The sequence below is a fragment of the Bacteroides sp. MSK.20.12 genome (assembly GCF_019052435.1).
Classification (GTDB): Bacteria; Bacteroidota; Bacteroidia; order Bacteroidales; family Bacteroidaceae; genus Bacteroides; species Bacteroides xylanisolvens.
On the sequence record NZ_JAHQVH010000002.1, the window covers coordinates 57672 to 115342 of the forward strand.

The 57671-nt window shown below is 43.5% G+C and carries 33 protein-coding genes (2 of these 33 cut by a window edge); 16 read left to right on the plus strand and 17 right to left on the minus strand.

All coding sequences use genetic code 11. The annotated features are described in order from the left end of the window. The 16 genes from xyl3A to KTR06_RS01520 all read left to right on the plus strand — a co-directional run. Positions 1-936, plus strand: the 3' portion of a protein-coding gene (gene xyl3A, locus KTR06_RS01445; protein ID WP_217289891.1) for a xylan 1,4-beta-xylosidase. It extends 1650 nt beyond the left edge of the window; 936 of the gene's 2586 nt are visible here — the last part of the coding sequence; its start codon lies beyond the left edge, outside the window; its stop codon occupies positions 934-936. Positions 937-1368: 432 nt separating this feature from the next. Then, a complete protein-coding gene (locus KTR06_RS01450) occupies positions 1369-3096 on the plus strand; it encodes a glycoside hydrolase family 43 protein (protein ID WP_118407396.1) in 1728 nt (575 codons plus the stop codon). Between the two features lie 25 nt (positions 3097-3121). After that, on the plus strand, positions 3122-5566 hold the full coding sequence (locus tag KTR06_RS01455; RefSeq protein ID WP_217289892.1) for a TIM-barrel domain-containing protein: 2445 nt from the start codon (positions 3122-3124) through the stop codon (positions 5564-5566). A 20-nt stretch (positions 5567-5586) separates the two neighbouring features. Continuing rightward, positions 5587-7563, plus strand: coding sequence for a glycoside hydrolase family 97 protein (locus tag KTR06_RS01460; protein ID WP_117683174.1), 1977 nt, complete (start codon positions 5587-5589; stop codon positions 7561-7563). A gap of 19 nt (positions 7564-7582) precedes the next feature. Then, positions 7583-8914 (plus strand): glycoside hydrolase family 43 protein, encoded by a 1332-nt coding sequence (locus KTR06_RS01465; protein WP_121960095.1) that lies wholly within the window; start codon positions 7583-7585, stop codon positions 8912-8914. A 217-nt stretch (positions 8915-9131) separates the two neighbouring features. After that, on the plus strand, positions 9132-10865 hold the full coding sequence (locus KTR06_RS01470; RefSeq protein ID WP_151923096.1) for a glycoside hydrolase family 43 protein: 1734 nt from the start codon (positions 9132-9134) through the stop codon (positions 10863-10865). 119 nt (positions 10866-10984) lie between these two features. Continuing rightward, entirely contained in the window at positions 10985-14128 is a 3144-nt protein-coding gene (locus KTR06_RS01475; RefSeq protein WP_009039785.1) for a TonB-dependent receptor, read from the plus strand. A 14-nt stretch (positions 14129-14142) separates the two neighbouring features. Further along, a complete protein-coding gene (locus tag KTR06_RS01480; protein WP_004309631.1) occupies positions 14143-16044 on the plus strand; it encodes a RagB/SusD family nutrient uptake outer membrane protein in 1902 nt (633 codons plus the stop codon). A gap of 31 nt (positions 16045-16075) precedes the next feature. After that, entirely contained in the window at positions 16076-18886 is a 2811-nt protein-coding gene (locus KTR06_RS01485) for a SusC/RagA family TonB-linked outer membrane protein (RefSeq protein ID WP_004309632.1), read from the plus strand. A gap of 44 nt (positions 18887-18930) precedes the next feature. Continuing rightward, on the plus strand, positions 18931-20688 hold the full coding sequence (locus KTR06_RS01490; protein ID WP_004309633.1) for a RagB/SusD family nutrient uptake outer membrane protein: 1758 nt from the start codon (positions 18931-18933) through the stop codon (positions 20686-20688). A 44-nt stretch (positions 20689-20732) separates the two neighbouring features. Further along, positions 20733-21800 (plus strand): DUF5627 domain-containing protein, encoded by a 1068-nt coding sequence (locus KTR06_RS01495; protein WP_224262915.1) that lies wholly within the window; start codon positions 20733-20735, stop codon positions 21798-21800. A 30-nt stretch (positions 21801-21830) separates the two neighbouring features. Then, positions 21831-24095 carry an endo-1,4-beta-xylanase gene (locus KTR06_RS01500; RefSeq protein ID WP_240062673.1) on the plus strand — a complete coding sequence of 755 codons (2265 nt, stop codon included), beginning with the start codon at positions 21831-21833 and terminating at the stop codon, positions 24093-24095. A 79-nt stretch (positions 24096-24174) separates the two neighbouring features. Beyond that, positions 24175-24912 carry a hypothetical protein gene (locus KTR06_RS01505; protein ID WP_008776484.1) on the plus strand — a complete coding sequence of 246 codons (738 nt, stop codon included), beginning with the start codon at positions 24175-24177 and terminating at the stop codon, positions 24910-24912. Between the two features lie 44 nt (positions 24913-24956). Beyond that, positions 24957-26915 carry a cellulase family glycosylhydrolase gene (locus KTR06_RS01510; protein ID WP_099146530.1) on the plus strand — a complete coding sequence of 653 codons (1959 nt, stop codon included), beginning with the start codon at positions 24957-24959 and terminating at the stop codon, positions 26913-26915. Between the two features lie 22 nt (positions 26916-26937). Continuing rightward, positions 26938-28863: a sialate O-acetylesterase gene (locus tag KTR06_RS01515; protein WP_032855939.1), complete on the plus strand. Its 1926-nt coding sequence runs from the start codon at positions 26938-26940 to the stop codon at positions 28861-28863. Between the two features lie 7 nt (positions 28864-28870). Next, entirely contained in the window at positions 28871-30256 is a 1386-nt protein-coding gene (locus KTR06_RS01520; RefSeq protein WP_149941895.1) for a glycoside hydrolase family 43 protein, read from the plus strand. Positions 30257-30277: 21 nt separating this feature from the next. Here the strand turns inward: KTR06_RS01520 and KTR06_RS01525 are convergent, their stop codons facing one another. The 17 genes from KTR06_RS01525 to KTR06_RS01605 form a co-directional block, all read right to left on the minus strand. Next, a complete protein-coding gene (locus KTR06_RS01525) occupies positions 30278-34297 on the minus strand; it encodes a two-component regulator propeller domain-containing protein (protein ID WP_217289893.1) in 4020 nt (1339 codons plus the stop codon). A gap of 158 nt (positions 34298-34455) precedes the next feature. Continuing rightward, entirely contained in the window at positions 34456-36891 is a 2436-nt protein-coding gene (locus KTR06_RS01530; RefSeq protein ID WP_151923098.1) for a glycoside hydrolase N-terminal domain-containing protein, read from the minus strand. Positions 36892-37597: 706 nt separating this feature from the next. Next, positions 37598-40135: a glycosyl hydrolase 115 family protein gene (locus KTR06_RS01535; protein WP_087317135.1), complete on the minus strand. Its 2538-nt coding sequence runs from the start codon at positions 40133-40135 to the stop codon at positions 37598-37600. Positions 40136-40643: 508 nt separating this feature from the next. Then, positions 40644-41459 carry an N-acetylmuramic acid 6-phosphate etherase gene (gene murQ, locus KTR06_RS01540; RefSeq protein WP_008642957.1) on the minus strand — a complete coding sequence of 272 codons (816 nt, stop codon included), beginning with the start codon at positions 41457-41459 and terminating at the stop codon, positions 40644-40646. Positions 41460-41499: 40 nt separating this feature from the next. Next, complete coding sequence (locus KTR06_RS01545; protein ID WP_151923099.1) at positions 41500-42336, minus strand: ATPase; 837 nt, start codon at positions 42334-42336, stop codon at positions 41500-41502. 13 nt (positions 42337-42349) lie between these two features. Further along, positions 42350-43633: an MFS transporter gene (locus KTR06_RS01550; RefSeq protein WP_022199305.1), complete on the minus strand. Its 1284-nt coding sequence runs from the start codon at positions 43631-43633 to the stop codon at positions 42350-42352. Positions 43634-43647: 14 nt separating this feature from the next. Next, positions 43648-45006 carry a SpoIID/LytB domain-containing protein gene (locus tag KTR06_RS01555; RefSeq protein WP_151923100.1) on the minus strand — a complete coding sequence of 453 codons (1359 nt, stop codon included), beginning with the start codon at positions 45004-45006 and terminating at the stop codon, positions 43648-43650. Continuing rightward, positions 45003-47468 carry a DUF4922 domain-containing protein gene (locus KTR06_RS01560; RefSeq protein WP_217289894.1) on the minus strand — a complete coding sequence of 822 codons (2466 nt, stop codon included), beginning with the start codon at positions 47466-47468 and terminating at the stop codon, positions 45003-45005. Before KTR06_RS01560 ends, KTR06_RS01555 begins: the two co-directional genes overlap by 4 nt. Next, positions 47468-48961, minus strand: coding sequence for a sodium:solute symporter (locus KTR06_RS01565; protein ID WP_217289895.1), 1494 nt, complete (start codon positions 48959-48961; stop codon positions 47468-47470). The genes KTR06_RS01560 and KTR06_RS01565 overlap by 1 nt, the downstream gene beginning before the upstream one ends. A gap of 92 nt (positions 48962-49053) precedes the next feature. Beyond that, on the minus strand, positions 49054-50328 hold the full coding sequence (locus KTR06_RS01570; RefSeq protein WP_087317054.1) for a hypothetical protein: 1275 nt from the start codon (positions 50326-50328) through the stop codon (positions 49054-49056). A 259-nt stretch (positions 50329-50587) separates the two neighbouring features. Beyond that, positions 50588-51622 carry a DUF4857 domain-containing protein gene (locus KTR06_RS01575; protein WP_217289896.1) on the minus strand — a complete coding sequence of 345 codons (1035 nt, stop codon included), beginning with the start codon at positions 51620-51622 and terminating at the stop codon, positions 50588-50590. 41 nt (positions 51623-51663) lie between these two features. Then, the gene (locus KTR06_RS01580; protein WP_015532263.1) at positions 51664-52332 is read right to left on the minus strand and encodes a hypothetical protein; all 669 of its coding nucleotides are present in this window, start codon (positions 52330-52332) and stop codon (positions 51664-51666) included. A gap of 70 nt (positions 52333-52402) precedes the next feature. Then, positions 52403-53290 carry an ABC transporter ATP-binding protein gene (locus KTR06_RS01585; RefSeq protein ID WP_118407381.1) on the minus strand — a complete coding sequence of 296 codons (888 nt, stop codon included), beginning with the start codon at positions 53288-53290 and terminating at the stop codon, positions 52403-52405. A 23-nt stretch (positions 53291-53313) separates the two neighbouring features. Then, on the minus strand, positions 53314-53880 hold the full coding sequence (locus KTR06_RS01590) for a PepSY-associated TM helix domain-containing protein (RefSeq protein WP_118407380.1): 567 nt from the start codon (positions 53878-53880) through the stop codon (positions 53314-53316). Next, positions 53867-54454 (minus strand): hypothetical protein, encoded by a 588-nt coding sequence (locus KTR06_RS01595; RefSeq protein WP_008642972.1) that lies wholly within the window; start codon positions 54452-54454, stop codon positions 53867-53869. Before KTR06_RS01595 ends, KTR06_RS01590 begins: the two co-directional genes overlap by 14 nt. Positions 54455-54569: 115 nt before the next feature. Next, positions 54570-56192, minus strand: coding sequence for a fimbrillin family protein (locus KTR06_RS01600; protein ID WP_118407379.1), 1623 nt, complete (start codon positions 56190-56192; stop codon positions 54570-54572). 56 nt (positions 56193-56248) lie between these two features. Beyond that, positions 56249-57671, minus strand: the 3' portion of a protein-coding gene (locus KTR06_RS01605) for a DUF6850 family outer membrane beta-barrel protein (protein ID WP_118407378.1). It continues 89 nt past the right edge of the window; the window shows 1423 of its 1512 coding nt (coding positions 90-1512); its start codon lies off the right edge, out of view; the stop codon is at positions 56249-56251.

The following is a 57671-nucleotide window of genomic DNA, read 5'->3' on the forward strand; positions in this document are numbered from 1 at the left end:
TATACGTTACAGGCGAAAGCTGGAAAAGAGTATCATATCGAGATTTTATTCAAACAACGGAATGAAAGGGCTACACTTGATTTTGATTTGGGCAAAGAGGTCGGGATCGACTTGAACCTCGCAGTGAAGAGAGTAATGGATGCTGATGTGATTCTTTTTGCTGGTGGAATTTCTCCAAGTCTGGAAGGTGAGGAAATGCCGGTAGAAGTTCCCGGATTTAAGGGTGGTGACCGTACGGATATTGAACTTCCGGACGTTCAACGTGATTTGTTGAAAGCTTTGAAGAAGGCTGGTAAAAAGGTTGTCTTTATCAATTATTCCGGTTCAGCTATCGGACTAGTGCCCGAAACGACTACTTGTGAAGCGATTCTGCAGGCATGGTATCCGGGACAGGCGGGTGGTACAGCTATCGTTGATGCTCTTTGGGGAGAGTATAATCCCGGTGGACGCCTGCCGGTCACTTTCTATAAGGATGTGAATCAATTGCCGGACTTTGAAGACTATTCCATGAAGGGACGTACCTATCGATATATGCAACAGCAACCACTTTTCCCATTCGGTCATGGGTTGAGTTATACTGACTTTACTTATGGAGAAGCTAAATTGAGCAAGAATACAATCGCTAAAGGTGAAAATGTAGTATTGACTATTCCGGTAAGCAATGTCGGGCAACGTGATGGAGAAGAGGTGGTTCAGGTTTATTTGGGACGTCCGGGTGATAAGGAAGGTCCCCGTTATACCTTGCGTGCCTTCAAACGCGTTCATATTCCGGCAGGGAAAACTGAATCAGTAGCTATTCCTCTTACCGGTGAGAACTTTGAATGGTTTGATGCAGAGTCGAATACGATGCGTCCGTTGGAAGGTACTTATGAATTACTGTATGGAGGAACTTCTGATAGAAATAAGTTGAAAACGATTGTAATGAACGTACAGTAATACCGCTTTGGAATTTTGTTTATTTTTACAGATAGACAATCCGGATTTATTTATTGAATGAATAAAGAAAGAACGACCTTGTTCCTTTAAAAGGAACGGGTCGTTTCTTTTAAACCAAGCCCCCGTTTCTTTTAAACCAACGGGGGCTTTCTTTTAAAGGAAAATGAATATTTGCTAATGCTTGATATTCAGTCTTTTACATGATGGGGGATAAAAGTGTTGAAATAATAGGTAATGTAGTCATTTATCTTACCATTTTTCTGTTTTGGGGCTTTTTGTTACATCAGAAAAGAATCATGTTACATGTCTGTGATAAATGTAACCTGTATATAGATGCCTGTATCATGATTGTACATATATGATAAAACCGAATCGATACATTTGCAAACACTACTATGGAACAGGAAATTATAGAAAATAAAAAGTGATAATATGAGAACATTAAAATTGATTTTGTCGGGCTGGCAATCCGTGGGGCTTGTCGTATTTATTATGTTGTTTTTTAATATGGAGGTGAGTGGCAAGGGTAAAATAACGAAAAATGCTCCTGTCTTTACGCAATTTATTTATCAGGGGGAGGATGCTATTTATCAAAACAATCCTTTAAAGCCGGGTGAGTTCTATAATCCTATTTTGCAGGGTTGCTATCCCGATCCGAGTATAACGCGGAAAGGGAATGATTATTATTTAGTGTGCTCATCTTTTGCTATGTTTCCCGGGGTACCTATTTTCCATTCTAATGATCTGGTCAACTGGAAACAAATCGGCCATGTGCTGGACAGAACGTCACAATTAAAGGTTGAAGATTGTGGTATTAGTGCTGGTGTATATGCTCCTGCTATAAGATATAATCCCAATAATGATACGTTTTATATGATAACCACTCAATTTTCCGGTGGCTTTGGAAATATGGTGGTAAAGACAAAGAATCCGGAGAATGGCTGGAGTGATCCGATCAAACTTCAATTTGAAGGCATTGATCCTTCTCTTTTCTTTGATGATAATGGCAAGGCATACGTGGTACATAATGATGCTCCTGCTAAAGCAAACGAGCGTTACTCGGGACACCGTGTTATAAAAATATGGGATTATGATGTGGAGAATGATAAAGTGGTTCCGGGAACGGACCGGATCATCGTAAACGGTGGCGTCAATATAGAAGAAAAGCCGATATGGATTGAAGCTCCTCATATCTATAAGAAAGATGGACGTTATTATTTAATGTGTGCGGAAGGAGGAACCGGAGGCTGGCATAGCGAAGTCATTTTTGTAAGTGATCATCCGAAAGGACCTTATCTTCCGTCAAATAATAATCCTATTTTAACTCAACGTTATTTTCCTGCAAATCGGGCGGATAAAGTAGACTGGGCTGGTCATGCAGACTTAGTGGAGGGACCCGACGGAAAATATTATGGTGTATTTTTAGGAATACGCCCCAATGAGAAGAACAGAGTGAATACCGGACGCGAAACTTTTATTCTTCCGGTGGACTGGAGCGGAACATTTCCTGTTTTCGAGAATGGGCTTATCCCTATGAAACCTACATTGAAGATGCCTTCGGGAGTAGAGAACCAAACAGGAAAAAACGGTTATTTGCCTAGTGGCAACTTTGTCTTTAAGGATGATTTCTCCGATAAGACATTAGATTTTAGATGGATCGGTCTTAGAGGTCCTCGTGAAGAATTCGTTGAGATGACCGATAAAGGGTTGCGGATCATCCCTTTTACCTCAAATATCAATGAAGTGAAACCTACTTCTACTTTGTTCTACCGTCAACAGCATAATCAATTTACCGCGGCAGCAACCATGGAGTACAAACCAAAAAATGAGAAAGATTTTGCCGGTATAACATGTTATCAAAATGAAAGATATCACTATGTTTTCGGTATCACTAAAAAGGGAAAAGACTATTACCTGATACTGCAAAGAACCGAAAAAGGACAAGCGAGTGTCCTGGGTGAGGTGAAGATAGAAACAGAGAAACCTGTGACACTGCAAGTAACAGCCAATGGAGATGATTATCGTTTTAATTATTCGATTGATGGCAAGGGTTTCCTAAATTTAGGAGGAACCGTTTCCGGCGATATTCTTTCTACTAATGAGGCTGGTGGCTTTACAGGAGCAATGATTGGACTGTATGCAACATCTGTTGGTTATTAATTAGAAACCTTATCATTCTATAATTATGAAAATACATCATCTATTTTGGGGTATATGTTTATGCTTCAGCACAAATATCTTATTCGCACAGAACTATCAGAAAACATCGTCCGGTATCAAAACCACTGTAAATGCAGTGGATATAGAAGTACAATTCTTTGCGCCTGCTGTGGCGAGAGTAATAAAGTCACCGGAAGGTGTTGCCTATGAAAAACAGAGTCTTTCTGTAATTGCCAAACCTGAAAAGGTGAGTTTCAAAGTTGATATACAAGATAATAAGATTGTATTGAATACCAGTGAACTAAGTGTCAGTGTGGACACCGGGACGGGAATTGTTTCTTATTTCTCAAAGGATGGCAAGTCGTTATTGGCAGAGAAATCCGGTATGCAGTTTATCGATTTCGATGATGCCGGGACAAAAACTTATCAGGTTTATCAACCTTTTGTATTAGATAAGGAGGAAGCTATTTATGGTTTGGGACAATTGCAAAATGGAAAGATGATTCAGCGGAACATGACCAAAAATCTGATACAGGGAAATGTTGAAGATGTGTCGCCATTCTTCCAGTCCACCAAAGGATATGGTGTGTTTTGGGATAACTATTCGCCGACTCTTTTTACGGACAACGAAGTTGAAACATCTTTTCGTTCTGAAGTAGGTGATTGTGTAGACTATTATTTCATGTATGGGAAGGATGCCGATGGTGTAATAGCACAAGTACGCAGCTTGACCGGGCAAGCACCGATGTTTCCTTTATGGACTTATGGTTACTGGCAAAGTAAAGAAAGATATAAAAGCCAGGAGGAAGTGGTAGACGTTGTTCGTAAATATCGTGAATTGGGTATTCCTTTGGATGGTATTATTCAGGATTGGCAATATTGGGGGCATAACTATTTGTGGAATGCGATGGATTTTCAGAATCCGACTTTCAATAATCCTCAAAAGATGATGGAGGATGTCCATGCGATGAACGCACACATGGCTATATCTATCTGGTCGTCATTCGGACCGATGACCAAACCTTATAGAGAATTGGACAAAAAAGGTATGTTGTTTAACTTCACTACCTGGCCGCAATCGGGATTGGAGTCATGGCCCCCCAACATGGAATATCCTTCCGGTGTAAGGGTGTATGATGCTTACAATCCCGAAGCACGTGATATTTATTGGAAATATCTGAATGATGGAATTTTCAAGCTGGGAATGGATGCCTGGTGGATGGACTCTACCGAACCCGATCATCTGGATTGGAAGCCGGAGGATATGGATACCAAAACCTATCTGGGCTCGTTCCGTAAGGTGCGCAATGCTTATCCGTTGATGACTGTCGGAGGGGTTTACGACCATCAGCGTGCAGTGACTTCGGACAAACGCGTGTTTATTTTAACCCGTTCCGGATTCTTGGGGCAGCAACGTTATGGTGCAAATGTATGGAGTGGTGATGTCGCTTCCACATGGGAGAGTTTTAGAAATCAGATTCCTGCCGGATTAAACTTTTCTTTGTGTGGTATGCCTCACTGGAATAGTGATATTGGTGGCTTTTTTGCAGGACATTATAATAAAAGCTGGAATGATGATAGTGCTTCAAAAAATCCATTGTATCAGGAGCTTTATGTGCGTTGGTTGCAGTTTGGAACGTTCAATCCGATGATGCGTTCGCACGGGACGGATGTTTATAGGGAAATCTATAAGTTCGGAAAGAAAGGCGAGCCTGTATATGATGCTATCGAGAAGATGATAGGTTTACGTTACTCTCTGTTGCCTTATATTTATTCTACTTCTTGGGAGGTAAGCAATCGTCAATCGAGTTTTATGCGCGCTTTGATGATGGATTTTGTAGATGACAGAAAGGTGTGGGATATCAATGACGAATATATGTTTGGAAAATCGATCCTTGTGGCTCCGATTACTCATGCACAATATACACCGGAAGCTGTGGTAAAAGTCTCCGAAGAAGAAGGATGGAACAGAGATGGAGCGAAAAAAACAAAAACTGACGCTGCTGTGGATTTCATGGAAACGAAATCTACTAACATATACTTACCGGCAGGAACGCTATGGTATGACTTCTGGACAAACGAGAAACATGAAGGCGGAAAGGAAATTACCAAAGAGACTACACTTGATGTTATTCCATTGTATGTAAAAGCGGGTAGTATCATTCCTGTTGGTCCACAAGTTCAGTATGCCACTGAAAAACCGTGGGATCATCTTGAATTGAAGGTATATGCGGGTGCGAATGGAAACTTCATTTTATATGAAGATGAATTTGATAATTACAATTACGAAAAAGGAGCTTATACGGAAATTCCAATCTCTTGGAATAATGCATCTCGTAAATTGACGATAGGGGCAAGAAAAGGTGCGTATGAGGGAATGTTGAAGAACCGTAAGTTTGCTGTAACTCTTCAGGACGGGACTCAAAAAAACGTCGATTATAATGGGAAGGCAATTTCTGTAAGGTTTTGATTGTAATAGAATGTGTGATTATGCCAACAGAGAAGAATCTAAAAAATAGAAATATGGTGAAGTTTTTTATAGTAATGGCTATGCTATTGGGGAGTAGCGTTGCAAGTGCAGAAAATAAACAGATAACAAGTCCTGATGGGAAGCTGGTAGTAACACTCTCAGATGTGGATGGAAGACCTTCTTATTCTGTTAGTTATGACAATGTTCTCTTTTTGAAACCATCTCCATTGGGGATGATTGCAAATATAGGAGATTTCTCATCGGGGATGTCGCTGGAGAAGAATGTTTCAACAAATAAAATAGATGAAACATACGAGTTAGCTTCTATTAAGCAGAGCAAGGTTCGTTATGTGGCAAATGAAGCTGTATTTTCGTTTACGCAACAAGGGAAAACAATTTATGATGTTATATTCCGCATAAGTAATAACGATGTTGCTTTTAAATATAAGATATATCCGCAAGGTGAGACACTAAGTTGCGTGGTTAAGCAAGAAGCTACGGGATTTGTGTTTCCTGACGGAACCACCACTTTCCTTTGTCCGCAAAGTAAACCGATGGGAGGATTTGCCCGTACTTCTCCAAGTTATGAGACGTCTTATACGGCAGATGATGTCGCAGGGAAAAATGGCTGGGGAGAAGGATATACATTTCCCTGTCTGTTCCGTAATGGAGATAATGGTTGGGTGCTTGTTTCCGAAACGGGAGTAAATGGTGGATATTGTGCGAGCCGTCTGTTGGGACACAAAGGAGGAACGTATACAATCGGATTTCCGCAAGAAGGTGAAGCAAATGGGAATGGTACGGTTTCTCCAGGGATAGCATTACCGGGCGAGACGCCTTGGCGTACTATTACTGTGGGCAAGACTTTGGCTCCAATAGTGGAGACAACGGTTCCTTTTGATGTTGTAAAACCGCTTTATCCGGCAAAAGGAGAGTATACGTATGGACGGGGTTCATGGAGCTGGATTATCGGTATGGATGGAAGTACTAATTATAAAGAGCAACTCCGGTATATTGATTTTTCGGCAGCAATGGGGTATCAATCTGTGTTAGTGGATGCCTTGTGGGATAAACAAATAGGACGTGATAAAATTGAAGAATTGGCTAAATATGGGAAGGACAAAGGGGTAGCTCTTTATTTGTGGTATAATTCGAATGGGTATTGGAATGATGCTCCGCAAACTCCGAGAGGTATTATGGATAATGCGATAGCCAGACGTAAGGAGATGAAATGGATGCAAAGCATTGGTATTCGTGGAATAAAAGTTGACTTTTTCGGAGGTGACAAGCAAATGACTATGCAGTTGTATGAGGATATCTTGTCGGATGCAAACGAGTACGGTCTTTTAGTTATTTTCCATGGATGTACTTTGCCTCGTGGCTGGGAACGTATGTATCCTAACTTCGCATCGAGTGAGGCTGTATTGGCTAGTGAAAATCTTCATTTCTCTCAAGGCAGCTGTGATAATGAGGCCTTTAATGCTACCTTGCACCCGTTTATTCGTAATACTGTGGGTAGCATGGATTTTGGAGGTAGTGCATTGAACAAATATTATAATGCGGATAATGCTCCACGGGGAAGCCGGCGGGTAACATCAGATGTCTACGCACTGGCTACGGCGGTTCTATTTCAGAGTCCGGTACAGCATTTTGCTTTGGCACCGAATAATCTGACCGATGCTCCTGCATGGGCTATTGATTTTATGAAAGAGGTTCCAACGACTTGGGATGAGGTACGTTTCATTGACGGTTATCCTGGTAAATACGTTATTCTCGCCCGTCGTCATGGAGACAAATGGTATATTGCCGGAGTAAATGCGCAGAAGGAAACACTGAAACTTAAAGTTAATTTGCCGATGTTCTCCAATGGGGAAAAGGTGAGACTATTTAGTGATGATAAGGTATTGCAGGGCGGTGTGAAACAAATAGGAATAGGAAAGAAACAAGAATTGCAATTGACTATTCCTTGCAATGGTGGAGTATTAATAACCAAATAACTGTTTAGACAGATAGAATATGAAAAACTTGAATTTTTGGGGTGTATTACTCCTGTTGGCAATGACTGCCGTCACTTCGGGAGTGGCACAAAATCCTATTATCCAGACAAAATATACCGCCGATCCGGCTCCGATGGTATATAATGATACCGTTTTCCTTTATACAACTCATGATGAGGATGATGCCGAAGGATTCAAAATGTTGGACTGGTTACTTTATACTTCCACCGATATGGTGAATTGGACTGATCATGGAGCGGTCGCTTCTCTGAAGAGTTTTGATTGGGTGAAACGTGATAACGGTGCCTGGGCAGAACAAGTCATCGAACGTAATGGCAAATTTTATATGTATTGTCCGATTCACGGTAATGGTATTGGCGTATTGGTATCCGACTCTCCTTACGGCCCTTTTAAAGACCCTTTGAACAAACCGTTGGTTTGGCAGAAGGAGCATTGGTACGACATTGACCCGACCGTATTTATTGATGATGACGGACAAGCGTATATGTATTGGGGCAATCCGAATGTTTATTATGTGAAACTGAATGAGGATATGATTTCATATTCGGGGGAAATTGTACAAGTGGAAAATAAACCGGAACATTACCAGGAAGGTCCGTGGGTGTATAAACGGAACGGGCATTATTACATGGCTTTCGCTTCAACTTGTTGTCCGGAAGGGATTGGCTATGCTATGAGCGAAAAAGCTACCGGACCATGGAGTACAAAAGGATATATTATGCGTCCAACAGAGCGGAGTAGAGGAAATCATCCTGGAATTATCGATTATAAAGGTAGCTCTTATGTATTTGGCCTAAATTATGATTTGCTTCATTTGGAAACATTGGATCATAAGGAACGTCGTTCCACGTCTGTTGCAAAAATGCATTATAATCCGGATGGAACTATTCAGGAAGTTCCTTATTGGCAGGAGACGAAACTGGAACAGATTGAAAACTTTAATCCTTACCGTAGAGTGGAAGCTGAAACGATGGCTTGGGGATATGGTCTTAAAACTGGAAATCATGAGAATGGTGGTTTGTATATAACCGATATCGATAATAATGAATATCTGTGTGTGCGTGGTGTCGACTTTGGCAAGAAAGGAGCAAAGAAATTCAGTGTAAGCGCAGCTTGTGTTGAAAAAGGCGGAATGATAGAAATTCGTCTGGATAGCACTGAAGGGCCGGTAATAGGTAGTGTCAGTATATCACCGACAGGAGGACTGGATATATATAAACAGATGTCATGTCGGATAAAGAATGCAAAGGGTGTACATGATCTTTATTTCTGCTTTAAAGGAGAGAAAGGAAACAAACTTTTCAATCTGGATTATTGGGAATTTGAATAGCTTTTATTCAAAAAAAAATAAGATTGTAATGTGTTTATAATCAGTGCAATTGTTTGGGTGTGCTACAAGGGAAAAGATAGATGTAACATTGAAAATGAAGATGTTATTTAGGAAAAGAAGCCCGTAACATAATTATGTTTGTAGTTTTATGAACTGGCATATCTTTGCAGAAAAGATCAGTAATTCATATTTGATTATAAAGAAAATAAGAAGTATTATGAAGAATACACAGGTAATACAATTAATGTCAATCGTCTGGCTCTCCATATTTATGCTGGGGATAACAATGATGTCATGTAGCTCAAAGAAGGAACAACAATTACCGGCTATTGGAAAATCTGTGGCCCTCTTTGATTATTTTTCTTATAAGGGAAATGATGATTTTTATATTTCCAATCCTCTGTCAGGTGAAGACTATTTCTATAATCCTATTTTGCCGGGATGGTATTCTGATCCTAGTGTTTGTACAAATGGAGAAGGTGATTATTTCCTAGTAACATCTACATTCACTTATTTCCCCGGTATTCCTATTTTTCACAGCAAAGACTTGGTGAATTGGAAACAGATAGGGCATGTGTTGAACCGTGCTTCGCAATTAGTGAATATGGAAGGACAGAAAGTGAGTGGCGGTATTTTTGCTCCGGCTATTTCTTATAATCCGTATAACAAGACATATTATATGGTAACAACCAATGTCGGAGCCGGAAATTTCTTTGTTAAGACGCAAGACCCGTTTGGTGAATGGTCGGAACCCATCATGTTGCCGGAGGTCGGAGGTATTGATCCTTCTTTCTTTTTTGATGAAGATGGTAAGGCATATATTGTTAATAATGATGAGGCTCCGGATAATAAACCTGAATATAGCGGACACCGTACTATACGCATACAAGAGTTTGATGTGAAAACAGATAAGACGATCGGTCCCCGTAAAATTCTTGTAAACAAAGGAGCTCAACCGGCAGACAAACCAATTTGGATAGAAGGTCCTCATTTATATAAGATAAATGGAAAGTACTTCTTGATGTCCGCCGAAGGTGGAACGGGAAACTGGCATTCGGAAGTGATTTTCCGTGGTGATTCTCCGATGGGTAAGTTTCTTCCATGGAAAAACAATCCGATTCTGACGCAAAGACATTTGAATTCTGACCGTCCTAATTCGGTAACCTGTGCTGGTCATGCAGACCTGATTCAAACAAAAGAGAGAGATTGGTGGGCTGTTTTTCTGGCTTGTCGCCCTATTAATAATCAGTTTGAGAATTTGGGACGTGAAACATTTATGATGCCGGTGAAATGGAGTGAAGACGGATTCCCGTACATGACACAAGGAGATGATTTAGTACCTATGATTGTAAAACGTGAAGGTGCGAAACGCGATACGACAGTTACTTATGGTAATTTCGAGTTAATAGCGAACTTTGATTCTCCTGTACTTGATATGCCATGGATGACTTTAAGAGCTTCTGCTTCCGATTTATATTCATTGACGGAAACGCCCGGATACCTGACCTTGAAGTGTGCAGATATTAGCGCTACGGAAAAGAAAACTCCGGCATTTGTCTGTCGTCGGTTACAACATCATAAATTTGAATGTGCTACCCGTATGTTGTTCAATCCTTCTAACGATAAGGAAACAGCCGGAATGTTATTGTTTAAAGATGAGGCGCATCAATATTTCTTCTGCTTGAATAAAGTGGGTGAGAATAAAAATATTTCTCTGAAACAAATCGGTGAAAAGGAACAGACATTGGCTTCAGATGAAATAGACGCAGATACAAATGAGGTATATTTGAAATTAGTATCTCAAGGAATTGGTTACGACTTCTATTATTCTATTGATGGTGAAAAAAACTGGAAACTGCTTTGTAAAGATGTAGATTCCAGTTATCTCTCTACTACAACGGCTGGTGGATTTACCGGTACTACAATTGGATTATACGCTACTTGCAAATAATTATTTTTTTTATATAAATCTAATACTAGCAACTATGGGTGATATTTATAATGATAGCTAATGCAATTAAAAAAGAATGATGATTAGAAAACAATGTAGTTAATTAACATCTTAAACTAATGGTAATGAAAAATGTAACGAAGAAAATTCAAAAAATTCCTTACCTGTTTCTCCTTATGTTGTTTAGTTTTGTAACAGCATCAGCACAGAAAGGGATAACGGTGAGGGGAACGGTTCTTGACAGTAATGGTGAGACAATCATTGGAGCCTCAGTAACTTTAAAAGGTAATAGTTCAATAGGTACAATCACAGATATAGATGGCAATTTTGTATTGACTGTGCCCGGTGAGAAGTCTGTCCTTATTGTTTCGTATGTAGGAATGAAACCGCAGGAAGTAAAAGTGGTTTCTAAAGGTCTTATTAAAGTAACATTGGAAGATGACACCAAGCAACTGGAAGAAGTGGTTGTGGTGGGTTACGGACAACAAAAGAAAGCGTCTGTGGTAGGTGCTATTGCACAAACCACTGGTGAGACATTACAGCGTGCAGGTGGTGTGTCGAATGTGGGTGCGGCATTGACGGGTAATTTGCCGGGTGTGGTGACTTCTGCCTCTACTGGTATGCCGGGTGACGAAGACCCGAAAATTGTAATTCGTAGCGTTAGCTCGTGGAATAATAGCGAACCGCTTATCCTTGTGGACGGTATCGAACGTCCGATGAGCAGTGTGGACATGAGTTCTGTACAGTCTATATCTGTATTGAAGGATGCGTCGGCAACTGCTGTTTATGGTGTGAAGGGTGCCAATGGTGTCATTCTTGTAACCACTAAGCGCGGTAACGAAGGTCGGGCCAAGATTGACGTAAGTATGAACATGACGGCTAAAGTGGTTTCTGCTCTGCCGGGAAGAATGGAGTCGGCGGATGCGTTGTATGTGCGTAATCAGGCTGCCGAATATGAGTTAGGCTTGAATCCTGCTTCTTGGAATAAAATATTGCCGATGGAGACGATTGACAAATATCGCCATCCTGCTAATTTGGAAGAGGCCGAACGTTATCCGAACGTTGACTGGCAGAAAGAGCTTTTCAAAGATTATGCCATGTCATACAATCCGAGCATCAACCTGTCGGGTGGTACACGCCACGTCAAATATTTCGCTGCGGTAGACTTTCTGCATGAAGGTGACTTGTTCCGCGAATGGGACAATAACCGTGGTTATCAGGCAGGTTACGGATTCAACCGTATTAATGCACGTAGTAATTTGGACTTCAAGATTACCAAAACTACCGTATTGAAAGCCAATATTTTCGGTTCTTACGGTGTGAAGAAATCACCGTGGGGAGTTGCCGACGATTCATTTGGTGCCTCGCAGTTGTGGCAGGCTGCCTACAGTTCTCCGTCAGACGCTTTCTTGCCCCGTTATTCCGACGGTACGTGGGGATACTACAAGCCCAATTCGCAAGGTGCGCCGAACTCTGTGTTGAATCTCGCCAATGCAGGCTATGAAATGCTTACTACTACCCGCGTCAATACTGACTTTGTATTGGAACAGGATTTGAGTTTCCTCGTAAAAGGATTACGTGCAAGTGCCATGATTTCGTGGGACAACGTGTTTGTGGAAGCCGGTCGTGGTGTCAATGACTTGAATCACGGGACGCAGACCAAATGGATAGATCCGGAAACAGGCGAGGTGCATTATAGCAACGCGCAAACCGACTCTAAAACCGGACTCGATTTTCAGGAAGGTATCTTGTGGTCTACAGCAGGTGGTGCTGTGCGGGACTGGTCTACTCAACGCAATCTTTTTTATCAAGGACAATTGTCATGGAGCGGCAAGTTCGGTGACCACGATGTCAGCGCCATGGGAGTGTTCAACCGTACCGAACGAAGCACTGGTAGCGAATTCCCTCACTATCGTGAAGACTGGGCGTTCCGCGCCACTTATAGTTATGGCAACCGTTATTTCTTGGAATACAACGGTGCATACAACGGTTCCGAGAAGTTTAGTCCCGACTATCGTTTCGAGTTGTTTAACTCAGGTGCGTTGGGCTGGATGATAAGCGAAGAAAAATTCTTCAAGCCTCTCCGTAAGTGGGTAGATATGTTGAAAGTACGTTATTCTATCGGTGAGGTAGGTGACGATAATCTTGGTATTCGTTTTCTATATGCTACACAGTGGGCTTACGGAGGTAAGTCTTTCCACGGTTTGAACAATCGAACCGAGTCTCCTTACACTTGGTACAAGGAAGCTACGGTAGGTAATCCCGATGTACATTGGGAAACAGCTTTGAAGCAGAATATCGGTGTTGATTACGCTTTCTTCGATGGTTTGCTTGCCGGTAGTTTGGAATTTTTCTATGACAAGCGTTCGGACATTCTTGTAGCCGGCGACAAACGTGCCACTCCCGGTTATTTAGGAATTTCCGCCCCGGCTGCCAACTTAGGACGCGTGCGTACGAAAGGATACGAATTGGAACTTCGTGTAAATAAAACATTGAACAACGGTCTTCGTCTGTGGGGTAACTTCAATATGACTCATGCTGAAAACAAGATTCTCAAATACGATGACCCTGTGTTGCGTCCCGCATACCAGAAGTCGGAAGGATTTGCCATCGGACAAGACCACGCTCATCTTACGGCAGGATTTGCCAACACGTGGGACGAAGTATTCGCCATGCCTACACACAATACGATGAACGATCAGAAATTGCCCGGACAGTATATCACTATGGACTATAATGGTGATGGCGTGATAGATGCCAACGACAGCGCTCCTTACGGCTATACGGGTACTCCCGAAAATACGTACAACGCTACTATCGGATTCGATTACAAGGGATTCAGCTGCTTTGTACAGTTCTATGGAGTGACCAACGTCAACCGTTATGTGGGTTTTACTTCCTTGCACAATAACGTGAATACTGTATTCGACGAAGGAGTATTCTGGTCGAAAGATCGTTTTGATGCAGATGCTCCCATGCCTCGTATCAATTCTACTCCGAGTTATTATGAAGGTACTCGCTTCCATTACGACGGTTCGTTTATTCGTCTGAAGAATGCTGAAGTGGCTTACACTTTTACACAACCTTGGGTAAAGAAAATTGGATTGAACAGATTTAAAATATTCCTGAACGGAAACAACCTTTGGGTATGGTCGCGTATGCCGGATGACCGCGAATCGAACTTTGCAGGTACGGGATTGGCTTCGCAAGGTGCTTATCCTACTGTACGTCGTTTCAATCTGGGTATTAAATTTGACCTTTAAAACATCATCGAATTATGAAAAAATACATTATAAAATATGCTGTAATGGCTTGTTTGAGTCTCGGATTGACGGGTACGACTGCTTCGTGTACCGACTATCTGGACAAGGCACCCGAATCGGATGTCACTCCGGAAAATGCCTTTAAGGACTTCCACAATTTTCAGGGATTTGTAGAAGAGCTTTATGCTTGTATTCCCGACATGGCCAAACAATACTGGTCAAACTCTTGGAACTGGGGTGAAGACGAAGTGATTGGTGTAGACTGCAATTATCACATGGGCTATAAAGTGGACCAAGGCGACTTTTGGGGGTGGCAGGCTGAACACGACGGCTGGGGGGCCGGATTTATGGATTGCAAAACTCTGAATCTGGACTTTACTACTCCGAACGACGGATTCAGATGGAACCGCGACTTGTGGCCCGCTTCTTGGTACGGAATCCGTAAATGTAATACGGGATTAGCAAATCTGGACCTGCTTACCGATGCAACGCAGGAACAGAAGAACGCCATTGCCGGACAGCTTTATTTCTTCCGCGGGTGGTTTCATTTCATGCTGATACAATATTTCGGCGGATTGCCTTATATAGATAAGGTGTTGCCTCCCAACGAAACATTCAACGAGCCGCGACTCAGCTATCACGAATGTGCCGACAAGGCTGCCGATGATTTCCGGATGGCTGCCGATCTGCTGCCTATTGATTGGGACAAGACATCTATCAGCCCGAGCACGAAAGGATACAACCAACTGCGCATCAACAAAATCATGGCACTGGGCTATTTAGGTAAAAACTACCTGTGGGCAGGAAGTCCGTTGATGAACAAGGTGTCCACAGGAAGCGAATCCTACAATCAGGAATATTGCCGGAAGGCTGCCGAAGCGTTCGGGGAGTTGCTTACGCTGGTAGAGAACCGACAGACGCAATATAGCTTGGTGGACTTTGAGGACTATTCCGACCTCTTCTACACATACGGAAAGAATGCCCAAATGCCGGGTTCTACAGAAGCATTGTTCAGAGGATTGGTGGCAGATGGCTGGCAAAACTCAACTTTTGGTTTAGCTCTTCAGTTTGTGCCTGCCAGCTATAAGAAAGATAACAATCCGCAACTCTCGCCCACAGCCAACTATGTACACTATTACGGTATGGCAAATGGATTGCCGCTCGACGACCAGGAATCCAAGTGGGACAAGACTCATCCTTGGAAAGGACGCGACCCACGTTTCTATCATGATATTCGCTTCGACGGTTCGCCTATGGTATCTGATGCAAAAAAAGATTCGGAGGAGGTCGGTGACTTAGCCGTTGCATCCCTCTACACAGGCGGAAACGCCCGTGACGACCAGTTCGGAAGCCGTACCGGATTCCTGCTTGGCAAGTTTATTCCGGTGACAGCCAATAAATGGGATGATGGCTGGGGATGGAGTCCGCAGATGCATATCTATTGCAGCTATATGCGTCTGGCAGACATTTATCTGATGTATGCTGAAGCTGCGGCAAATGCTACCGGCTCGTCTACAGGAAAGTCAACCAACTGTACACTTACGGCACTGGCCGCAGTCAACACCATCCGCAAACGTGCGAGAGTAGAAGGTGTCAATGCCAAATATACCGGTTCAATCGATCTGTTCAACAGTGAGATTCGCCGCGAACGTGCGGTAGAACTTGCATACGAAGGACACCGTTTCACTGACTTGCGTCGCTGGTTGCTTATCGACAAGAAACCTTATACCGAAAAGACTGCTGTCGATTTCCAACGGGTAGGCGACCTTGCCGAGAACCCTCAGGAAACAGCTGTAAGCGGCTATACATATCGGGTAATCGTGACGCGTAATTTCACGGAGAAGCATTACTGGTTGCCTCTGAAATTGTCTGACGTGACCTTGTATCCGGAGTTCTATCAGAATCCGGGATGGTAAACAAGTGACTTATTAAACGAAATAGAATATCATGAAACAAATTCATAAAAATATAATTCTTAGCGCCGGACTATTGTTTGCTTCTGCCGGGCTGATGGCTCAGACGGATGTGGAGAAGACTGATACATTGGCTCAGAAAGTGAATGTGGCTTTCCGCACAGTGGACCGGGCGGATTTGATGGGTGGTGTCTCGTCCGTCAATGTAGAGGAACTGACTAATAAAAGTTATTCGCTGTACAGTCTCGACAATATGCAATCTTTAGTGGGAGGTTACAACGGACAATTATGGAACATGGGCGAAGCGTTGGTATTGGTAGACGGAGTCCCTCGTGAGGCAAACAACATTCGTCCTACCGAAATAGCCCAAATCACATTCCTCAAAGCAGCGCAAGCCGTGGTGCTTTACGGCAGCCGTGGTGCGAAGGGAGTCATTCTTATCACCACGAAGCGCGGATGCGATAAAGACTTGCGGGTGAGTGCGCGTGCCAATGCCGGTATCAATGTGCCTAAAAGCTATCCTAAATATCTGGCTTCTGCCGAATACATGACGTTGTATAACGAGGCGTTGCGTAACGACGGGTTGGATCCCGCTTTCTCGGATGAGCAGATTTACAACTATGCAAGCGGAAGTAACCCTTACCGTTATCCGAACATCAACTTCTTTTCCGATGACTATATTCGGAAGACAAGTCAGGACTATAACGGAGTGGCCGAGTTTTCGGGCGGCGGACGCTACGCCAACTTCTATACGAACATCGGTTACGAGAGTTCCAACGACTTGCTCAACTTCGGTGAAAGTAAGAACAACCGCAATTCGCGCCTGAATATCCGCGGTAATGTGGATTTGCGTATGAACGATTGGATCAGCGGTTGGGTAAATGCAAATGCTATCTTCTACGATTCCCGTCACGATAAGGCAGACTACTGGGCTAACTCGGCTACGTTACGTCCGACTGCTCCCGGTTCGGCGCCTCTTGTACCTTTCATTCCCATTGAGTTTGTCGATAAAAACGATGCTGCTTCGTGGACGTTGATCAATAATAGCAATTACCTTATTGACGGCAAATATCTATTGGGAGGTACGCAGTTGAACATGACTAATCCTTTTGCTGCCATGTATGCGTCCGGTTATCAGAAAGCTACTTCACGTCGTTTCCAGTTTGATGCGGGAATCAACCTCGATTTGTATAAAGTACTGAAAGGATTGTCATTCCGTACACAGTTCTCCGTAGACTACGGAACTTCTTACATCACTTCTATCGACGACGACTATGCAGTGTATGAAGCCTCTTGGAACAATGCTTTCGGAGGCGACCGTATTACTTCATTGACTAAGTACAATATGGACAAGCATACCGGTACGCAAAACGTATCGGGCAGTACGGCGTATCAGACCATTTATTTCTCTGCACAGTTCGGCTATCAGAACACTTTTGCCGACAATCATCATGTGAATGCATTGTTGTTGGCTCAAGGCAGCCAGCAGACCTATTCGGGTACCTACCATCGCACTAGCAATTCCAACTTGGGTTTGCAACTCGATTATAACTATGCCGGTAAGTATTACGCCGATTTCAGCATGGCAGCGGTTCATTCCGCCAAATTGCCCGAAGGCAACCGGATAGGGCTTTCGCCTTCGTTTACGTTGGGATGGCGTCTTTCCGAAGAGGGTTTCCTCAAAGATGCCGATTGGCTCGATAACCTGAAACTGATGGCAGGCTATAGTGTGCTCAATCAGGATTTGGATATCAGTGATTACTACATGTATGCTACCAAGTTTACACAGGCAGGTACGTGGTGGGGATGGAGCGAGGTAAACAACTCGATGCAGACCACCGACTTCCTGCAAGGTGGAAACCCCGACCTCGGCTACATCAAGCGTAAGGAATTTACGGTAGGATTGGACGCTTCTCTTTGGAAGGGATTGGTGAGACTCAATGCCAATTACTTCGTAACCAATACCGAAGGATTGCTGGCGCAGCCCCAAAATTATCCGTCTTATTTCCAGACTTATTATCCGAAGTCCGATATGCGTCCTTATATTAACATGAACAACCAACGTCGTACGGGTGTGGACTTGAGTGTAAATGTGGGCAAAAAGCACGGTGACTTTGAATGGAATGTGGGGCTTGTGGGTATGTACTACACCTCCAAGAACACCAAATGGGACGAGAATGTGAAATATGACTGGCTGAAAGCCGAAGGTGAGGCGATTGATGCTTTGCGCGGATATCAATGCATCGGATTCTTCAAAGACGCTGCCGATGTGGAAAGCTCGGCAAAGGTGAATGCTAATACCAAACCCGGTGATTTGAAGTATGTAGACCAAAACAACGACGGTGTCATCAATGAGCAAGACCAGGTGGTATTGGGCAAGTGGGGTGCTTCCTGGGTGATGGGTCTCAACCTGACTGCCAAGTACAAAGGCTTCACATTGTTTGTGGCAGGCACCGGATCGTTTGGTGGCAAAGGACTGAAGAATAATAGTTATATGCACGTGTATGGCGATCGCAAATATTCTGAAGTGGTTCGCGGACGCTGGACGGAAGAGACGGCAGATATCGCCACATACCCGCGTCTCACAACACAAGGTGGCGACCTGAACTTTGTGGCTTCCGACTTCTGGTTGTACGACACTTCACGTTTCGATTTGAACCGTGTTCAATTGTCTTACGACTTCCCGGCTGCTATGCTGAAAGGCAAACTTGTGAAAGGTTTACAAATCTATGCCAACGGAACAAGCCTGTTGACCTTGGCGAAGGAGCGTAAATATATGGAGATGAATGTAGGGACTTCTCCCCAATGCCGTTCGTACGCACTGGGTGTAAAGGTAGACTTTTGATGGGTCTCTCGTTGTAGAATATAAAAATATAGAATAAATAAGTCATGAAGAAAATTATAACAATATGTGCCTTTGCCGCTTGTCTGACCGGATGCGATGACTTGTTCGAACCGGCTATCGAGAACAACCTCGGACTGGAATATATGTACGAGAATTCGCAATATGCCGAAGGAATACTGGCAAATGCCTATACACGCATACCCTGCGCAGGCTATTCTTTCAACGACGTGGCTACCGATGACGCTGTGAGCAATGATGCGGAAAACAGCTGGCGTAAAATAGCCTCCGGCATGTGGACGGCAAACAACAATCCTGCCGACCGTTGGACTTCCTGCCGTTCCGCCATACAGTACATCAATCTTTTCCTTGCCAATGCCGACAAGGTGAAATGGGCGAAAGACGAAGTGGTGGCGCAGATGTTCTGCGACCGTGAGAAAGCGGAAGCCTATGGCTTGCGTGCCATGTATATGTATTACCTCCTCGAAGCCCATGCGGGCTATACCGAAGACGGTGTGTTGATGGGGGTGCCCATCCTGACCGAACCGGAAGCAGCCGGATCCAATTTCAATGTGCCCCGCAGCACATTTGTAGATTGCATGAAGGCGTTGAAAGAAGACGCCCGGTTGGCACTCGAAGGATTGCCTTGGGAATATGGTGACGCAGCGGAAATGCAACGCTTGTCTGCTAAATATGCAGGAGCAGACCAAGGCAAAGTCACCCGTGTGTTTGGCGCAAACTTTATCGGACGTATGTCCGGAAAGGTGGTGGAAGCGTTTGTGGCAAAAGCGGATTTGCTCGCTGCCAGTCCGGCATATAGTGACCAGTCAGGCGTTGATTGGAAAACGGCTGCTGCTAGTGCTGCAAAGGTGCTGAATCATATCGGAGGGGTAGACGGTATGGATCCTACCGGATGGACATGGTATTGCAATGTAGATGATATTGAAAAACTTAGCCCAACCGAATCACCTGCTGAAATTCTGTGGCGTGGTGAACGTGCCAAATCCCTCTCGCTCGAAGAAGATAACTTCCCGCCCACACTCTACGGTAACGGACGTATCAACCCAACTCAAAATCTGGTGGATGCATTCCCGATGCTGAACGGTTATCCGGTGTCTCATCTGTCCGGCGAATATGATGAAAATCTTCCGTACGCCAACCGTGACCCGCGCTTGGAAGCATACATTCTTTATAATGGTTGTAAGGCAGGCAATACGAATAAGGAAATCTTTACGGCAGCCGACGGAACTACCAATGATGCACTGAACAAGGTGGTAGGACGTTCTACCCGTACCGGATACTATCTGCGCAAACTGTTGCGTCAGGACATCAGCCTCGACCCGAATGCGAAAGCTGACCAGTATCATTACACACCGCGCATCCGCTATACCGAGATATTCTTGGCGTATGCCGAGGCGGCAAATCAGGCGTACGGTCCGCAAGATAAAGGAGGCAACGGCTATTCTGCTTATGATGTGGTGAAAAAGTTGCGCCACCGTGCCGGCATCGGTCGCGACAATGGTGATGCTTACTTGGAATCCATCAAGAACGATCAGGCAAAGATGGCGGAACTCATCCGCAACGAACGTCGCATCGAACTTTGTTTCGAAGGTTTCCGTTTCTGGGATTTGCGCCGCTGGAAGAGCAATCTGACCGAAACCGCTAAAGGGATGAATATCAGTGGAACCCGTTATACTCCGATGGAGGTAGACAAACGCTCGTTCAGTGAGTATATGTATTACGGTCCTATTCCTTATTCGGAAGTTCTTAAGTATGACGAACTGAAACAGAATCAGGGTTGGTAAACCGATAGTGTAAATTTAATAAAATGCTAAAGCATACAATGATTATGAATAAGACAATAATGAAATGCATGGTCCTTGGCTTGTTGTTTGCCGGCTGTGAAAACGGAGACAAAGAATTCGACGATTACGAATATCAGACCATCAGTTTTGCTACTCAGACTCCTATACGCACCATCACATTGGGCGAAGATGTATATCCTACCGAACAAGACAATGAATATCGGATGCAGATCATCGCTACATTGGGCGGTGTGTGGTCAAACCGCAAAGAGCGCACAGCACAGATTGTTATCGATGAAAGTTTGTGTACCAATGCTTATTTCGACAATGGCAAGCCGATACTTCCTATGCCTAAGGAATATTATACTTATTCTTCGGAACAGGTGGTATTTCCCAAAGGAGACATTTATGGACGTATGGACATACAGTTGACCGATGCTTTCTTCAATGATCCTCTCACGCCCGAACTCACCTATGTCATTCCGGTACGGTTAGCACAGGCTTCAGACTCTATCTTGGCGGGCAAACCTAAAGTTGAGTCTCCCAATCGCTTGAATGTGGCAGACTGGGACGTGCTTCCCAAAGACTATGCGCTTTATGGGGTGACCTACAAAAACAAGTATGAGGGCGTTTGGTTGAGTCGTGGCACAGACCAGCTCGACATCAATGGCAACACTTCTACGCTCAACCGTAACCCGCAGAATATAGAGAAAGCAGACCAACGTACATTGGGAACTATTGCCCTCAACAAAGTGCGTTATCCTCTTTCGCTTTCGGTGGATGTGGTGAATGAGAAAGGCGAATCTTCCAAGCAAACGTTGACAATGGACTTGGTGATAACGGTTGACGACAACGGCAATTGCTCCATCACTACCGACACACCGGGGGCTCAGGCAAGCGGTTCGGGCAAGTGGACCTATCATGGTGCCAAGAAAGCGTGGGGCGACAAAGACCGCGACCTGTTCGAACTGACCTATGAAGTGACTTATGCGCCTTATGTGTTGAATGCTGTGACCGGTGAAACGGGCACTGCCAAATGTAGCAGCACGGACGCGCTGGTGTCACGCGACAGACAGAGCAAATTTGAAACTTTTAACGTGAAGTTGAAGTGAACCGCAATCTAAACAATTTAAGAAAACTACATGAAGATGAATAGAAAAAATAATATGGTATGGGGCACGCTGGTAGCAGCTTTGCTGGCTTCTTGCGTGGATACCGAGATTGCCGATGTCACGGTGACAAAACCGGAGTCGATAGCGCAATACGAGTATCTGAATGATTATGCCCCGCTGAAATCGTACATAGACCGTGCAGCTAATCCCGATTTTAAATTGGGATTAGCGTTGGCAGCCAACGAATTTATCGAAGGAGGATTGGTATTTCGTTTAGCGGAAGCCAACTTCGACGAAGTGACCGCAGGCAATGCGATGAAATATGCTTCGTGTGTGAACGATAAAGGGGAGATGAATTTCGAAACTGTGGATAAATTTGTCACTGCCGCCCAAGCTGCCGGAATTACTATATATGGACATACATTGGCTTGGCATGCACAGCAGAATAATAAGTATTTGAATTCTTTGATTAAAGACAAAGAATTGCCGCCCTCTGTAGGAGAAGGAAATTGTTTGCATATCAATACTTCTGAAGCGAAGGCGAATCCATGGGATTGGCAAAATTACTATGATTTGGAATCTCCTCTTTTACAAGGGAAATCTTATGTATTCTCTATGAGAACCAAGGCTTCATCAGCTGTGACATTTCCGCTTTGGATAGAAACACCGAATGCTGGTAATACACATTATGGCATACCACAGATTTCAGCAGGAACTACATGGAGCACAATAAGCATTGAATTTACACCTAATAGTGATTGTTCTCGTTTGTTATTCAATTTCGGACAGTTTGGAGGAGATCTTTGGTTTGATGACATGGTGCTGGTTGAAAAAGGTTCTGAGCAAAATATGATAAAGAACGGAACTTTTGAAGAAGGAAATCTGCCTTCTAATTGGTCTAAACCAAGTTGGCATGCGCATTCTTATTCAATTATACCTACACCGGGAGATGCGGCAGTAGAGATTTTAACTGACATCATTACTAATGGTGATGCGCAAGGCAGTGAAACTACCAATTTTGTTTCTACTCATGTGGGAGGAGCTAATGCTGCTTGCGATATTGTTGATGGAGTAGGTAAAGACGGTAGTCGTGCTTTCGTTGTTACTTCTGCTGGTGGAGGAACAAACAGTTGGGATACTCAATTCTTTTTGTATGCTGACCGTCCGTTGGTGGAAAATGATGTTGTACGTATCTCTTTCGATTATCGTGCAGATACATCCAATAATTCTGAGTCTCAGGCTCATGCTGCCCCTGGAGCTTATATTCATTATGATGGTGGGTGTGCTGTTAGTTTCACTACGGAATGGCAACACTTTGAAAAAACTATTACTATTAACACTACCCTTTCTCCTGAGGGAAACATGCAGACTTTTGCATGGAACTTGGATGTAGGCGCGCCCAATGCACCTGCTAATAAATATTATTTTGATAATATCAAATTGCAAATAGTTACTAAAGGTAACACTATTCCTCTTACTCCCGAAGAGAAAAAAGAAGCGCTTACTCGGGCAATGAACAATTGGATTGAAGGAATGATGAAAGCTACTGGTGGTTACGTGACTACTTGGGATGTAGTGAACGAAGCTATTTCAGGTGGTGGCAACGACGGTGAAGGTTTCTATGTCTTGCAATCTGCATCTAATGCCGGTGCTGACGCTGCCAATAATTTCTACTGGCAAGATTACTTGGGTAGTGAAGATTATGTTCGTATTGTTGTAGCTGCCGCCCGTAAATATTATGCAGAAAACGGTGGTGTTAAACCTCTCAAACTTTTCATCAACGATTACAATCTGGAATCCACTTGGGATAACAATCAGAAAGCCAAGAGCTTGGTACACTGGATAGAGAAGTGGGAATCTGACGGTGTGACAAAGATTGACGGTATCGGTACACAGATGCACGTGGCTTATCGCGCCAATGCTGCTGACCAGCAGAAGCAAGAAGAACATGTAGTGAAAATGTTTGAAATCTTAGCCAAGAGTGGCAAACTCGTGAAAGTATCTGAGCTGGATATGGGATATGTGGATGAAAGCGGCACTACGGTGTTGACAAAGGATATGACAGAAGAACAACATAAAGCGATGGCTGAATATTATAAGTTTATCGTGAAGAAATACTTCGAGATTATTCCTGTGGCACAGCAATACGGCATCACGCAGTGGTGTGCTACCGATGCTCCCGGTGCCCCCGGTGATTCTAACTGGCGTGGCGGTGAACCTGTAGGTTTATGGGATTCCAACTACAACCGTAAGCATACTTATGCCGGTTTTGCTGACGGATTGGCTGGTAAATAATAGAGATTGATAAGAAAAGGCAGCGGGGCATATAACATGAATCCGCTGCCTTTATTGTTTCAATAAAAGTCGGATAATAATGAAAAACATATTATTTATTTTAAGTTTGATTATTTGGTGTAGCTGTAGTAATGAAATTCTGTTTGATATAGATAAAGTAGGAGATATAGTTACAAGGGCTGCAAATTCGGATAGTACATATTGTTTTGGGGCTTCAGATTCGGATGTAGTGGAGGACTTTGTTATTAGTCCGAAGGATGACTCACAACCTCTTAGTAGAACTTTATGTTCCTATGTAGAGGTTAATGGAACAAAAACATTATTGCAACCTGAAATAGTGAGTGGTCCTTCATGGTTGGATTATCTTATATGTTTTCAGTATTATGATATATATGTTCTATCGGTAGTAGCCCAGGACAATACTTCCTCTCTCAGAAGTGGAAAAATTGTATTGAAACAGCCGGGATCTAATAAAACATTAACAGTTGGTATTACTCAAAATGGAATTGATAATCGCATAATGATTTCAATGAAAGAACTGTATTCCAATCATCCTATTTTTACTGCCACGACAACTTATCCCGTAAAAAAAGATATAAGTTGCAGAATCCCATACGAAGCATACAATGATGGTGGAAAGTATGAGAGTAGTGCATCAATCACTATTCCTAAAGGGGAAACGAAAGGAACTTACGAAATGGATTATAACGGCTCTCCGTTAGTTTTTTATCATGGTGATATAAAAGGCTATAAATTGTATGAAGGAACTATCAGTGGTGACGGTATTTACAACTATAGTTTTTATCGCTATTGGTAGTATTGTTATTTTTGCAACAACTATTATGTAACATCAACATCATTATGAAAAAGATAATTTATTTGCTGGTGTGGATAGGCATGACTTTGGCGTCTTGCTCAGACGAAAGCTCTCTTCCTATACAACCGGAGATTCCTGCCGAACCGGAAACACCTAAGGACGAACCGGCTCCGGAGAAAGACTATCATCAGTTGCCGGTGTTGCACGTAGAGGGGCGCTACCTTAAAAACGAAAAGGGCGAGACGGTCAATCTTCATGGATTTACACAGACCTACAGCCCCTTTTTTAACGATAACGCATGGACTAACTATGACGTGCAGTCGTGTCTCAGCTATAACAAACGTATGGTAGACGGAATTGTGGCTGCCGGATGGAAGTTCAACTTCGTGCGGATGCATCTCGACCCTTATTGGAGCGATGATACTTCAAAGCCGTTTGTACGATACGAAGGGCACGAACGCTTTTCCGAGACCCGTTTCCGCAAGTATCTCGACGAACTGTTTGTGCCGATGGCGGAGTATTTTGTATCTAAGGGAATGTATGTGGTGATGCGCCCGCCCGGGGTATGCCCCAACGAAGCTCCTTATCAGGGAATAGAGGTGGGCGATAGCTATCAGCAGTTCCTGCTTAACGTGTGGGACATCGTTTCGCAACATCCTAAAGTGAAGAACAATACGGACATCATGTTCGAACTTGCCAATGAACCGGTCAACATCAAAGGGACCGACGGCGCCTATGGTAGCACCTCCGATGCCTGCTTTGCCAATGCAAAGATTTACTTCCAGTCCATTGTAGACAAGATAAGGAGCCATTGCCGTAATATCATTTGGGTGCCAGGCTTGGCCTACCAGTCGCAGTATGCCGGGTATGCCACCCACCGCATCGAGGGCGATAACATCGGCTTTGCCGTGCACTGCTATCCCGGATGGTATGGCAGCGATGCCGAAAAAGACAGTGGCGAGGGAATCGGCTCTTCCACCGGTGGCGGCTACGAGCCCTTCCAGCGCGGATGGGATACGCAAGTAGGTCCGGTGGCGGCGATTGCCCCCATCATGGTGACGGAAATAGACTGGGCACCTTTGAAATACGATGCCACTTGGGGAAAAAGCATCACAGGCGAAGCCGGTGGCAAGGGCTTCGGCGCCAACTTCAAATATATAGCCGACAATGCGGGAAATGTGTCGTGGCTCTTTTTCACTACAAGAAGCCACGAGCTGGCAGCGTTTAAGGACGTGCCGGGTACAGAGGGCAACTATACGTTCCTCAACGATCCCGAAGCCTGTCCGTGGGCAATGTATCATTGGTTCAAGGAGTATGCCGAGGGAGTGACCGTCAATGGCGAGCCCGAGAGACTGGAACTGATGGGCGAGCAGGCGACACGCTCGTTGCAGATGGGAGGAGTGCACTACCTGAAAGTGAAGGCGGTGTATAAAGATGGCACCTCGCGAATGGTGACTGCCGAGGCGACTATCAATAGCTCGGACGAACAAGTGCTGAAGGTGGAGCCGACTGGCAAACTGGTGGCAGTGGTACCAGGCAATGCTACGGTAACGGTGACTTACCGCACAGCAGCGGGAAACAGCATGCAACAGACATTGCAGGTGACGGTGGTTTCGCCTTTTGTGCTGACGGAAGACGTGTTTGACCCTTCGATATGGGAAGAAGGCACCTTTGACGAAACGACCCGCATCTTGGTGACAGGCAAATATGGCTTTGGCGGATGGAAATACCCCGGCGGACTTGACTTGTCGGGCTACCGGAGGCTGACCGTGGAATTGGGCAACGACAACGAGTGCGGTGTCTCTTTCCGCCTTTTTGACAAGAACGACTACTGGACGAAGCCCGCCACCTACGATTTCGGACAGACACGCAGAGTGGTGGTAGATTTGCAGCAGATGAAAGATACTGACGGCAATAGGGTAGACCCGTCGCACCTCTACATTGTCGGGTTCTGGTCGACTGGTGGCAAGCCGATTGTGATAAGCAGCATGAAGTTGGAATAAATATAATATAGAAAGATAGTAAATGAAGAAGTTATTATTGTTGAGTTGTTTGTTGTGTGCAAGCCTTTGCGCGGTTGCACAGGATGCAAACTTTTACATTTATCTGTGCCTAGGGCAGTCTAACATGGAAGGCAATGCCCGCTATGAAGCACAAGATACGCTGGTGGATGCACGCTTCCAAGTGTTGGCGGCGGTAGACAATAAAGAGTTGGGACGCGTGAAAGGCGAATGGTATCCCGCCCGCGCTCCGCTGTGCCGTCCGAACACCGGGCTGACACCGGCTGATTATTTCGGACGGACCTTGGTAGAAAACTTGCCCCCGCATGTGCGCATCGGAGTGGTGCACGTGGCGATAGGCGGGTGCCGGATCGAGCTTTTCCAGAAAGACAAATGCGAGGAGTATATCAAAACAGCTCCCGACTGGATGGTGAATACGCTGAAAGAGTATGACAACGACCCGTATACCCGTTTGGTGGAGATGGCACGCATTGCACAGAAAAGCGGTGTGATAAAAGGGATACTTCTACATCAGGGCGAGTCGAACACCGGTGACAAGGAGTGGTCCCAAAAGGTGAAGAGCGTATACGACAACCTGCTTGCTGACCTTCATCTGCAGGCTGACGAGGTGCCCCTGATTGCCGGTGAAGTGGTGAATGCCGACCACGGTGGTGTTTGTGCAGGCATGAACGAGGTAATTGCTATGCTGCCGCAGGTGATAAAGAACTGCGCTATTGTCTCCTCCAAGGGGTTGAGCTGCGCTCCCGACCATCTTCACTTCGATGCTGCCGGTTACCGGGTGCTGGGACGCCGCTATGCGGCACAGGCACTCCACCTGATGGGCATTGAACTTCCTTCGCCCGATGATGTGTGGAAGCACACAGTGGCAGCCCCCACCAATATGCACGGCAGCGACTTCCCTCGTATCGACAAGGACAACCGTGCTTATTTCCGTTGCTACGCTCCCGATGTGAAACGCTTGCAGGCAGATGTTTGCGGCAAGAAGTATGAGATGGCCATGGACGAGCACGGCTGGTGGAGCGTGAAGACCGACCCGCTGCCGGTGGGATTCCACTATTATTTCCTGTTGGTAGACGGATTCAGGGTGGTAGATCCCTCTTCGTGCACCTTCTTCGGTTGTTGCCGCATGGCGAGCGGCATCGAGATACCCGAAGGGGCAGAGGGCGATTACTATCGCCCGCAGCAAGTGTCGCATGGGCAAGTGCGCTCCTGCACCTATTATTCGGAAGCGAAGAAAGAGTTTCGTCGTTGCATGGTGTACACACCGGCAGAGTATGAGTCTCACCCCAAAAAACGCTATCCGGTGCTCTACTTGCAGCACGGCATGGGAGAAGATGAAACCGGCTGGAGCACCCAGGGATATATGCACTACATCATGGACAACCTGATAGCCACCGGCAAGTGCGTGCCCATGCTCGTGGTGATGGATAGCGGAGATGTGGAGACTCCCTTCGTGCCGCGTCCGGGGAAAGATGTGAACGAAGAGCGTGCGCTTTACGGCGCTTCTTTCTATGATGTCATTTTGAAAGACCTCATTCCGATGATAGACCGTACATTCCGCACCAAGACCGACCGCGAACACCGTGCAATGGCAGGCTTGTCGTGGGGAGGACACCAGACGTTCCAAACAGCGTTGCCGCGTCTCGACATGTTCTCCTACATTGGCGGGTTCAGCGGGGCGATTTTCGGGCTGGACGTGAAAACGTGCTTCGACGGTGTGTTTGCCGATGCAGGTAAGTTCAACAAGAAAGTGCATTATCTCTTCCTCGGCTGCGGCACGGACGAACAGATGGGCACGAAGCAGTTGGTGGAGTCTCTCCGCAAACTGGGCATCAACGTGGCTTATTATGAATCGCAAGGCACCGGCCACGAATGGCTCACATGGAGACGCTGTCTGAAAGAGTTTGTTCCACACTTGTTTAAACATTGAAAATGATATGAATCTGAAAGCAAAACTTGTGGCGGCATTATTGCTGCTTGGAGGTGCTCTACCCCATGAGGCAGGAGCGCAAAATCCGTTTGTGCAAACCTGTTATACGTCAGACCCTGCTCCTATGGTGCATGATGGCACATTGTATGTCTATACGGGACATGATGAAGATAAGGCTGATTTTTTCTGGATGCAGGAATGGCGCGTGTATTCTACCAAAGATATGGTGAACTGGACCGATCACGGCTCTCCTCTTGCCATCGAATCATTCGACTGGGCGGACGACCGTGCCTGGGCAGCACAGTGCATCGAACGTAATGGTAAGTTTTATTGGTATGTCTGCCTGCATTCCAAACTTTCCAATACGATGGCAATCGGTGTGGCGGTAGGCGATTCGCCTGTCGGTCCTTTTAAAGATGCCATCGGCAAACCGCTTCATGACGGAAGCTGGGACTATATTGATCCTACGGTCTTCATTGATGATGACGGTCGTGCTTATCTGTATTGGGGAAATCCGAATATCTATTATGCAGAATTGAATGAAGATATGATTTCTTTGAAAGGTGGAGTGGGCAAACTGGAACAGACTGTTGAGAGTTTTGGTGCACCTAATCCGGAAAAGCGTGTCAAAGGTGTTAAGTATAAAGATACTTATACAGAAGGTCCATGGCTTCATAAACGGGAAGGAAAATACTATCTTCTTTATGCTGCTGGAGGTGTCCCCGAACATATTGCCTATTCCATGAGTGGCGGACCTCTTGGTCCGTGGAAGTATATGGGAGAAATCATGCCTTTACAAGATACGGGCTCGTTTACTAACCATTGTGGAGTGATAGACTATAAAGGCAATTCTTATTTCTTCTATCATACGGGTAAGCTGCCGGGCGGTGGAGGTTTCGGGCGAAGTGCGGCGGTGGAGCAGTTTAAGTATAACGCTGACGGCACTTTCCCGATTATTAATGCTACCCGGGAAGGGGTGTCACCGGTAGGTACGCTCAATCCTTACGAAAGGGTGGAAGCTGAAACAATCGCTTTTTCTGAAGGTGTGAAGTCCGAACCAAATGTGAAAACCGGTATATATATATCTGAAATTCATAATGGAGATTATATAAAGGTACGTGAAGTGGATTTCGGCAATAAATCCCCCAAACGGTTCACTGCTACCGTTGCCAGTGCCCTTCGTGGCGGAACACTTGAAGTACGTACAGACAGTATAAGCGGACCATTAATTGCGGAACTGACTATTCCTTCAACGGGAGGTTGGGAATGCTGGAAAACATTGCAGGCTGATATTGTAAAACCGGTCACAGGAATACAAGATATTTATTTTGTATTCAAAGGACGTAAAGGCTGCAAACTGTTTAACTTTGATTGGTACAAGTTTAACAGATAAACATGCTAGAGAGCAGTTGGGTTACTCTTCTTTTTTACTCAACTGCTCTTTCATATACATTGAAGGCGGCATTCCATACAATTCTTTGAATGTTGTCGAGAAATTATTAGGATCAGTGAATCCTGTTAACATGGCTATCTCGGATATGGTATGCTGTTTTTCGGACAATAAACGAGCGGCTTCTTTTAAACGTATATTACGTATAAAGTCACGGGTTGTCTGGTTGGTGAGCTCCTTGAGTTTCCTGTGAAGATGTACGCGGCTGATACCTACTTCGGTGGTGATTGTCTCTATTGTCAAGTTAGGGTTACCGATGTTTTCATTGATCACTTTCATAATACGTTCCATCAATTTCTCATCGGGTGATTTCACTTCCAGTTTCTGAACCTTGTTTTCCAGATTTTGCTGTCCTGTAAATACTTTGCGTAACTGCTGCCGTGTATTAATCAGATTTTCTACCGTCTTTTGCAGAATTTCGATATTGAATGGTTTCATGATATAGGCGTCGGCTCCTGTATTCAGACCTTCCAGGTTGTCTTCTTCCCTCGTTTTCGCAGTAAGCAAAATGACTGGGATATGGTTGAGATTTACATTCTGCTTGATCTTCCGGCATAAGGTAAGTCCGTCCATTTCGGGCATCATGATGTCACTAATGACTAAATCCGGAGCCTTTTTAAATATTTGCTCTAATGCTTCTTTACCATTACGGCTTTCCATGATATGAAATTTGTCCCCGAACTCCTTCGCTATATAATTTCGGATTTCTTCGTCGTCTTCTACAACTAATACGCGATATTTAGTTTTTACCCTGACTTTCTTTTCTTCCTCATTTTCTATAATGGGAGAGATGACAGGAACAGTTGGTACGGCTACTGTTACCTTTTGCTCATTGTTGTCAACTTCTTCAGGTCGTAGATGCTTGTTACCCAACGGTAATCGGATAATAAAACGGCAACCCGGTTGTTCTTTATTATTTTCTACATAGATAATTCCATGATGTAATTCCACTAATGAACGAGTAAGATGTAATCCTATTCCTGTTCCGCCTTTCGGATTCTGTTGGCTGTTACGGATCTGATAGAAACGTTCGAAGATATGTTCTTTTTCCTGTTCATCGATGCCTGTTCCGGTATCCGCGATAATTATTTCGGCATATTGTTTCAAGGGATCGGGCAGTGTATTATCTTCTCCAGTACGGATGGTAATATCTATGTTTCCTTTTTCAGGAGTAAACTTGAAGGCATTAGACAGAATATTCAGGATAATCTTATCAAAATTACCTGTGTCTACCCATACATTCAGTTCCCGGAGCGTACTGTGAAGTTGTAGCTGGATATTTTTTGTATTTGCCTGTTGACCGAAAGTTGTACATAAATCTTCTATAAAAGGAATAATATTGGTCTCCCGGAACATCAGGAACATTTGTCCTTTATCAATTTTCCGAATATCCATTAGTTGATTGACAAGATTCAGCATACGTTCCGCATTTCTGTAGATAATATGATATATTTTCAGGCGTTCATTGTTCTCCTCATTCTTAATCAGTTTCTGTAGAGGACTGATGATTAGAGACATCGGAGTGCGTATCTCGTGAGAGATGTTGATAAAGAACTGCAATTTTGCTTCATTGATTTGTTCGGTATGGATATGTTGCAGCATTTCCTGATGCATTCTGTACCGATGTCTGATCTGAAGAATAATGATAAATATAATGGTCAGTAATAATAAGGAGTAGATAACTTTGGCCCACCATGAAGCATACCATGCAGGAGATATAAAGATGGTAATTTCTTTTATATTTGAATACACAGTGTTGTCTTTTGCTCTGATTTTAAAGTTATAGGTACCGGGTTTCAGATTGCTGAATGAGATACGGTTTACACCTTTGGGCAAACTAATCCATTTTTCATCGTTGATAGAATAAAGGTAGTTGATGTGTTCGGGGGCATTTAATTCCAGAGTGGCAAACTCGATACTGAACACATTGTCTTTATGGGATAGATAAAACTCTTTTGCGTTGAATACAGGGCAGTTGATAATATTGTGAATACCGGATTTCATTCCTTTTCTAACCGGATTGTTATGCAGGAAAAAGTCGGTAATTCGGATATTCCATGTTTTTGCCGGATTGATAATGTCTTGCGGATTGAAATAGGTGATACCATTCATTCCGCCAAACCAGATAATACCTTGTTTATCTTTGAAGGAGGCATTCTTGTAGAACTCATTTCCCTGTAATCCGTCGCTGACATAATAATTGATAAATTTGTTGTTTTTCTTTTGGAATTGGGAAATTCCGGCATTGGTGCTTATCCAAAGAAAATCTTTTCCGTCTCCTTGTATGGCATATATTGTATTACTGGGCAATCCGTCTGCAGTAGTATAAGTGGTTAGTTCTTTCGTTTTTTTATTCCAACCGGATAATCCTTCGGAACTGCCCAACCAGACAACTCCGTCGGCATCTTCAAAGATTGAATAAATAACATTTTGTGAGAGTATCTTATGACTTTGAAAATCAGGACTGTCAAGGTCTATACAGTTGACGCCGTCATAAGTTCCGACATACAGTTTATTATCATCGGAATAGTGCAGGCAACCTATCCATTCGTTGATTAGAGATGTCTGAGATTGTACGGATGTAAATTCTTTCGTTTTCAGGTCATAGTAGAACAAACCGAATCCCATTGTCGCAATCCAAAGACGCTTGTTTTTATCTTCTGCGAAATCATATACACGTTGTATATAGTTGTTGTTCTTATCTACCAGTTTGTACTGGTAATCGCATAATCCTGTCTGTTTGTTCAGCTTTCCCATACCGTTGATAAATGAACCAATCCACATATTGTGTTCGGAGTCTTCATACAATTTAATAACAGTTGAGGGTACTGAATGAGGATGGGTGGTGTGTGAGAAATGTTTTGCCGGCTCCAATTTTTCTGTAAGGGCATAAATACCGTCGTTATCCGTTCCCACCCATAGAGTCCCGTTATTATCTTTGCAGAACGAAGTAATGCAACAGGAGCCTATGCAATTTTTATCTGTTGATTTATGTCCGATATACTTAAAGCTGTTGGTGCGGGCTGGGATTAATATAACTCCTTTCTGATAAACAGCTAACCATAAGTTACCCGAATTGTCCTTTAGGATGGAGTGTATTTTCGAGTTCCCCGAATCGAAATAATTATTGTCAAACTTGTATTCGGAGATTTCGTGTGTTCGGATATTATAAATGACTACTCCCTTGCCGTCAGTGCCGATATACAATTCATTGGGTATCCCGGAATAAAGGAAACAAACAGGAAGCTCGCCTTTCTCTTTCAAATCGATTGGAACAAAGGTTTTACGTTCTTTATCGTAAATGAATAGTCCTTTTCGTATACTTCCTACATAGATGTTGCCTCGTTGATCCTCACATATACTTTTGACGTATCCGTTGTCTTTAGACAAGTGTAACGTAAGCTGATTGTCGGGAGTGAGTTGATATACTCCTTCTTCCCCTTTTGCCATCCATACATTTTGTTTTTTATCTTCAAACAGGCTTCCGGGTGAAGTGACTGCAATATCGACTTTCCGGACAGTCAACAGATGGTCTTTGATGTCCAGCTTGCACAACACATTTCCGGATACCCATATCTCTCCGTTTTTTCGCTCTATGAAAGAATTAATGTTGCTTTCAAGCGTTTCTCCGGTATCTTCCAATTTGGCAAGTGGAGTAAAATTGTCCGTGGCCGGATCATACATTTGAATTCCTATATATGTGCCGATAAGCAAATGACCTTTGCTGTCTTCAAAAACAGTACGAACAAAATTGTGGGCTAACGAATGTTCATTATTGGGTTCATGTTTGTATATGGTAAATTTAGCACCGTCATAACGGTTCAGACCATCTTCTGTTGCAATCCAAATGAAGCCGTTCCGGTCTTGATATATTTGATTAATCAGACTACTGGAGAGTTCTTTGTCAGTAGTGAATAACTTAGGAGATTGTCCGTTGCATAACAAAGAAAACAATAATAATAGAAAAGTGAATACATTTTTCATAGTTATAGATCGTTGTTTGTTGTACAAAGAAAACTAAAAACCTAAATATAACCTAATAAAAAATGAATATTTTCATTAGGCTCCGGGAGTACAATCGGATGTTGTAACATCGTTTGTAAATAATGTAACATGAGAAAAGATTTATCCCTTCTTCTGTATTATTGTTTTCCTTCGATTGTATTTACAATATAGGTTTTACCCGCCTTTGTTTCGATGTCATATTCATAAACCTTCTGCAGTTTGGGAGATTGCGCACTTACCCCTTTGGCTACAAGAGGCCGTTTGATAGGAGTGGTGGCGAATAATCTATTTGAGCACTCTTTCCCGTTTACTTGTTTTAAGCCTTTCCCTTTCAGTGGGACATAAGACCGGATGCGGAGCGTACCGCCTATATTCGATCGGATGATCGCTTTATTTAACATATTGTTTTTCCAGTCCATATCGACAGTAAAGTTTCCACGTGCCACCAGCCCCTTCACACTTCCTTCTTCCCATGCATCAGGCAATGCTGGCAATAAATGCACGGCACCGTCATGACTTTGGAGCAACATTTCCGCTACTCCGGCTGTATAACCGAAATTACCGTCAATCTGGAAAGGCGGATGGGCATCCAGCATATTGGGATAGGTACGCCCGTTCGGATATTCTTTAGCCAAGTGATCGTTGGGCAATAGTTGAATCATATTTTTGATGATCTGGAAGGCATGGTTTCCATCCAGCATGCGTGCCCAGAAATTGACTTTCCAGCCGATACTCCAACCGGTAGCCTTATCACCGCGTTGCAGCAATGTGTTTCTTGCTGCCTGGAATAACTCGGGATTCGAGTATGGAGAAATTTGATTACTCGGATATAGCCCGTACAAATGTGAAATATGACGGTGCTCGTCCTTGGGATTGTCAACATCTTCAAGCCATTCTTGTAGTTGGTTATGTTTTCCTATTTGCATAGGTGGCAACTTCTCTAGTGTTTGTTTGAGGGAGTCTTGGAAAGAAGGGGCTTCACCTGCGATGTATGAAGCCAATAAGGTATTATGCAGTGCATCAAAGGCAATCTGGTTATCCATGGTGCAACCTGCCGTGATAGGACCGTGTTCCGGTGACACAGAAGGCGACACTACCAACCATTTATACACTGGATGTTCTACCAAGAAATCCATGTAGAACTGCGCTGTTCCTTTCAGGATGGGATAGTACTCTTTCAGGAACTCTTTATTTCCTGTAAAGAGGTAATGTTGCCAGATATGTTGTGCTAACCAGGCTCCCCCACTAGGCCACATTCCGGCTGCAGCAAAGTCTACAACTCCGCAAATTCGCCATAAATCAGTATTATGATGCGCCATCCATCCCCTACAATCATACATAGTTCGGGCTGTTTCTGCTCCTGTGACGGATAAATCTTTCAACATAGAGAATAGCGGACTATGTGTTTCACTTAAATTAGTGACTTCTGCCGGCCAATAGTTCATTTCTGTATTAATGTTGATGGTGTATTTACTATCCCAAGGTGCATGAGTACTGTTGTTCCATATACCTTGCAGATTAGCCGGTTGCCCACCCGGTTGCGAAGAAGAAATCAGCAGATAACGTCCATAATGGAAAAGTAGAGCTGCCATTGCCATGTCTTCCCCATTTCCGAAGTTTTCAATTCGTTTGGGAGTCTCCAGTTGGGAAGCTTTGCCTGTCGGTAATGTAAGGCGTACACGGTCAAATTGTTTTTTATAATAAGCGATATGGCTTTTGAGAGCTTTTTCGTAAGGTATTTGCATTGCTCTTTTCAGATATTCGCTGGTCCGTCGGGATTCATTGGCGCTGACATCCTGGTAGTTTACGTAGTTGGTTGCTGCCGATATATAAAGGGTGGCTTCTGTTCCTTCATTAATTTGGAGCGTATTTCCTGCCGGGCGGAGAGTGCCATTCGTTTTTACCTGGATTTGACATTCTGCCCGTAGTGCGGCTTTCAAACCTTCCTGCTCTTTCCCTTGACAGGTGACGGTCAGCTGATCATTCTGAACATTCACCTTATGTACTAGAGGGAAGTTATATGCAATAGTAAAGTTCAGTGCGTTTGCTTTACTTGCTTTGATATGCATAATAATGACATTATCAGTAAATGATGCAAAAGTGGTACGGGTATAAGTGACGTCATCCACTTGATAACGGGTAGTTGTCGTTGCATTCTCCAGATTCAGATCGCGGTAAAAGCCGGATGCGTTTTGGTGTTCCGGAAATTCCAGGTAAAGACTACCTAATGTCAGATAGCTCATTCCGTGTTGCTGGGTTAAGAAGTTGGCGTCAATGAGTCTTTGCGCTTCCTTGTTTCTCCCTTCAAAAATCAGTTTGCGTACAACCGGTAGCACATGTACGGCATTCGGGTTATTATTATTGTATGGAGAACCTGCCCAAAATGTTTCTTCGTTGAGTTGTAATTCTTCGCGTTCGATTCCGCCATATACCATGGCTCCAAGACGGGAGTTGCCAATAGGGAGAGCTTCCGACCAATTTTGTGCAGGTTGACTATACCACAGTTTCAGGTCCTGTCCTGAAACAAGGTTGCTTATTAATAGGAATAATACAAAAAAAGTGTTTCTGTTCATATTGTATGGATTTGTAGCAAAGGTAGCTCATTTCCCAATACAAAAGGCAAAAAACTGTTTCTGAAATCTACCTTGGAAGTAACTTCTTTCCATATTTATGTTACTAATATATATGTTGTATGTTCCAAATGATAAAATAATAACTGCCGGTTTCTTTTTGATTTATTATCAGCCTTGCCCTCTTGTCAAGTAGCTTGTTTGCAAGCTGATTAAGTAGGGAGGTATAAGAAGGGAAGCTGGTATAGTTGCGTTGGGATGCCGGTATCGTTCCATTAAAGTACCGGTATCATTAATTTCCCACGGCCGTGACAAGATCTTCCCACGGCCGTGGTAGGAACTCGTCACGGCTGTGGGAAGAAGCTACCACGGCCGTGAAGAATTAAGTATACCGGTATCCTGATCGAACAATAGTTATTGAATGATATAAGTATGCCGGTTGTATGACGGATGTTTAATGGAGGCTTTTCTTGAAAAGTAAGTAAAGCTGGATAGGAGATATGGGAGAGCAAAATCATAAAATAATAGGCTGACAATAAAACTTATAAAATGTTATTGTCAGCCTATTGTCAGGGCTTATTGTCAGCATCTAATGGGTTGAAAATCATTTATCTAATGAATAGGAATGACGGCTGACAATAAGAACTGCAAAATTTATATGTAAATATAATCAGTGTGTAGTAATTGACTTGTCTCTACATTGATCTTTTTATCTATTATCTCTCTTGCTTTTCGATTCATTCATAAACAGATAAGATTTCTTGTAGCCTCCGTAGTCTACAACCAACTTTTCCAGTACGATGCCCGGATCAAGAGGTTTGAAAATTAGTGTCTGCATGCCGTCTGATGTATTCGGCACATTCAGTTTGACCTTTTTCTCGACGATACGTCTTGCAACTGTCGGATAGTATATGCTATACACATTTTCGGGAAGTTCATTCAAATTCTGATTGAAATTGATAGTCTGTTCCTTCGCCCCTTCGAATCCGATACTGTACTCATGCCCTTTCCGGTCGTGGAAAGCAAGAGTCGATTTCACTATCACGTGAACAGTCACTTTGTCGACTCCTTTAGGCAATTTTATTTTGTAGGAGATAGAAGCTCCGTCGGTCGGCTGGGTATAAGGCATCAGAGCCATGCCGCTAAGGGTTCGTCCCATGTAGGGGATCACTGTCCATTCCGTACTTGGTGCTGCTTTAGTGCTGTAATAGTGTTCGGCCTCCATAGCTACATATCCGTCTTTCCCGGTGAAGACGTATCCACCGACAGCCTTTTCCGGATTTTCGATTCGGTAGGTTTGTGGTAGTGTATCAGCGGGGAAATTATCATTCCATGAGGTATAACCGATATGTTTCTGAATCATCATGTTCTTCCATTTGCCGCCGGACATAACGTTGTTATAATCGTCACTCAACGCTTTATCCCGTGCAAAAGCCTGTTCCACTTTATCTGCCCATTCGTTAGCTTGCGGATTGTTTTCTTTGTACAATTTATGGTTCATGGCTTGTGCATAATACATCTCGTACAGGTTTGCCATGGCTTGAACAGGGAAGAGGATTAATTGCTTGTAGGCATCTTTATATTCTGGTTTCAATGATATGTATTGTCTCAAAGCTTCCGCTTCCAGTTTCAGATATTCATCAGATACTTGTTTCCATTCGCCGGTCTCCAGGTTATAAGTATTCCGGTCGAGCATTTCTCCCGTTACGCGACCGTTATATTTGCTGTACAGGTTTAAGATTCGCATAGCTTCATCCGCTTGATCTTCGCCAAACTGCTGTGCGCAGAAACGACGGGGATGATCCAGCAAGTTAGAGACGTTGAATTGCTTGGGATTCCATGCCATATCCATGAAAAGCGTGATCGGATATTCCATTGGTTTCAAATCGCCTACATTCAGTATCCACAGCTTTTCTACTCCGTAATCGTATGTGAGTTGAAGTTGCTCCCACATATTTTGTATAGGGGTTACGTTCAGCCATTTGGAGTTTCTCGGAGCACCTACGTAGTCTACATGGTAATACATGCCCCAACCGCCCGGATGCTTACGTTCCTTGGCATTTGGCAGACGGCATACATTGCCCCAATTGTCATCACATAATAGCATGATAACATCATCGGGCACACGCATACCTTTATCATAGTAATCCAGTACTTCTTTGTATAGTGCCCAGACTTGCGGGGTTTCTTTGGCAGGACGTTTGGTGACTTCTTCAATAATCTTGCGTTGATTTTTGACTACATTTTCCAGCAGTTTCACGTTGGTGTTTTCGCTCATGGCTGCGTCACCGTCTCCGCGCATACCGATGGTTACGATATCTTCTGTGCCCTGCATCCGTTCGATGCCTTCACGGAAAAACTGATCGATCACTTTTTGATTGGTCGCATAATCCCATGCTCCATATTCTTTGCGCTTGCGTGACCATTCTTGATGGTTGCGTGCCATCGGTTCGTGGTGGGACGTGCCGATGATGATTCCCATTTCATCAGCAGTCTTACTATTCTGCGGGTCGTCAGCATAGAAAGCCCAGCTCCACATGGCGGGCCAAAGGAAATTACCTTTCAGGCGTAGTATCAATTCGCAAACTTGTGTATAAAAACGGTGGTCACCATAGTTTGTGCCGTAGGTCTGTTTTACCCAACCGGTCAGACAGGGCGCTTCATCATTGAGGAAGATGCCGCGGTAGGTCACCGCAGGTTCTCCGTCTGTATACTGTCCCGGCTTTACATATACATTCTGTTGCTTTCGGATAGGGACGTCTGCCCACCAATACCAGGGAGATACCCCTATTTGTTCGGAAAGTTCATAGATACCATAGATCGTACCGCGTCTGTCGCTGCCGATGATAACCACTGCTTCATCTACTCCTTCACAGGGATTAGTGACAACTTGCAGGATATATTTCTCGTTTTTCCCTTCCAGCTCTTTTTTATCTATTTTGTTTGCAGCTATCAGTTTTTTTACAAAAGGAGTACTATAGGTACCTACAATGACACAGTGTTTCGAACTTACGTTTGTTAAGAGCACAGGCTTCGTTCCGCATACTTGCAGTATATCTTGTTGAAGATTGCCGACAGCTATCATTACCCCTTTGTCTTCGGAAGAATCTACATATATCGGACAAGGAACTCCGTTGGCAATCAACGGAAAATGATTACCGGCCGGTGTGAATATTACAAATTGTTCAGCGGCAAATGCCGCTATACTCACAACAGAGAGGTAGAAGAATAGAAATAATCTTTTCATGGTTTCAATATTTAATAATTTGTTGTTAATCATTGATCTTACGTTTCACTGTAATCGGATATTCTACTTTGCAGATAATTGGTAATTGAAAAGTATATAACAGCAGGCTCAAAATGATGCAAATATCCTTCTTCATAAATACTATATTTAATGAAATTATTTTCTTTGTGTCTTAAATTCCAAAAATGGTTTATTTTTTGTCTGTACTGTGACACGATGCAAAGATAGTTGGTATTGATAAGAACGGGCTTTGGGTATGTTTCAATTATTTATACTGTTGATACCAATCTACTTTTTCTTGAAGTTTTTTCTTCGGAGATAAAATGAAGAAGTGTGAACAAACTGCTTTGTTCAATAAATGTTTTTGATTTTGTTTCAAAATCTTTTTGTATTGTATCTATGAGGCTGTCGGATGAATAATGATGGTTAATGTGTCATATTCCGTATTAATAAGATTGGTATGTGATGCGTATAATATAAGTTGGTTAAACAAGAGTAAGTAGAGATTTTAATGATCTTGAGAATATCGGTAAGCGTCAATTGCATTCTTAACCGAACCGTGTAACAGTAACAATTTTTGTGCATGGTCATGATTTAATCCTAGTTCCTCCATAATCATCCTGGTGCCTCTTTCTACCAGTTTATGATTACTAAGCTGCATGTTTACCATCTTATTTCCTTTCACCCGTCCGAGTTGAATCATGACAGAGGTGCTAATCATATTCAGAATCATTTTCTGTCCGGTACCCGATTTCATCCGGGAACTGCCTGTCACATATTCCGGCCCTACAATCATTTCGATGGCTACATCCGCTTCTGCTGCCATTGGAGAATCGGGATTACTGGTGATACAACCTGTCAGGACACCGTGTTTACGGGCTTCCCGCAAAGCACCGATTACGTACGGGGTAGTGCCGGAAGCGGCAATGCCGATAACGGTGTCTTTTTCGTTGATCTGGTGTTCGACGAGTTCTTCCCAGCCGCGATTTTCATCATCTTCGGCTCCTTCTACCGGATTGCGCAGGGCTGTATCGCCTCCTGCAATCAGTCCGATAATCCAGTTGGGAGACATACCGAAAGTAGGAGGAATTTCGGAAGCATCCAATACTCCCAGGCGACCGCTTGTACCGGCCCCCATATAAAAGATGCGTCCGCCTTGTTTCATGCGGGGCACAATCTGATTGACAAGCTCTTCAATTTGTGGAATAGCCTTTTGTACGGCTAATGCTACTTTCTGATCTTCCTGGTTGATATCTTCTAATATCTCTCGCACAGATTTCTTTTCCAGATGATCGTAAAGTGACGGTTGTTCGGTTATCTGCATTTTTATAATTACTGGTTATAAATTACAATAGGTAAAAGAATTATTGTTGATGGTATTGAATCAGTCCTTCCATCGGACTTTGAAGAATCTTACCGATCTGAATACCTGTTGTTTGCGCAGCCTCCTGCAAAACCTCCTTGTAACAGTGAGCTACGGAACCAATAAAATGTACCGGATATTGCTTATAATCATATTGCATCACGTTTCTGCGGAGAAAAGCGATAAAGCTGTTGAGCACTAGTGAACGGATAGCCGGTTCTTCCAGATGCTGTGCAAGGAAAGGGGAGAGACTAGCCAGAAAACGGTTCGGAAAGGGTTGGCGGTAAACGCGGTCGATGATTTCGGGAGCCGTCAGGTCGAAATGTTTTAAGAAAGCTTCTTTGATGGCGGGTGGAAGCTGGTTTTTCAGTACATCGCCTACCAATAGTTTTCCTAAGACTGCGCCGCTTCCTTCATCTCCCAGAATGAATCCAAGAGGGGAGATGTTGTTGACAATCTCTTCACCGTTGTAGAAACAGGAATTGGAACCTGTGCCGAGGATGCAGGCAATCCCAGCTTCATGTCCGCATAGTCCGCGGGCAGCGGCAAGCATATCCGAGTTGGCTTTGATGTTCCCGATGACGGGCAGGCTGTCGGCAATAGCCCGCCGGAGGACGGGAGCCTTTTCGGGAGTGCATCCTGCACCATAAAAAAAGACGGAGTTGATTGTTCCTTCCGGTAGTTGTGGCAGGAGGGAATGTGTCAGCTCTTGTTGAATTTCTTCTTCTGATTGGAAGAAGGGATTAATCCCTTTCGTTCCAATTCGTTTGATTGGGGTGCCGTTGAAAACGATGCACCAGTCGGTTTTGGTAGAACCACTATCTGCAATGAGTATCATATCTTTGAGTTTTTTATTGTTTCTTTCCGAAAGAATCCTCCAGTCGGTTGCGAATCATTAATGAGGCGACGATACCGGGCAGGGTACAAATACAAACCCAGATAAAGAAGTTTGTGTATCCGAGATGTTCCTGTATCCATCCGGCAGGCATACCGGGAATCATCATGCCCAGTGCCATAAATCCGGTTCCGATAGCATAGTGCGCCGTTTTGTGTTCACCTTCCGCTATATAAATCAGATATAGCATATAAGCGGTAAAGCCGAAACCATACCCCAACTGTTCGATCGCTACACAAATGGCTATAAATATAGGATTGTCCGGGGTGGCGGCAGCCATCCATACATATAATAGATCGGGAATGTTGATGGCTAATGCCATGGGTAATATCCATTTCTTGAATCCGTCACGGGAAACGAGGAAACCACTAATGATTCCACCGAGCAATAAAGCTATGACACCTATGGTACCGTAGATCATTCCGACAGTTGCTGTGGATAAACCCAGTCCACCTTTATCGGTCGTGTCGAGCAGGAAAGGAGAAGCTATTTTGGCTAACTGTGATTCTCCCAACCGATAGGTGAGGAGGAAAAAGAACATGAGACCGAGGTTCTTTTTCTGAAAGAATGTGACAAAGGTCAGGAGAAAATCCCCCAACAACTTACCCGGTGTGAGTCCGGGACGTTTAATGTCCGAATCAGGATGGGGGAGGATAAGTCGATGATAGATAGTAAGAGCCAGAAATAATCCGGCAAGGAGGTAGAATGTAATACTCCATGCCAAGGGAATATTGTTCTGTGATGTTTCCAGCCATCCTGCCAGCATGACTAGAATTCCCTGCCCGAAAATATTGGCAAGCCGGTAAAACGTATTTCGAATACCGACAAAGAAAGATTGTTCTTTATTATTGAGCCCGAGCATATAGAAACCGTCTGCTGCGATGTCATGCGTAGCGGAACTGAACGCCAGCAGCCAGAAAAAAGCAAGAGTCAACTGTACATAATGGGCAGTCGGAATAAAGAAGGCTATCCCCGCAAATCCGGCAGCGATGAAACCTTGCATGGCAATAATCCAGGCGCGTTTCGTTTTCACCAGGTCGACGAAAGGACTCCATAGCGGTTTGATAGTCCAGGGAAGATAGAGCCAGGAAGTATATAAGGCTATTTCCGTATTGGATAATCCCAAACGCTTGTACATGATAACAGCAATCGTCATTACCGCTACGTATGGCAGCCCTTCTGCGAAGTAGAGGGTGGGTATCCAGCTCCAGGGATTTCTTTTTGTAGTGGGTGTTGTCATGGTATTATTCTTTTTTATTGATATTGTTTTTCGAGTGTACTGCCGGGGTAATAGTGAGACAGTATTTCTTCATATTTGTAACCTTGCTCTCCCATTACGGCAGCACCAATCTGGCAAAGTCCTACTCCATGCCCCCATCCGGCTCCGGTAAGGATGAATCGTGAAGGGATTTTATCCTCTTTATGTCCTTTTTCCTCATATTCCTTGTCTACTACGAAGGCGGAACTATACAGATGGGAAGTAGATAAGGTACGGCGTATTTCCAGTTCTTTCCCGATAATAAGCGTTCGCAAGGTTCCTACAATTTTCAATCGGACAAGACGTCCGGATGTTCCCCGTTCTACAGGAATTAAATCAATGATTTGTCCGAAATCAATCCCTGAACGTTGATGAATCAGTTCTGAAAGCTCCTGCTGCGAATAACTGACTTTCCAACGATAGAAGTCTGCTGTTTCCTGATCGTAGTTGTTTAGTACTTGGCTTAGAATTTTCTTATCCTGCGTATTACAAAAAGCAACAGGTGAGGTACGTATCCATTTATCAGCTTCCGCCTCTATGGTCAAATCGGGAAGTTGTTTTTCAGTCTTGCTATCCCGTTGTCTGATTAGATAAGGATGCTTTATGTTTTCCCAACAATTTTGGAACTCTTCAAAAGCTCCGCCACAACATTTAGAGAAACGGGCATCACAAATCGCTCCTTTATACATCAGCACTTCCCCCCGCGTGGCGGAGACTGCTTCGATGGCTTGTGGTGTTGAGGCTCGTGTAATTCCCTGATAACGCTGGCAATGATCATCGGCACATACATCGAAATTTCTATGTGCTTCATGGTCATACCACTTAATAAATGAAGAATTAGGAATGAAGAATGAAGAATTGGCTGCGCTGTCTTTTTGCAAAGTTCTTTTAAATTCTTCATTTTTCATTCTTAATTCTTTATTTTTTTCGAGTAGCCAGCTTCGGGAGATGACGGCGTGAGCCTTTAGTAGTTCTAAAGAAGCTGTTGCGCTCATCTCTGATGAAATTACACTGGTAAGATATTCTTCAATGGAAATCACATTGATGGCGGTTAGTTGTTCTCCTTCGATGATAATCTTTAATTCCCCTTTGAATTTCTGGACTTCTTTGCGTTCCCAATGGAAGTTGATTCCGATGGTCACATCTTTCAGTTCAAAGAAAGCATGTGCATTTTGTGGAGGAATGAAGGATAATTCGTCGTACTCTTTCCCTTGCCAATGAATCTTCCCATCCTGATAAATAACTTTCTGTGTCCCGGAAATTTCCGTTCCGACAGAAGAACTAAATTTCACCGGGAAAGAGAATTCAATCTCTTTCCCGGAAAGGATACCAACTGTTATTTGAGGTTGAGTCATAATACAGCCTTAATACGTTCTAATATTTTTTGCAGTTTTTCTTTGGATATAGATATTTCCCGATAGATCTCATATACCTTTTCAGGAGTCAGTTTCTCCATATCCTCTTCACGTACTATAGGGAATATGCCGTTCATTTCAGCAATAGCAGGACTGATGATAATTTGTTCGTCCCCTTTTGCGTAATAGCAGTCAGGACGATGTTTGCTGCGTAAGAAGATAATACAATTGTAAGGGTGTTCGGCCACTGACTCAAATTCATCGTCATAGTTCTTTCCAAAATCCTCTTTGGTGCGTTCCAAACCATACCAGGCAAGAATATTCATCATTGGTTCTTTTCCGTTATTATTGGCAGCTAAAATGTCGTAAATCAGATGAAAGGTTTTCGACATTGTTGTCTTGTTTTTCGCCTGAATCCTGATGAAACTGTACGGGAAATCTTCATAACTAATTTGCACCTTGTCGTTATCTATTAAATCTATGTGATCGCAATATGGTCCTTGCATTCTTTCCTCTTTACTGCAAGCTTGAAAATGGGCATGATCGGGAGCGGAAGCTCCAGATTCCGGTCCATTATACAAAAGGAAGTATTCTTCCATAATGTCGGTGAGTTCTATCATATCTTTAAAACGCCTGGCTATGGATTGTGACTTGTGTTCCTTATCTACAATTGTAAAGTGGTGTTTAAATATGGGATAGGGATTAACCAGTATCTGATAATTCCTGTAACTGATGAACTCTTGTTCCTGCGGTCGGTTTGTTTGGCAGAGGAAGCAAGGCCGTGAGTGAATGGAGGCAGTATCTGTCTGTGCGGTAGCCGAAAGAATACGTTTCGGATTAAAGAATAGTTTCGCACTTAAACAATTGTTACCAAACCACTTGGATATTTTTTTTGTTCGTGACCGATACTGTTCCAGTGCTTGGTAATTTTCTTTGGCTAGTTCCCAAGAAAGAGTTTGCTTTTGGAATAACTGTTCGATACTTTGCTGAATTTCCTCTAATGTCGTTTTTTGTTGCAGGATGCGCTGTTCCAATTCCCACGTACGAAGCCGGTCTTTATATAGATTATTCTGGTTGATTTTCTCAACAGGCAGTGCAGCATCCGAGTTGCCTTCCCAACGGCGACAAAGGTAAATCACGTCGTATATTCTGCCTATCTGATAATCGTGTGAAATTTTCAATCCAAGGGCATAATCTTCTCCATAGCTTGTGTTCGGGACTTTGATTTCCCGAAGAATGGGCGTGTAGAATGCACGGGGAGCTCCCAGACCGTTGATACGTAATGCATTATTTCGTCCGTTGTCGGGCGTCCATTCCTTATGATCGATGATGCCGGGGGCAATTTCCTGCATATCAAAGTTAGTCATCATATAAGTGCCGATTACCATTGCACATTTCTGTGTATAGAAAGTATCAATGATGATTTGCAGGCTATGTTCGTCTTTATACACGTCATCGCTATCAAGTTGGACGGCAAACTTTCCGCATTTCTCGTGATGGATACCTATGTTCCAACATCCGCCTATACCGAGGTCATCTCTTTCGGGAATGACGTGAATCAGTCGCTTGTCCGAACTAAGTTCACGGAGAACTTCACTGGTTCCGTCTGTCGAATGATTGTCGATGACAATGACATTGAACGGAAAGGTCGTTTGCTGGTTCAGTGCCGAGCGTACGGCATCTTTGACTGTGCGAATACGGTTGCGTACGGGTATAATGACAGAAGCTTCATATTCAAAAGTGTGGGAAGAAAAGTCTACGGGACGGAAGATAGGATAAAGATATCCGCCAATTTCCTTCAAATGGTTGGTGCATGCCTGTTCCATTTCAATCTGTACCTGACGGTTTTTAGGGTCTACATAATCGAACTGCTTCTCACCGCTTTTCCGCTTGTCACTTTCTACTTCGGTATATAAATATTCGTTGATGTGTACCAGTTTGCTCTTTTGGGATATTTTGAGTCTCAAATCATACAAACCTGCATATTGATATTCCTCTTCTGTATTTTCTATAACTTCCTTGAATGCGTTGGCATTGAACAGTAGAACCGAGCCGAAATTGAAGTCGTCACGCAGGCTACCGGGTTGGTAATCAATGACCGGAGCTGTTTTTTGCACACCGTCTATCTGTTGGTAATGGTCTGCATATACCATAGCAGCTTGGGTCATTTCCATTACTTGAACCATTCTTTCAAGAGCGAACATGCCTATTTTTAGTGCAGTGTGTTTGGTATAGAGCAAGGTATATGTTTTATCAGAATGTTCTGCAATAGCTCGCATCGCTTGTGTAGACTGCATTTTCTCTACAGAGATGAGTTCGCATCCGGGAATACAGACATTGGTAATTGGCGATGCTAATAAATAAATTTTGTCTACCAGCGTCGATGCACGTAACTCCTTAACTGTTTGCATAGTTTCTTCCAACCGGCTGAAAGGAAGAAAACAGTTGATTGTTGTTTTCATTATTTTACTTCTTGTTTTGTAGTATGAGTTGTGTAAGATGTTTCTTTGTCTTGTTTTTTGATGAACAAACAAAGTCCAAGGAATGTGAACAGGGCATTGATTATCAACAACTCGTAACTAATTTGGTAACCGTTGAGCCATGCTTCCGAATTTCTTTGCAGGATATAGCAAAGAATAGGAGAAGCGATAGCTACCAACGGAATATATTTATCATAAACTTGTTTCTTGGTGAAGATGCCGAAAGCGAACAGTCCTAAGATAGGGCCATACGTATAACTGGCCAATGTGTAAATCGCATCAATCACACTGGTGTTGTTCAGCAGATTGAATACGAAAATGACTGCTCCCATCACAACTGCCATACCGATATGTACATGTTTGCGTATTTGGCTAAGTGCCGCCTCTCCTTTTTTCTGTGCATGTAAAATATCTACAGTAAAGGAAGTGGTCAGTGCCGTCAAGGCAGAACCCGCTGCAGAATAGGCGGAGGCTATCAGTCCGATAATGAATAATATTCCGACTATGCCGGGAAAATAATTTCCGGTAGCAATCATCGGAAACAACTCGTCGCTTTTTTCCGGATTCCCAATGCCTTGTTGTGCTGTAAACGTATATAATAGTACTCCCAGCATCAGAAAAAGCAGAATGACAAAGAATTGTGAGATACCGCTTGTAATCATATTCTTTTGAGAATCCCGGAAATTCTTGCAACTAAGATTGCGTTGCATCATATCCTGGTCGAGCCCGTTCATGGCAATGACAGTGAACACTCCTGCCAGGAACTGTTTGAAGAAATAGCGTTTGTCGTTCACGTCGTCAAAAAAGAATGTCTTGGAAAAGTCACTATCTGATATGGTAGTAACCAGGCCGCTAAAGTTGAGGTGCAAGTTGGAGGCTATATAATAGATACATAGTACCACAGAGACTACCAGGCAGAATGTTTTCAATACATCCGTCCAAATCAATGATTTCACTCCGCCCCGGAAAGTATAGAGCCATACGATAAATACGGTAAGCATGACATTCAACAGGAAAGGAAGATGGAAAGGCTCGAAGATCAGCAGTTGCAGCGTCAGGCATACCAGAAATAGTCGAACGGCAGCTCCCAGCATCTTTGAGATAAAGAAGAACCATGCTCCTGTTTTATAGGATGAATCTCCGAATCTGTTCTCCAAATATTCATAGATAGAAACCAGATTCATCCGATAGAACAGTGGAACAAGCACAAAGGCGATAATAAACTGTCCGACTATAAAGCCGAGTACCATTTGCAGATAAGAGAAACTACTGGCTTGTACCATGCCCGGAACAGATACAAAAGTAACTCCCGAAATGGTGGAACCAATCATGGCAAAAGCAACAACATACCATGCCGATTTACGGTTTCCTACGAAGAACCCTTCATTGTCAGCTTTGCGTCCTGCTATATAAGAGATAGTGAACAGGATTATAAAGTATGCCACAATAGTGATAGATATAACGGCTGGACTCATATCTGCTATTTAAATTCGTTTGAGGATGAATGATCCGAATTAGTTTATCTTTGTCTACAAAAGTAGGGAATTTATCATAGATATGTATACTCTTACCTATTTTTTATTCCCGGTGTGCCTCCGGTCGCGTGTTTGGACGAACGCCAGTTTTTATTGAGCGAGGACAACTCCGGAGATTTCTTTTCAAGCGAAATGCCGGTTATTTTGTCAATGGTGTGCATTTCATCTCTAAAACAACAAGTGTCAAAAGTATGTCCTGGTGCAGTCTCTTTACTACTCGAAAGTGCCAGATACCCACCATTATTGTTCAGTGCCGGGAAGTTCGGTATAATTATTATATTTTCTCCACCAACTTTATGTTTCTGAACAACTCTGTTGAAGTATTTCGTGAAACAAAGATAAGTTTTGGAAGGAATGGCTAGGGGAGTAGAAGGACTCTCATTTTGAAGGATAGTAGTATTGTATATTGTCCCGTCTTCATGCATTTTATATAGATAAAGTGCGGGTAAAATGACTGCCTGTTCAGTTGGATTATAGATTTCTACATATTCTGCACCATCAGTGGCATTGTTATACATTATTTCATTGAAAAGAAGCATACCTCTCACATCTCTCGGTAGTTCGGGAGTGTCCGGATTATCTGGAAGGTCCGTATCGGGGTTATCGGGTGTTTCGTCGGGTGATGTGTTCGTTTCTACGTCATTAGACAACTGTATGTGATGGAACGTGAATCCTTTACAACGGGTTTTGGTGTAAATGCAGTATATACCGCAGTAGCGGGAAGTCTGTATATCGGTATCTTTTATCTGTTTTTCTTTTACGTATTCATTCTCGGATTCAAGCCGTGTCCAAAAAGTCCAGTAACCGTTATTGTCACATTCTACTTTTATGTATAGTTTCGGTGAAGAGTTTCCTTTCATTAGTTCTCTTCCCGAAGCCAGTAGTTTAGATTGGTTTCCGTTTTGGCGATAAAGAGCTACATTATCTTTTGCTCCTCCAATCTGAATGTAATAGCCGTTTAAATTACCGGAAAGAATGTTTGAGGAAGAAGTCAGATAAAATCGTGCATAATTGTTGGCGGAGGGGTTGAAGGTGAGGTGAACTCCAAATTCCCAACGGGTGTTTTTTACAGAGGTAGAAGGAATGGTGATATATGCTGTTCCGGCGTCTTCCTGTGGATCATTTAGATGGATTCCTTCTTTAGAATTGATGGTGAATTTGTCCATCTCTCCTTCCCAAGGAAGTTCGGGTGTGATAGTGTCTCCTCCTTTTAAATCTCCCTTTTCTTCGTCATCAGCAGGGAGCGAACAATTATAGAACAATATGATGAAGATACTTAGGAAAGCAAATGCTTGGTAAACTTTCATACGGTTTTTAGTTTGAGTTATTTCGTTTTACCGTATTTGTTTGAGTATAATGCAGAAGCAATTGCGGTTTAAATAGTTGATGAGTCGGCAAAGGTAAACCTTTTGCTGGGAAAAAACATACTTATTGAAGAAATAATTGTAAATCCTTTTGTTTTCTCTAAATGCGTGGAAAGGAAACAGTGAGGGGTTATCAAAAGTCACATTTAATTTATTGACTTTTGATAACCCCTCACCCATGTTACATTCAATTATTGAAACATTATTCGAAGCGTGGCATTACATATTTATCTGTGTAAGATGTGAACGTAATACCTGGCATGGAATGAACGTTCGATTCGTTCTCCAACTTCTTTATCAACGAATAATCGTTGGCGTCCAATGCGTAATAGTTATCTGAAGCCGGAGTTGTCACACGGACTGTCCAGTCGAACATATTACCGATGATGGTGAGCGCATCCGTTTCCGGATCAAATGCTGGGATTCCTGTTTTTACGATTTCATACGTCCGGTTCTGCAACACATAGAAAGCGTTGTTGGCATCGGTCATAAAAGCAAGCGTCTTTTTATTTCTGAACTCGGTCAGATACAGATGTTCTAATGTCAGGCCTTCAGGCAAGGTGATGGCACGGACATACGGGCGTCCTTTCACCTGTTTCAGATGAAACAGACGACGGTCGGCATCCAACAGAAGATAACCTTCGTCATACTCCTTTTTCACCGTCGGATTTCCTACGATTTCCGTTGCCGGAAAACGAAAATCCTTCTTAGTCATAGCTTCGGTAAACTGAAGGCTTTTGTCTTCCTTCACGCTGTTGGTAGCCATGTCGATAAATTCGATCCCTTTGGAGGTGATACGGAATACGTCATCCGGCATTTTCAGGTCCACACGTCCTGACATAGATTCCATCAGTGGGTAAAGCCCGATAGAAGGTGCGTTTATATCCGAAGGCACACTGCGGAAGTTGAAGTTTTCTGTCTGCACCATTTTAGGAGTCATTGCGATTCCTTGAATGGTATCCGGAAAACGCTCATCAGACATCAACTGACGGAAATAAAACATAGGCAGGATGCTGTCGAAAGCAGCTTCCGAATAAATGTTTCCTGCAAGGTCGTGGCGCACGGTTCCTTTCCCTTCTTCTTGTCCCATCTGGGCGAAATCGCCAATTACGAAACTATACAGGGTAAAGGGAGTCTTTTCCGGCTTTACGACAAAGAAATTGTAACACCAGGGCAGCTGCCAAAGAAGCAGAAAAGCGATGGTTACATATAATAGTATGGTACTGAAACGTCTCATTTCTCAATCTTTTAATTTTAAATCTTTAATTTTTTTATTGGTTAATCCTGTTTTCCGGCCTTGAACCGTACGATAGAGAGCCACGAGAAAGAGGCTGTCAACAAAGTATAGACCACTAAATAAGGGAGAAACTTGTTGTATGCTTCCGGCGTAGGCGACAGGAAGAAGATTCGGAGTAACAATACTGCGATAATGAGATTCAGGATACGGCGTTTCCATGCCGGTTCGAGGCAAATCCATGCGACGAGCAGATAGCCGGAGATGCCGGCGAGATACCACGTTAAAGCGGTAAGCAGTATGTGGTTTTTGAGCTCATGGGCAAGGATTCCGTTCAGATAGATCTCCATCAACAGGAAATTGGAAGCGAAGCAGACAAGAAGCAGTATGAGTCCGGAGAGTAACATATTGCCCGTCATTTTCAGTTCCGGATAAGGTAGATGGAGAGTCAGTTTCAGACATTTGCGTTGCATCTCGGGGACAAACTGCACGATTGCCATCAGGATTCCGGCAATCAGAGGTATATATTGCAACATATCAATGAAGATGACATCCCGTTGCAGCATGACTTCCCATACATGGGCAGCCCCTTTCATTTCTACCACCCGGTTAATGCGGAGCATACAGTAGCCTGTAAAACCAAGTGTGGCGAGCACGGCAAGCAGAAAATACCACCGTGTCTTTATCCATTCTTTATAAAATATAGCGTACATTCTTGAGGATTTATGATTTATGAATGATGATTTATGGGTTACGAGTTGCCAACTCTTATTCTTAATTTAATCAGTATTTCCCGGTGAGGCCGATAAAGGCATCTTCCAAATTGACTTGCTCACAGTGCAAGTCTGTGTAGGGCACTGACATTGATTTCAGTTTGGCTTCTGTTTCTGCCGGTTGCAGGAAGGAGAAAGTCTCCAGCTGGTTCCGCATGATGGAAGGATGGTAGAAATCATCCGATGCAGGAAGCTCGTAACCTTCGGGAATGGTGAAGGTGTAGCGGCGTCCTTTTTCCAGTAATTCGGTGATTGGTTTCTGAATCAGTATCTTTCCGTAGTCCATAATAATGCAGTCGTCAACGAGACGTTCCATATCCTGAATGATATGCGAGGTCAGAAAGACGGTTTTACCTTCCGAACGGGCATAGTCGCGGAGATAGTCCACAAACAGGCGGCGGTAGCCGGGATCGAGTCCGAGCGAGAAGTCGTCCAGTACCAGAAGTTCCGGGTTTTGTGCGAGAATCAGTCCGAGAGCTACTTGAGAGCGCTGTCCGCAGGACATACGTGAGATGCGCTGTCCGGTAGCTACTTTCAATTTATTCATCAGTTCGTAGTACGCTTCTTTTTTCCACTGGCCGGGGTAGAAGGCTGCGTAGAATTTTTCTATTTCGGTGATGGTCATGAATTGGTATTGCACATGACCTTCGATGAGCAGTCCGATATTGCGGCGCAGAGCCGGTGCCATGGTCTGTATCTCCTGTCCGAAGATGCGACATTCTCCCGAACGGGGTTTCAGGTAACCGCTCAAGATATTGATAGTGGTGGTTTTGCCCGTACCGTTCTTTCCCAATAGTCCCAGGATACGTCCTTTGGGCACTGTGAAACTAAGGTTTTCGTAAATCAACCGTTTACCGTAGTAGTGCGTCAGGTTGTTACATTCGATAATTTGTTCCATTTGATTTTATCTGTTATTTCGATTCAAAAGAAGAAAAGGAAAAGAATGGGAATCAAGATTCCGACTATTAGTTCTATTCCTCCTCTGCCGATAATGCCCTTGTTCCCTTTCAGCATGATAATGCCGGAGAGAGTAATGATAATAAGGGCGATAGCGAAAATATCCGCGAAGTAAGTCCACCATTGTCCCGGATTGTAATGTAAACGGGACATCGCTCCGATAAGCGGGCGACGGGTGACGGATTCATATACCGCGTCTCCTGTCTTCACGTTTACCAGGAGGTTGGAACCGCCTTTCAGGAAGACTTTCATTACGTCCGTTTTCGGGAAGTAAAATTTGGTATAGTTGCCGGTTTCTCCCAAAGGTTCCAGTAGAGTAAGTACTTTCTCTTTACTCATTCCTGCTTTGTCCGGTAGCTTTTCCGCTATTTTATATTCTTTCCGTGTGATGGAGAAGTTCGGATTAATCGTGTCACGGTGATTCATTACAATTCCGGAAATGGCATATATCAATACCATTCCGGAAAAGAAAAATGACAGGTCACGGTGTATGAGCCGGCTCCATTTACGAACAGTACTACTCCACTTCATACGAGTTGGCTTCCATAAAATAGAAAGATAAATACTCTTTTCCTGTTTCTGCTTTGCGGTCGGCTATTTTTGCGCGGAAGTCTGCGATGCGGGCTTCGGGACTGTTGGCTGTTTCGCCGCGTGCTTTCTTTTCAGAATCGCATCCGGCTTCACCGGTTCCGTGTTTTTCGGCAGCTTGTGCTTTGAGTTGTGCTTCCCAGTTTTGGAGGTAGGCTTCGTCGATGCGTTGTTCTTTCAATGTTCCGGTAACACGGACGATAGAGTTCACACATTTAGGATCGAAGGCTCCCAATGTCCCGGCTTCTACACGGATCACTTGGGTATCGTCACTGCCCATCAGGAAGATTTTCTTTGCACCATGTTTGCAGGTATGTGTGCAAACGCCTTCAATGGTTACTTCTTGTCCTGCAAGGTTTTCGGCATTGGCAAGGAGAGAATCAATTTCCAAAGCGGAAGATGCAGACTGTTCTGTAGTCGCTTCTGATGCGCTTTTCTGTTGTTTGTTACCACATGAAGTTCCGATAAAAGTCATTGCCATAAGGGCAATTGCGATTGTTAGCTTTTTTGTTTTCATTGTTATTGCTTCGTTTTTATATAGTTTGTAATCTGTTTTTCGTTTGTTTATAGCTTTTAATAGTTCGCCTTACGGGCGGGGAGTTTCAACCATGCTTGAAACAAATACTACTCCTTTAGTTGGCAGCTTGATCCCTTACGCAACGGAGTTGCATACCGGCTTTAATGCTGACATAAGATAATGATAATCTGCCTTCCGAATACTTTGCATTGATTGTACTCATTAATCCAAAGAACTGTATATTGGTAAGTAGTCCGCTGGTGCTATTGTATACGGGCTTGAAGGCAGTCGAAGTCATAAGATAATTCATTGCCGGTTTTCCGTGCCATGCAGTTTGAATATTGGCATCTTCTGCTATTGCCGTTTTTTGATAGCTGCCGGCACCTGTAAGGCTTGTTGCCATACGAACGCCGGAGAATTGGTAATTGAATCCTGCATTATTCAGTGATGATATTTTGGCGCCGTCATAAACTGCATCATAGAAAAGAGCTTTATCACCATCAGCCGGTACCTTGCCGTCGACATCATTCGTTGTTTTTCCTACCAGATTAAAGTATTCCAGACGTGTTGGTATGTGCCAACCTTTCGGACAAATACCTTGCGCTCCTTCAAAAGAGTTCAGATTACTTTCAGTAATTTCCTTACCGCCCAGTGCAACTTGGAAATCATATAGATAACCTAATTCTTTGATAGCACTTTCCTCTGTTGTGGCTACGGTTGCACCGTCAGCTTTGATTTCATACGGGTACCAAACATGGCTATCAGCAGTAGGATCGGTAGAAGGAGTATATCCTTTCGGAAGATAGATAAGCGGTTCAGCCATCCACGTAGTACCGTTTGCCAAAGTTACCGTGTTATATTTTACATTATCGTATAAGAAATAGTTCTCATCGAGATGTTCTTCGAAAGGAATCTCATTGTCTGCTCCGATTTCACCTTCATCTGTCCAGTTTTCGATGTCACCGATAAGTTTAACCTCTATATCGTCAGGCAATACACGGATGTTTACGCTGTATTGTCCTCCTTGCGCTAAAGTAGTAGATGTGAGTTTCTGCGACAAGGTCTTGCCATCAGAAGTTGCTACTTCGAGCGTCAAAGCTACCGTTTGGGGAACGATGAGGGCGCGGTAAGTTTTGTTCGCTTCAACAACCTGTGCCGTAATGTTTGTAGCTGCGACATTCGCGTCAGCAGTAACTGTAAGGGCAGCCAGATCAAGAGTTGCAGTCGGGATAGAGCCTTTCAATGCAATGGATGTTATGTTGGCTTCTACTTCCTTTGTTACATTAATGACCAGTTTGGTAAGCAGATGCTTAAAGTTCATTGTTATAGTATTTACAGTAGGAAGTACATCTTTATTGCTTGCTGCCATAAGGTCTGATGCCCCATATCCGGTGGTCTGATCGGCTTCTACAGAAAAAGAAGTAGGAGTATTACCTTCTCTATAAGGATAGTATGCTACTATCTGCGATTTGTCATTTCCTTCCGGATACCAAAGCAAGTCACCTGCAAATACTCCGTCATTGAATGTCATCTGTTTATTTTCCGCATATACGAAGTCATCGTTTTGGATGATTGTAACGCCAATTTTATCTCCGGTCTCAAAGTTAACTTCGGTAGCGCGTGTGATAACAGGCGAGATAGTAATACGACTGTTGGCAGGTGTCAGCGTTTCGTTCTCTTCCTGCTGGCAAGATACCAAAAGTGCTGCTGCAAAGATAAATGTTAAACTCTTTTTCATTGCTTAATAATTTAGTTTATATATATTCATTGTTTTCAAAAAGCATATCCCGGTCCTCAAAAAGTATATCCTAACTTGATAGTCTCATTCCAACGGCTCGAACCATCTATATAGTGAAGGTTGAAACCGCGTGTATAACTTCCCTGTACTTCAGCATAGATCCCATGGTTGAAATGATAGCGTAAACCGAGACGAAGCGTTGCTTGTGGAGCGGTAGCATATTCATTCTGCAGATTATAATAATCTGTCAGACGATAAGGTGGATCACCCGGCTCCGTATCTGTTGCAACGACTCTGTTTTTCTCGGTAGAGTTTCCTATGGCAAAGGAAGCGGCTGCCTTTAAGTCAAATTTCCCTATATGAAACACGCTGGATACATAAGTCTGCGTACAAAGCATCTTTTCCGACGCTACATACGGATACATCTGGGTAGTCAGTCGTTTGAAAGTTGAAATATGTGTTCCCAAACGAACTTCTGTACGAGGACTTATAAATTCATATTCGGGATGGACCGAGAAAGCATCTCTTTCGAAAATGCGGTTGGAGCCGTTGATATAAGTCGTCGTTATTCCGTTAACAGTCTCCTTATTAATCACATTCTCGTTGTTGACCAAATGTGACCATTGCAGGTTCAATCGTAGAAAATGCTCTTTCTTTCCCTGTTTGAAATGATAACTCAAATGAGAGGCAATCCGGTGAGTGGGGAATTTGAACCAGATAGCATCTCTTTCACCGGCAGACCCCGAAGAATAGGTATATTCGATATCTCCATAAAATCCCTTCCATTGAAGTTGCAGTGCTCCCCCGTTAGACAGTTCTTTGATCGGAAAGCCGTTGATTCCCGATTCGCTTAGATGAATCCCGCTGCCGTCCCATGCTTCATAAGCTCCATACATCAGTCCTTTATCCAAGAAGGCGTTGTAAGAGTTTTCGGTAGTCCCGATTACTTCCGCCTTGATCGATTCGCTGTTTTTGCTGAATATATAAGAAAAACCAATGGCTAGATCGCCCGAGTGATACATCACGCTGGGGGCTACTTTCAAATCCAGTCGATAATTGGTATGTCGCAAGTCTTTCCGTTTGGAATAGTTGGAGGCGGCAAAGTCAATCTTTCCTCCCAATCGCCAGTTAGGTGCAATATCTGATGCAATACCGCCCATAAAAGCGTATCGTTGCAGGTCTTTGCCTCCGGGAGTGAACTCCAGAATGTCTACCGGATAAAATCCCGGCTGGATAAACATGGAACCACTCATGTCCTTACCGGAAGTATGATCGAATGAGAAAGAACCAGTCAGCGAATACCCTTTCAGATGAGTGATAGACTTGGCTATTGCTCCGGCATTCCATGATTTCTCCGCTTCGTAAGAGTGGTGGAAATCACCATGGTTATTCTTACCATACAGTTCGGCATAGGAAGAAGAGATGCTATCCATCCTGATACCTGTGACATTTTCTCCGGCATTCCAGGAATTACGCCGT

Excerpts from the sequence above, each read along its gene's own strand:
- KTR06_RS01450 (WP_118407396.1), top strand. The coding sequence starts at position 1,369 with ATGAGAACATTAAAATTGATTTTGTCGGGCTGGCAATCCGTGGGGCTT.
- KTR06_RS01455 (WP_217289892.1), top strand. The coding sequence starts at position 3,122 with ATGAAAATACATCATCTATTTTGGGGTATATGTTTATGCTTCAGCACA.
- KTR06_RS01460 (WP_117683174.1), top strand. The coding sequence starts at position 5,587 with ATGCCAACAGAGAAGAATCTAAAAAATAGAAATATGGTGAAGTTTTTT.
- KTR06_RS01465 (WP_121960095.1), top strand. The coding sequence starts at position 7,583 with ATGAAAAACTTGAATTTTTGGGGTGTATTACTCCTGTTGGCAATGACT.
- KTR06_RS01470 (WP_151923096.1), top strand. The coding sequence starts at position 9,132 with ATGAAGAATACACAGGTAATACAATTAATGTCAATCGTCTGGCTCTCC.
- KTR06_RS01475 (WP_009039785.1), top strand. The coding sequence starts at position 10,985 with ATGGTAATGAAAAATGTAACGAAGAAAATTCAAAAAATTCCTTACCTG.
- KTR06_RS01480 (WP_004309631.1), top strand. The coding sequence starts at position 14,143 with ATGAAAAAATACATTATAAAATATGCTGTAATGGCTTGTTTGAGTCTC.
- KTR06_RS01485 (WP_004309632.1), top strand. The coding sequence starts at position 16,076 with ATGAAACAAATTCATAAAAATATAATTCTTAGCGCCGGACTATTGTTT.
- KTR06_RS01490 (WP_004309633.1), top strand. The coding sequence starts at position 18,931 with ATGAAGAAAATTATAACAATATGTGCCTTTGCCGCTTGTCTGACCGGA.
- KTR06_RS01495 (WP_224262915.1), top strand. The coding sequence starts at position 20,733 with ATGAATAAGACAATAATGAAATGCATGGTCCTTGGCTTGTTGTTTGCC.
- KTR06_RS01500 (WP_240062673.1), top strand. The coding sequence starts at position 21,831 with ATGAAGATGAATAGAAAAAATAATATGGTATGGGGCACGCTGGTAGCA.
- KTR06_RS01505 (WP_008776484.1), top strand. The coding sequence starts at position 24,175 with ATGAAAAACATATTATTTATTTTAAGTTTGATTATTTGGTGTAGCTGT.
- KTR06_RS01510 (WP_099146530.1), top strand. The coding sequence starts at position 24,957 with ATGAAAAAGATAATTTATTTGCTGGTGTGGATAGGCATGACTTTGGCG.
- KTR06_RS01515 (WP_032855939.1), top strand. The coding sequence starts at position 26,938 with ATGAAGAAGTTATTATTGTTGAGTTGTTTGTTGTGTGCAAGCCTTTGC.
- KTR06_RS01520 (WP_149941895.1), top strand. The coding sequence starts at position 28,871 with ATGAATCTGAAAGCAAAACTTGTGGCGGCATTATTGCTGCTTGGAGGT.
- KTR06_RS01525 (WP_217289893.1), bottom strand. The coding sequence starts at position 34,297 with ATGAAAAATGTATTCACTTTTCTATTATTATTGTTTTCTTTGTTATGC.
- KTR06_RS01530 (WP_151923098.1), bottom strand. The coding sequence starts at position 36,891 with ATGAACAGAAACACTTTTTTTGTATTATTCCTATTAATAAGCAACCTT.
- KTR06_RS01535 (WP_087317135.1), bottom strand. The coding sequence starts at position 40,135 with ATGAAAAGATTATTTCTATTCTTCTACCTCTCTGTTGTGAGTATAGCG.
- murQ (WP_008642957.1), bottom strand. The coding sequence starts at position 41,459 with ATGCAGATAACCGAACAACCGTCACTTTACGATCATCTGGAAAAGAAA.
- KTR06_RS01545 (WP_151923099.1), bottom strand. The coding sequence starts at position 42,336 with ATGATACTCATTGCAGATAGTGGTTCTACCAAAACCGACTGGTGCATC.
- KTR06_RS01550 (WP_022199305.1), bottom strand. The coding sequence starts at position 43,633 with ATGACAACACCCACTACAAAAAGAAATCCCTGGAGCTGGATACCCACC.
- KTR06_RS01555 (WP_151923100.1), bottom strand. The coding sequence starts at position 45,006 with ATGACTCAACCTCAAATAACAGTTGGTATCCTTTCCGGGAAAGAGATT.
- KTR06_RS01560 (WP_217289894.1), bottom strand. The coding sequence starts at position 47,468 with ATGAAAACAACAATCAACTGTTTTCTTCCTTTCAGCCGGTTGGAAGAA.
- KTR06_RS01565 (WP_217289895.1), bottom strand. The coding sequence starts at position 48,961 with ATGAGTCCAGCCGTTATATCTATCACTATTGTGGCATACTTTATAATC.
- KTR06_RS01570 (WP_087317054.1), bottom strand. The coding sequence starts at position 50,328 with ATGAAAGTTTACCAAGCATTTGCTTTCCTAAGTATCTTCATCATATTG.
- KTR06_RS01575 (WP_217289896.1), bottom strand. The coding sequence starts at position 51,622 with ATGAGACGTTTCAGTACCATACTATTATATGTAACCATCGCTTTTCTG.
- KTR06_RS01580 (WP_015532263.1), bottom strand. The coding sequence starts at position 52,332 with ATGTACGCTATATTTTATAAAGAATGGATAAAGACACGGTGGTATTTT.
- KTR06_RS01585 (WP_118407381.1), bottom strand. The coding sequence starts at position 53,290 with ATGGAACAAATTATCGAATGTAACAACCTGACGCACTACTACGGTAAA.
- KTR06_RS01590 (WP_118407380.1), bottom strand. The coding sequence starts at position 53,880 with ATGAAGTGGAGTAGTACTGTTCGTAAATGGAGCCGGCTCATACACCGT.
- KTR06_RS01595 (WP_008642972.1), bottom strand. The coding sequence starts at position 54,454 with ATGAAAACAAAAAAGCTAACAATCGCAATTGCCCTTATGGCAATGACT.
- KTR06_RS01600 (WP_118407379.1), bottom strand. The coding sequence starts at position 56,192 with ATGAAAAAGAGTTTAACATTTATCTTTGCAGCAGCACTTTTGGTATCT.